This is a genomic window from Oceanibacterium hippocampi, from assembly GCF_900172325.1.
In the GTDB taxonomy this organism is placed as follows: Bacteria; Pseudomonadota; Alphaproteobacteria; order Sneathiellales; family Sneathiellaceae; genus Oceanibacterium; species Oceanibacterium hippocampi.
Window position 1 is genome coordinate 56270 of the sequence record NZ_FWFR01000001.1, and the last position, 57671, is coordinate 113940.

41 protein-coding genes (2 of these 41 running past the window's edge) are annotated in these 57671 nt (G+C 67.2%); 20 read left to right on the plus strand and 21 right to left on the minus strand.

The features are described from left to right. Together OCH7691_RS00270 and OCH7691_RS00275 are read left to right on the plus strand one after the other, a co-directional pair. Positions 1–836: the 3' portion of an ABC transporter ATP-binding protein gene (locus OCH7691_RS00270; protein ID WP_085881434.1), read on the plus strand. It extends 862 nt beyond the left edge of the window; 836 of the gene's 1698 nt are visible here — the last part of the coding sequence; the start codon falls outside the window, past its left edge; its stop codon occupies positions 834–836. A gap of 446 nt (positions 837–1282) precedes the next feature. After that, positions 1283–1906, plus strand: a complete 624-nt coding sequence (locus OCH7691_RS00275) for a LysE family translocator (protein ID WP_085881435.1) — start codon at positions 1283–1285, stop codon at positions 1904–1906. A gap of 29 nt (positions 1907–1935) precedes the next feature. On the opposite strand, the gene OCH7691_RS00280 is transcribed toward OCH7691_RS00275, so the two are convergent. The 6 genes from OCH7691_RS00280 to OCH7691_RS00305 form a co-directional block, all read right to left on the minus strand. Next, on the minus strand, positions 1936–2967 hold the full coding sequence (locus OCH7691_RS00280; protein WP_085881436.1) for a histone deacetylase family protein: 1032 nt from the start codon (positions 2965–2967) through the stop codon (positions 1936–1938). 41 nt (positions 2968–3008) lie between these two features. Next, complete coding sequence (locus OCH7691_RS00285) at positions 3009–4298, minus strand: amidohydrolase family protein (RefSeq protein ID WP_085881437.1); 1290 nt, start codon at positions 4296–4298, stop codon at positions 3009–3011. 1 nt (position 4299) lies between these two features. Next, positions 4300–5241, minus strand: a complete 942-nt coding sequence (locus tag OCH7691_RS00290; RefSeq protein WP_085883412.1) for an ABC transporter permease — start codon at positions 5239–5241, stop codon at positions 4300–4302. Positions 5242–5252: 11 nt separating this feature from the next. Beyond that, the gene (locus tag OCH7691_RS00295) at positions 5253–6302 is read right to left on the minus strand and encodes an ABC transporter permease (RefSeq protein ID WP_085883413.1); all 1050 of its coding nucleotides are present in this window, start codon (positions 6300–6302) and stop codon (positions 5253–5255) included. Then, entirely contained in the window at positions 6292–7854 is a 1563-nt protein-coding gene (locus OCH7691_RS00300; protein WP_085883414.1) for an ABC transporter ATP-binding protein, read from the minus strand. The genes OCH7691_RS00295 and OCH7691_RS00300 overlap by 11 nt, the downstream gene beginning before the upstream one ends. A 70-nt stretch (positions 7855–7924) precedes the next feature. Then, positions 7925–8935: a BMP family protein gene (locus OCH7691_RS00305; protein WP_085881438.1), complete on the minus strand. Its 1011-nt coding sequence runs from the start codon at positions 8933–8935 to the stop codon at positions 7925–7927. 325 nt (positions 8936–9260) lie between these two features. Here OCH7691_RS00305 and OCH7691_RS00310 point away from each other — a divergent pair, with 325 nt between their 5' ends. Further along, on the plus strand, positions 9261–11483 hold the full coding sequence (locus OCH7691_RS00310; protein ID WP_176244872.1) for an SLC26A/SulP transporter family protein: 2223 nt from the start codon (positions 9261–9263) through the stop codon (positions 11481–11483). Between the two features lie 13 nt (positions 11484–11496). On the opposite strand, the gene OCH7691_RS00315 is transcribed toward OCH7691_RS00310, so the two are convergent. Next, positions 11497–18588, minus strand: coding sequence for an RHS repeat-associated core domain-containing protein (locus OCH7691_RS00315; protein ID WP_176244873.1), 7092 nt, complete (start codon positions 18586–18588; stop codon positions 11497–11499). Positions 18589–18901: 313 nt separating this feature from the next. Here OCH7691_RS00315 and OCH7691_RS00320 point away from each other — a divergent pair, with 313 nt between their 5' ends. Genes OCH7691_RS00320 through OCH7691_RS00330 form a run of 3 tightly spaced genes read left to right on the plus strand, consistent with a single transcriptional unit; the run spans position 18902 to position 23694 of the window. Next, positions 18902–20083 (plus strand): D-alanine--D-alanine ligase family protein, encoded by a 1182-nt coding sequence (locus OCH7691_RS00320; RefSeq protein ID WP_085881441.1) that lies wholly within the window; start codon positions 18902–18904, stop codon positions 20081–20083. A gap of 10 nt (positions 20084–20093) precedes the next feature. Further along, positions 20094–22499, plus strand: a complete 2406-nt coding sequence (locus OCH7691_RS00325) for an MFS transporter (protein WP_085881442.1) — start codon at positions 20094–20096, stop codon at positions 22497–22499. Positions 22500–22503: 4 nt separating this feature from the next. Next, positions 22504–23694: an ABC transporter substrate-binding protein gene (locus OCH7691_RS00330; protein WP_085881443.1), complete on the plus strand. Its 1191-nt coding sequence runs from the start codon at positions 22504–22506 to the stop codon at positions 23692–23694. Between the two features lie 13 nt (positions 23695–23707). On the opposite strand, the gene OCH7691_RS00335 is transcribed toward OCH7691_RS00330, so the two are convergent. After that, complete coding sequence (locus OCH7691_RS00335; RefSeq protein ID WP_085881444.1) at positions 23708–24601, minus strand: LysR family transcriptional regulator; 894 nt, start codon at positions 24599–24601, stop codon at positions 23708–23710. 95 nt (positions 24602–24696) lie between these two features. Here OCH7691_RS00335 and OCH7691_RS00340 point away from each other — a divergent pair, with 95 nt between their 5' ends. Further along, complete coding sequence (locus tag OCH7691_RS00340) at positions 24697–25665, plus strand: NAD-dependent epimerase/dehydratase family protein (protein ID WP_085881445.1); 969 nt, start codon at positions 24697–24699, stop codon at positions 25663–25665. Positions 25666–25672: 7 nt separating this feature from the next. Here the strand turns inward: OCH7691_RS00340 and OCH7691_RS00345 are convergent, their stop codons facing one another. Beyond that, positions 25673–27928 (minus strand): adenylate/guanylate cyclase domain-containing protein, encoded by a 2256-nt coding sequence (locus tag OCH7691_RS00345; RefSeq protein WP_176244874.1) that lies wholly within the window; start codon positions 27926–27928, stop codon positions 25673–25675. A 254-nt stretch (positions 27929–28182) separates the two neighbouring features. Here OCH7691_RS00345 and OCH7691_RS00350 point away from each other — a divergent pair, with 254 nt between their 5' ends. Both OCH7691_RS00350 and OCH7691_RS00355 read left to right on the plus strand, forming a co-directional pair. After that, entirely contained in the window at positions 28183–29790 is a 1608-nt protein-coding gene (locus OCH7691_RS00350) for a peptide chain release factor 3 (RefSeq protein ID WP_217807723.1), read from the plus strand. A gap of 9 nt (positions 29791–29799) precedes the next feature. Next, positions 29800–31065: a M20 family metallo-hydrolase gene (locus OCH7691_RS00355; protein WP_085881447.1), complete on the plus strand. Its 1266-nt coding sequence runs from the start codon at positions 29800–29802 to the stop codon at positions 31063–31065. 9 nt (positions 31066–31074) lie between these two features. On the opposite strand, the gene OCH7691_RS00360 is transcribed toward OCH7691_RS00355, so the two are convergent. From OCH7691_RS00360 to OCH7691_RS00375, 4 genes are read right to left on the minus strand one after another with little or no spacing between them, the layout of a single operon-like run. Next, on the minus strand, positions 31075–31812 hold the full coding sequence (locus tag OCH7691_RS00360; RefSeq protein WP_085881448.1) for an ABC transporter permease: 738 nt from the start codon (positions 31810–31812) through the stop codon (positions 31075–31077). Then, entirely contained in the window at positions 31803–32696 is an 894-nt protein-coding gene (locus tag OCH7691_RS00365; RefSeq protein WP_085881449.1) for an ABC transporter ATP-binding protein, read from the minus strand. Before OCH7691_RS00365 ends, OCH7691_RS00360 begins: the two co-directional genes overlap by 10 nt. Next, positions 32689–33555: a carbon-nitrogen hydrolase family protein gene (locus tag OCH7691_RS00370; RefSeq protein WP_085881450.1), complete on the minus strand. Its 867-nt coding sequence runs from the start codon at positions 33553–33555 to the stop codon at positions 32689–32691. The genes OCH7691_RS00365 and OCH7691_RS00370 overlap by 8 nt, the downstream gene beginning before the upstream one ends. 3 nt (positions 33556–33558) lie before the next feature. Then, complete coding sequence (locus OCH7691_RS00375; RefSeq protein ID WP_176244875.1) at positions 33559–34497, minus strand: LysR family transcriptional regulator; 939 nt, start codon at positions 34495–34497, stop codon at positions 33559–33561. A gap of 246 nt (positions 34498–34743) precedes the next feature. Between OCH7691_RS00375 and OCH7691_RS00380 the strand changes: the two genes are divergently transcribed. The 5 genes from OCH7691_RS00380 (at position 34744) to speB (ending at position 39641) form a co-directional block, all read left to right on the plus strand. Then, complete coding sequence (locus tag OCH7691_RS00380; RefSeq protein ID WP_085881452.1) at positions 34744–35868, plus strand: ABC transporter substrate-binding protein; 1125 nt, start codon at positions 34744–34746, stop codon at positions 35866–35868. A 73-nt stretch (positions 35869–35941) separates the two neighbouring features. After that, positions 35942–36994: an ABC transporter ATP-binding protein gene (locus tag OCH7691_RS00385; RefSeq protein WP_085881453.1), complete on the plus strand. Its 1053-nt coding sequence runs from the start codon at positions 35942–35944 to the stop codon at positions 36992–36994. Further along, entirely contained in the window at positions 36991–37851 is an 861-nt protein-coding gene (locus tag OCH7691_RS00390; RefSeq protein ID WP_085881454.1) for an ABC transporter permease, read from the plus strand. The genes OCH7691_RS00385 and OCH7691_RS00390 overlap by 4 nt, the downstream gene beginning before the upstream one ends. Beyond that, the gene (locus OCH7691_RS00395; protein WP_085881455.1) at positions 37851–38648 is read left to right on the plus strand and encodes an ABC transporter permease; all 798 of its coding nucleotides are present in this window, start codon (positions 37851–37853) and stop codon (positions 38646–38648) included. The genes OCH7691_RS00390 and OCH7691_RS00395 overlap by 1 nt, the downstream gene beginning before the upstream one ends. Before the next feature lie 24 nt (positions 38649–38672). Further along, positions 38673–39641 carry an agmatinase gene (gene speB, locus OCH7691_RS00400; RefSeq protein ID WP_085881456.1) on the plus strand — a complete coding sequence of 323 codons (969 nt, stop codon included), beginning with the start codon at positions 38673–38675 and terminating at the stop codon, positions 39639–39641. Between the two features lie 220 nt (positions 39642–39861). Here speB and pap read toward each other — a convergent pair whose 3' ends face one another. Both pap and OCH7691_RS00410 read right to left on the minus strand, forming a co-directional pair. Further along, the gene (pap, locus tag OCH7691_RS00405) at positions 39862–41334 is read right to left on the minus strand and encodes a polyphosphate:AMP phosphotransferase (RefSeq protein WP_085881457.1); all 1473 of its coding nucleotides are present in this window, start codon (positions 41332–41334) and stop codon (positions 39862–39864) included. Then, positions 41327–42532: an aminotransferase gene (locus tag OCH7691_RS00410; protein WP_085881458.1), complete on the minus strand. Its 1206-nt coding sequence runs from the start codon at positions 42530–42532 to the stop codon at positions 41327–41329. Before OCH7691_RS00410 ends, pap begins: the two co-directional genes overlap by 8 nt. 296 nt (positions 42533–42828) lie before the next feature. Here OCH7691_RS00410 and OCH7691_RS00415 point away from each other — a divergent pair, with 296 nt between their 5' ends. The 4 genes from OCH7691_RS00415 to OCH7691_RS00430 all read left to right on the plus strand — a co-directional run bounded on the left by OCH7691_RS00415 (position 42829) and on the right by OCH7691_RS00430 (position 47049). Further along, on the plus strand, positions 42829–43809 hold the full coding sequence (locus OCH7691_RS00415; protein WP_217807724.1) for a type 2 periplasmic-binding domain-containing protein: 981 nt from the start codon (positions 42829–42831) through the stop codon (positions 43807–43809). Positions 43810–43888: 79 nt separating this feature from the next. After that, positions 43889–44533 carry a TRAP transporter small permease subunit gene (locus OCH7691_RS00420; RefSeq protein ID WP_085881460.1) on the plus strand — a complete coding sequence of 215 codons (645 nt, stop codon included), beginning with the start codon at positions 43889–43891 and terminating at the stop codon, positions 44531–44533. 3 nt (positions 44534–44536) lie between these two features. After that, positions 44537–45844 carry a TRAP transporter large permease gene (locus OCH7691_RS00425; protein WP_085881461.1) on the plus strand — a complete coding sequence of 436 codons (1308 nt, stop codon included), beginning with the start codon at positions 44537–44539 and terminating at the stop codon, positions 45842–45844. A gap of 41 nt (positions 45845–45885) precedes the next feature. Then, complete coding sequence (locus OCH7691_RS00430; RefSeq protein WP_085881462.1) at positions 45886–47049, plus strand: acyl-CoA dehydrogenase family protein; 1164 nt, start codon at positions 45886–45888, stop codon at positions 47047–47049. A 15-nt stretch (positions 47050–47064) separates the two neighbouring features. Here OCH7691_RS00430 and OCH7691_RS00435 read toward each other — a convergent pair whose 3' ends face one another. Then, the gene (locus OCH7691_RS00435) at positions 47065–47268 is read right to left on the minus strand and encodes a DUF1127 domain-containing protein (protein WP_085881463.1); all 204 of its coding nucleotides are present in this window, start codon (positions 47266–47268) and stop codon (positions 47065–47067) included. A gap of 111 nt (positions 47269–47379) precedes the next feature. Between OCH7691_RS00435 and OCH7691_RS00440 the strand changes: the two genes are divergently transcribed. After that, complete coding sequence (locus tag OCH7691_RS00440) at positions 47380–48291, plus strand: transcriptional regulator GcvA (protein ID WP_085881464.1); 912 nt, start codon at positions 47380–47382, stop codon at positions 48289–48291. Positions 48292–48295: 4 nt separating this feature from the next. On the opposite strand, the gene OCH7691_RS00445 is transcribed toward OCH7691_RS00440, so the two are convergent. Both OCH7691_RS00445 and putA read right to left on the minus strand, forming a co-directional pair. Further along, positions 48296–49060 carry an HpcH/HpaI aldolase family protein gene (locus OCH7691_RS00445; RefSeq protein ID WP_085881465.1) on the minus strand — a complete coding sequence of 255 codons (765 nt, stop codon included), beginning with the start codon at positions 49058–49060 and terminating at the stop codon, positions 48296–48298. Between the two features lie 99 nt (positions 49061–49159). Next, a complete protein-coding gene (gene putA / locus OCH7691_RS00450; RefSeq protein WP_085881466.1) occupies positions 49160–52318 on the minus strand; it encodes a bifunctional proline dehydrogenase/L-glutamate gamma-semialdehyde dehydrogenase PutA in 3159 nt (1052 codons plus the stop codon). 60 nt (positions 52319–52378) lie between these two features. On the opposite strand from putA, the gene OCH7691_RS00455 reads away from it, so the two are divergent. Beyond that, on the plus strand, positions 52379–53716 hold the full coding sequence (locus OCH7691_RS00455; protein WP_085881467.1) for a deoxyguanosinetriphosphate triphosphohydrolase: 1338 nt from the start codon (positions 52379–52381) through the stop codon (positions 53714–53716). A 4-nt stretch (positions 53717–53720) separates the two neighbouring features. Here the strand turns inward: OCH7691_RS00455 and hutH are convergent, their stop codons facing one another. The 3 genes in view from hutH to OCH7691_RS00470 are tightly spaced (at most 26 nt apart) and all read right to left on the minus strand, a layout consistent with a single transcriptional unit that may run on beyond the window. After that, positions 53721–55259, minus strand: coding sequence for a histidine ammonia-lyase (gene hutH / locus OCH7691_RS00460; RefSeq protein WP_085881468.1), 1539 nt, complete (start codon positions 55257–55259; stop codon positions 53721–53723). Continuing rightward, the gene (gene hutI / locus OCH7691_RS00465) at positions 55256–56494 is read right to left on the minus strand and encodes an imidazolonepropionase (RefSeq protein ID WP_085881469.1); all 1239 of its coding nucleotides are present in this window, start codon (positions 56492–56494) and stop codon (positions 55256–55258) included. The genes hutH and hutI overlap by 4 nt, the downstream gene beginning before the upstream one ends. Before the next feature lie 26 nt (positions 56495–56520). Further along, positions 56521–57671 carry the 3' portion of an NAD(P)/FAD-dependent oxidoreductase gene (locus tag OCH7691_RS00470; protein WP_085881470.1) on the minus strand. The gene runs 190 nt beyond the window's last position, so only the last 1151 of its 1341 coding nucleotides appear in the window; its start codon lies off the right edge, out of view — the gene reads right to left on this strand; the stop codon is at positions 56521–56523.

The window sequence follows — 57671 nt, forward strand, 5'->3', positions numbered from 1 at the left end:
TGGTTATGGCGCTGATCCTGCAGAAGACGGTGAGCACGATGGGCCGGGTCCAGCAGCAGTTGCAGACCGCCGTCGCGGTCTCCGCCGCCTACTGGTCGGTGCGCCGCCTGATCGAGGAAGCGGCCGACCAGCGCGAGGACCTGTCGGGTGAGGTCGCGCCGACGCTCCGGACCGCCTGCGTCTTCGACAATGTCAGTTTCGCCTATGGCGACGAGCCGGTCCTCGACCGGGTCTCACTGGAACTTCCCGCCCGCAGCCTGACCGTGCTTACCGGCGCATCCGGGTCCGGCAAGACGACGATCATCGACCTGCTGCTCGGCCTGCACCGGCTCGACAGCGGCGAGATCCTGATCGACGGCATCCCGCAATCGCGGATCGACCTGCGCGCCTGGCGCGGGATGATCGGCTATGTGCCGCAGGAACTCACCCTCTTCCACGACACCGTGCTCGCCAATGTCACGCTCGGCGATCCGGCGATGACCGAGGCGGAGGCGCGGGCGGCACTGGAAGCCGCCGGCGCCTGGGATTTCGTCGAGCGGCTGCCGAAGGGCCTGCAGACCATCGTCGGCGAACGCGGCAGCCAGCTTTCCGGCGGCCAGCGACAGCGCATCGCGCTCGCCCGGGCGCTGATCGGCAAGCCGACGCTGCTCATTCTCGACGAGGTGACGAGCGCGCTCGACCCGGAAACCGAGGCGGCGCTGGCGACGAAGATCCACAGTCTCGCTGCCGAGCACACCATCGTTGCGATCAGCCACAACCGGGCACTGGTCGAACAGGCCGACCGGATCTACGACCTCAGCCGCGCCGGCGCCCGCCTGGTCGACGCGGCGGAGTGATTGCGCTCTACTCGGCGCTCCAGACCGGGCTCACGGTCTCGTCGAATATCCGGTTCGACAACGAATTCGGATAACGTCCCCTGCCATAGCGGATTGCCGCATCCACGCGCCGGAACAGCGGGCCGCGCCTCGAAGGCACGGAGAGTGGGCAATGGTGGCGGTCGCCCGGACATCGATCTCATGGTTGCGTATGGCTCAATCATGGAATGCGAACAATTCGATTGTCAGGACGCTCGCTCTGCGGCACGAGATAGACCGACAGCAATTACCGGTCTTCGCAACATCAGATGACGACCAGCACCATGATGCCCCCTGCGCAGCGATTGGCACCGATCACGGCATGCCGCTCGCCTTTCGGCGTTGTCGCCATCCCGACGGCTGTCCTCGGGAAGCCGGACCGCCGGCTGTCAGACCCGGCATCACGCGACCTCGGAAAGGAATAGCGGATGAGCATCGAGAGCTGGCTGATCTACCTCCTGGCCGCCGTTGGCCTCTCCCTGACCCCGGGCCCGAATGGCCTGCTTGCTCTCACGCATGGCGCCAGCTTCGGTCTGCGACCCACGGTGCATACCGTTCTCGGCGGGGCTCTCGGCTTCCTTCTTCTTATCGCCGCGTCGTTGGCCGGAATGGGGGCATTGCTCGCCGCGTCGGAAGAGGCCTTCACCGTCGCCAAGTGGATCGGCGCGGGCTACCTGATCTATCTCGGCGCGCGTCTCTGGCGGGCACCTGCCATTTCGGTCTCCGACGCCCCCGGTGGCGCAAGGCCGCATGGCCGCAGTTCCGCGCGGCGGTTCAACCAGGGCTTCATCGTGGCGGTCTCGAATCCCAAGGGGCTGATCTTCTTTGCCGCCTTTCTCCCGCAATTCATGGTGCCGGGCACATCGTTCCTGACCCAGATGATCGTGTTCGGCGGGACGTTCGTCCTGATCGAGGTCATCTACGAGCTGCTGCTGGCGGGCCTTGCCCAGCGAATTGCTCCGTGGCTCGCGCGCTACGGCCGGTGGTTCAACCGCGTGACGGGCGGGGCCTTCATCGGTATCGGTGCGGCCCTCACGATGGCGACCCGCTAACCGACAACGACCGGCGAAAGACACTGCCGTCAGGCGGCGTCGAGGTAGCCCTTCAGCACGTTCACGACATTGACGCCGAGGGCATCGACGGCATAGCCGCCCTCCATGACGATCAGGGTCGGCAGGCCGATGCCGGCGATCGCGGCGCCGATATGCAGGAAATCCTCGTGCTCCAGCCGGAAGCGCGAGATCGGGTCGTCCTTGAAGCTGTCGACGCCGAGCGAAATCACCAGCGCCTCGGCGCCGAACGTCCCGATCCGGCCGACCGCCTGTTCCAGTGCCTGCTCGTATCCGCCCCAGGCCGTGCCCCAGGGCAGCGGATAATTCGCCGTCGCACCCTCGCCCGCACCGCTCCCGGTTTCGTCCGCATGGCCGAGGAAGAAGGGATATTCCTGGCGCGGGTCGGCGTGGATCGAAGCGAAGAAGACATCGCTCCGGTCGTCGAAGATGGTCTGCGTGCCGTTGCCGTGATGATAGTCGACATCGAGGACCGCGACCCGCTCCGCGCCGCCGTCGCGGAAGGCCTGGGCGGCAATCGCCGCGTTGTTCAGGAAGCAGTAGCCGCCGAAATAGTCGCCGGCGGCGTGATGGCCGGGCGGGCGACAGAGGGCGAAGGCCATGCGCTCCCCGCCGCCGACCGCGGCAGCCCCGCCGAGCGCCACCTGGGCCGAGGCATAGACCGCCTGCCAGGTCCCGGCGGTGAGCGGCGTCCCTGCGTCGAAGGAGAAATAGGAGAGCTTGCCGTCGATGCTGTCCGGTTCGACCGACCGCATGCCGCGCACCGCCCAGTTGAGCGGCAACGCGTCATAGTCGCCATGCTCGGCGACCCATTTCGGCCAGGCGGTCTGGAGGAAGCCGAGATAGTTGGCGGCATGGATCCGGGCGATCGGCGCCAGGCCGTGATCGCCGGGGGCGACGATCTCGCCAAGCCCGGCCGCCCTGACATGGCGGAGAACGATGTCGGCCCGGACCGGTGCCTCGTGGCAGGGTTCGAGCCTGCCGTCGATCAGCTCGGCCTTGCCGTCCTGCAGGCGATGATCGTCGCTGTAGTATGTCAGCATCGCGGTATCGTCCCGTCTGTTCGCCCGGCCGTCTTGCGCCCTCAGCGGGTCGCGGCGGCGCGCGCAAGTTCGAGTGTAGCGGGCCGCCCCGGCAGATCCATCCGGGTCGTCCGGGGCGCCGTCTCGGCGATCACCCGGCCGCGACGGACGACGAAGAGCCGTGTCGGCTTGAGCCGGATCGCCTCGATCGGATCGGCGGCCTGCAGCACCACGAGGTCGGCACGGGCGCCTTCCTCGAGTCCGTAGCAGTCCAGGTGCAGGATCGCGGCCGGCCGCGAGGTGACCGCGTCGAAGGCGTCGCGCATCGCCGCAAGCGAGGTCATCTGGCCGACATGCACGGCCATGTGCGCCACCTCGAGCATGTCGGCGGAACCCAGCGAATACCACGGGTCCATCACGCAATCATGGCCGAATGCGACATTCACGCCGGCGGCCAGCAGCTCCGGCACCCGGGTCATGCCGCGCCGTTTCGGATAGCTGTCGTGGCGTCCCTGGATGGTGATGTTGATCAGCGGGTTGGCGATCGCCGCGACGCCCGCCTCGGCGATCAGCGGCAGCAGCTTCGAGACATAGTAATTGTCCATCGAATGCATCGAGGTTAGGTGCGAGCCGGCGACCCGGCCACCGAGCCCGAGGCGCACGGTCTCCGCAGCGAGAGTCTCGATATGCCGCGACATCGGATCGTCGGTCTCGTCGCAATGCATGTCGACCAGCAGGCCGCGCTCGGCGGCGATCTGCATGAGCGCCCGGACCGATTCCGCGCCGTCGGCCATGGTGCGTTCGAAATGCGGGATGCCGCCGACCACGTCGACGCCCTTGTCGAGGGCACGCAGCAGGTTCTCCCGCGCCTTCGGGTAGCGCAGGAAGCCGTCCTGCGGAAAGGCGACCAGTTGCAGGTCGAGATAGTCGCGGACCCTGTCGCGCACCTCGATCAGGGCATCGACGGCGAGCAGCCGGTCGTCGCAGATGTCGACATGGCTGCGAACAGCGCCGATCCCCTGGGCGACCGCCATGTCGCAATAGGCGAGCGCGCGGTCGACCAGCGCCTCGTGCGTCAGATGCGGCTTCAATTCGCCCCACAGGGCGATGCCCTCCAGCAGCGTGCCGCTCTCGTTCATGCGCGGCAGGCCGAGCGACAGCGTCGCGTCCATGTGGAAATGGGCGTCGACGAAAGGCGGTGTGACGAGCTGACCGGTGGCGTCGATCTCGCGGCCCGCCTCGACGTCGAGCGCCGGTCCGATGGCGGCGATCCGGCCGTCGCTGACGGCGATATCCTGGCCCTGCCGGCCGTCCGGCAGATTGGCCCCGCGAATGACAAGGTCGACCGGCATTCTAGCGCTCCCCTTTCCGGAACGGGATCAGCAGCGCCTTCGGATAGGCGGCCCGGCGCGACATGATGATCAGGGCGACGATGCTGAGCAGATAGGGCGCCATCAGGAAGAACTGATAGGGAATGATCACGCCCGAGGCCTGCTGCACACGGATCTGCAGGGCGTCGAAGGCGGCGAACAGGAGCGCGCCGAAGAGCGCCTTGCCCGGACGCCACGAGGCGAAGATGACCAGCGCCACGCAGATCCAGCCGCGCCCGTTGATCATGCCGAAATAGAAGGCGTCGAACACCGATATCGTGAAGAACGCGCCACCGACCGCCATCAGCGCGCTGCCGACCATCACCGCGCCGGTGCGGACGGCGAACACGTCGATGCCCTGCGCCTCGACCGCCATCGGATTCTCGCCGACCATCCGCACCGTCAGGCCGAGCGGCGTCCGGTAGAGCAGCCAGGCGACCGCCGGCACCACGAGATAGGCCACGTAGGTCAGCGGCGACTGGTTGAAGAGCGGCCCGCCGAACAGGGGAATGTCGGCAAGGTAGGGGATCGCGTAAGGCTGGAACGGGACGATCTTGGGCGGCGTCGTCACGTCGGGAAGGAAGACCCGGAAGGCGAAATAGCTGAGCGAGGAGGCGAACAGCGTGATTCCGATGCCGGAAACATGCTGGGAGAGCCCGAGATAGACGCTGAAGATCGCGTGCAGCAGGCCGAACAGCGCGCCGACCGCCGCCGCGACCAGAACCGATGTCCACAGGTCGCCACCCTGGTAGACCCAGAGCCAGGCGATCATGGCGCCGAAGGTCATGATGCCCTCGATGCCGAGATTGAGCACGCCGGCGCGTTCGCAGATCAGTTCGCCGAGGGTGCCGAAGATCAGCGGCGTCGCCATGCGGATCATCGCCGCCCAGAAGCCCGCCGCGAGGAAGAGTTCGAAGAATTCCATCGCCGTCCCCTTCAACCCCGACGCAGCCGGTAGCGGGTGAACAGCATGCTCGCCAGCACGCAGAGCAATGCCGTCGCGGTGATCACGTCCGCCAGGTAGTTGGAAATCGACATCGCCCGGCTCATCGCGTCGGCGCCGTTGTAGATCGCGGCGATGAAGATCGCCGAGGCGATCACGCCGAGCGGATGCAGCCCCGCCAGCATGGCGACCGCGATCCCGGTGTAGCCGAAGCCGGGCGAGATATCGAGGGTCAGGTAACCCTTGAGCCCCGCAACCTCGGTGACCCCGGCAAGCCCCGCCAGGCCGCCGGAGATCAGCGCCGTCCTGAGGATCACCCGGTTCATCGGCAGGCCGGCGAAGCGCGACGCCTCCGGGTTCAGGCCGACGGCGCGGATCTCGAAGCCCCAGCGGGTGAAGCGCATCAGCGCCCAGACCAGGACGGCGACGGCGACGGCGATCACGAAGCCGGCATGCAGCCGGGTTTTGGCGACCAGCAGCGGCAGCGTGCCCTCGTCGACGACCGGCGCGGCCTGCGGCCAGCCCATGGCGAGCGGGTCCTTCCACATGCCGAAGAGCAGCCAGTTGGCGAACAGGAGCACGACGAAATTGAGCAGCAGCGTCGTCACCACCTCGTCGACCTGCAGGCGAACTTTCAGGATCGTCGGGATCAGCAGGAGGATGCCGCCGGCGATGGCGCCGATCACGAACAACGTCGGGATCATCAGGTAGGGCGGCAGCGTGAAGGCGCCGGTCCCGAGCCAGGTAACCGCCATCGCGCCGGCGTAGAGCTGGCCCTCGCCGCCGATGTTCCAGAGCTTGGCGCGGAAGGCGACGGCGACGGCAAGACCGGTCAGGATCAGCGGCGTCGCCCGGGTCAGCGTCTCCGAAAGAGCGAAGACGGAGCCGAGCGCGCCGCGAACCAGGCTGGCATAGGCCGCCCCCACCGGCGCGCCCGCCCAGACGATCAGCCCGCTGGACAGGAACAGCGTGACCACCACCGCGGCGACCGGCGCCATGACGCCGAGCCAGGCCGGCGTCGTTTCCCGGGGTTCAAGCCGCATGGCCCGCGCCTCCCTGTGCGGCGGCACCGCTCATCATCAGGCCGAGCTCGGTGAGACCGAGCCCCTCGACCGGCCGCGACGCGCTCAGCGTGCCCTGGTACATCACCGCGACCCGGTCGGAGATCGCCAGCAGTTCGTCCAGGTCCTCGGTGATCAGGATGACGCCGGCGCCGCGCGCCCGGGCGGCGAACAGCTGCTCGTGCACGTAGGCGGCCGCCCCGACGTCGAGGCCCCGCGTAGGCTGGTTGGCCAGAATGACCGCCGGTTCCCGCGACAGCACGCGGGCGAGAATCAGTTTCTGCATGTTGCCGCCGGACAGCGAACGCGCGAGCGCCGCCTCGTCGGCACCGCGAATGTCATAGCCCCGGATCAGCGCCTTCGCATGCTCTGCGATCGCCCGGAAGCGGAAGATCCCGAACCGCTGGAACCGTGCCGAGCGATAATCCTCGAGGATCAGGTTCTCCTCGGGCGTCATGTCGCCGACGACGCCGAAGCGGTGGCGGTCCTCGGGCACTCGCCCGACCCCGCTCGCGACCATCGCCGCCGGCTCGGCGCGAGTCACCGGGCGCCCGAGCAGTTCGAGGCTGCCGCTCGCCGCGACCGCGAGCCCGCTCATGAGCGCGGCGAGCGACCCCTGTCCGTTGCCCGAAACGCCGGCGATGCCGAGGATCTCGTGCTCGCGGAGTTCCAGGTCGACGGAACGGAGCGCGGGCTGCGCCTCGGCCGCGGCCACGGATACGCCGGCAAGGCGGAGCACCGTCTTGCCCGCCGCCATTGCCTGGCGCTTCGGCTGGGCGACCTCGCGGCCGACCATCGCGGCGGCAAGGGCCTCGCGGCTGGTCTCGGACTTGCGAAAATTGGCGACCACCTTGCCGCGCCGGAGCACGGTGACCCGGTCGGCGATTTCCATCACCTCGTTCAGCTTGTGCGAAATGAAGATCACCGAGAGCCCGTCGGCGACCATCTGGTGCAGGGTCTCGAACAGGGTGGCACTTTCCTGGGGGGTCAGCACCGCGGTCGGCTCGTCGAGGATCAGCACCCGGGCGTTGCGGTAGAGCGCCTTGAGAATCTCGACCCGCTGGCGCTCACCGACCGAGAGTTCCTGTATGCGGGCATCGGCGCGGACCGCGAGGCCGAAACGGTCGGCGAGTTGGGCCAGCCGCGCGCGAGCCGCCTTGTGGTTCTGGCGGAGCGCGAAGAGCGGCTCTGCGCCGAGCACGATGTTCTCCAGCACCGTCATGTTATCGCCGAGCGTGAAATGCTGGTGGACCATGCCGATACCGACATCGATAGCGGCCCGCGGCGAACCCGGCGGGAGGGTCTGGCCGAAGGCCTCGATCGAACCCGCATCGGCCACGTAATGGCCGAACAGGATGCTCATCAGGGTGGTCTTGCCGGCACCGTTCTCGCCGAGCAGGGCGAGCACTTCACCGCGCCGCAATTCGAGCGAGATCGCATCGTTCGCGAGCAGCGCCCCGAACCGCTTGGTGATGCCGTCGAGGCGGAGCACGAAGGGTGCCTCCGCCGTCGCGGCGGGCTTCACGGGTGTCATCGGCTGGTGGCCCGGCATGGCGGGGCGGCCACCGCCCGGATCGATGGTGATCCGGACGGCGGCACCCGTACTAGAAGGTCGATTTCGGTTCCTCGTCGTTGATCTCGACGGTGAACTTGCCGGCCATGATATCGTCCGCGACCGCGTTGACCTTTGCCTTGACGTCGGCCGGGATCTTGTCGTCGAAACCGTAATAGGGGGCGAGCGTCGCGCCGCCCTTCGCCATCATCGTCCATTCCCGGTAATCGGCGGCCTCGAACGTGCCGGCCTTGACCTGTTCGATGGCATGGCCGAGCGCGCTCTCCATGTGCCAGAGCGCCGAGGTGACGACCACCCCGCCGCCGTTCTCTTCCTTGTTCATGTCGTTGACGTTGCCGAAGGCAATGATGCCTTTCTCGCGGGCGGCATCGACGACGCCGGCGCGCTCGGCATAGAGCACGTCGACGCCCGATTCGATCTGGGCGAAGGCGAACTCCTTGGCCTTGGGCGGGTCGTACCAGGAGCCGATGAAGGACACCTTGAACTGGGCATCCGGCCTGACCGAACGGGCGCCGGCCATGAAGGCATTGAACAGCCGGTTGACCTCGCCGATCGGATAGCCGCCGACCATGCCGATCTTGCCGGTCTTGCTCATGTTCCCGGCGATGATGCCCATCAGGTAGCAGGGCTCGTGAATGTAGTTGTCGAAGACCGAGAAATTCTTGCCGTACGGCTTGCCCGGGTCGCCCATGACGAAGGCGACATTCGGATAGTCGTCGGCCACCTTGCGGGCCTCGCGGCTGATTCCGAAGGCTTCGCCGACGATCAGCTGCACGCCGCTTTCCGCATATTCACGGAGCACCCGGACATAGTCGGTGTTCGGAACCTTCTCCGAGAACTTGTACTCGATCGTCCCGGCCTTTTCGGCGGCGACGAGGGCGCGATGGAGCGTTGCATCCCACTTCTGCTGGATCGGCTGGGTGTAGATACCCGCGACCTTGATCTTGTCGGCCGCGGTCGCCAGGCCGGTCGTCAGTATGGCCAATGGTATCGCGGCAAGGGTGGCAAGCACCGTGCGGCGACGGATATCTGCGAATTGCATGTTCGAAAGCCTCCTTGCTTTTCTACGCGGCGCCGGTTGTATCCGGTCGTCGGCCGTGCTTCGCATGATGCGGAAGCGCCGGCCGTGCGCTTCAGTCGTGAACCCGGATGGTCCGCATTTCGGGCGCCAAAGGCAAGAGCAGAGCAAGAGGCGGGCCAACCCGCGGAGCCCGCTGGATCGGGAGGACGGAACGCCACGGTGGCAATCCCTGCCCGAATTTCGCGCACGCCTGTTCACAAAGCGGGCATCGACGGGACGACCGTGGGTGCCCGGTCCGAACGGCTGTGCTAGCCTTCTGCCGCTTTTTCACAAGACTGGCCGAGGCATGACGATCGACACCACCGCCATGAACAGCACCCGGCGCATCGAGGGCATCTTCCGCGACATTTCGGCCGGCGCCGTCGTCGCCCTCGTCAGCGCCGCCTACAGCCTTTCCTACGCGGCACTGATCTTTTCAGGCCCGCTCTCGGGCGGAATAGCCGCGGGCATCACCGTTTCGCTGATCGGCGCGGCGGTCGGCGCGATCGCGGTGGCGGTGCTCGGCTCCATTCCGGTCGCGATCTCAGGGCCCGACACCGCGTCGATGGCGATCTTCTCCGGCGTCTCCGCGGCGATCGCGAGCAATGCGATGATCGCCGGCGACGCAGATACAGCGATCTTCCAGGTCCTTGCGACCATGACGGTGACGGCCCTGCTCACCGGCGGCGCCCTGCTGGTCTTCGGTGCATTGCATCTCGGCGCCTGGATCCGGTTCATCCCCTACCCTGTGGTCGGCGGCTTTCTCGCCGCCTCGGGATGGCTGCTCTGCGTCGGCGCCATCAACATGATGAGCGGCGACCGGATCGATTTCATGGCATTCGACCAGCTTATCGGCGCGGATTACTGGCCGCGCCTCGGCGCCGGGCTTGTCTTCGCCGCGGTCATGTTCATCGCGACGGTCCGCGTCAAGAGCGCCCTCATGGTTCCGGGTCTGCTCGTCCTCGGCAGCCTCGTCGTTCACCTGGTGCTGCTTGCGACCGGCACCGGGATCGACGAGGCGCAAGCCGGACAATGGCTGCTGCTGCCGCTCGAGAAGCCCGACCTCTGGCTGCCCACCGCCATGTTCGAACCGGGCGCGGTCGACTACGCGCTCATACTCGCGGAATCCGCCGGCATCGCCACGGTCGTTGTCGTCACGACGATGGCGATCCTGCTCAACGCAACGGGACTGGAGGTCTCGTTCGCCACCGACGCCAATCTCGACCGCGAACTGAGGGCAAACGGCGTCGCCAATATCGTTGCCACGGTCGCCGGCGGCCTGCCGAGCAGTCTCGGGGTCAATCGCAGCCTGCTGAACGCCCAGGCCGGGGCGACCGGGCGGACGGCCGGCGTGGCGAGCGGCATCTTCTGTCTCGGCTTCCTGTTCTTCGGCGGCGATCTCGTCGGATACGTCCCGCGACCGGTGCTCGGCGGAACGCTGCTGTTCCTCGGCGTCTCGGTGCTGGTCAGCTGGCTCTGGAAGACCCGGAAGCGGCTCGCCATGCCGGACTACCTGCTGATCCTCGCCATCCTGGTGGTCATCGTGAACGAGGGCTTCCTCGCCGGCGTCGTCCTCGGCGTCGTCGCGGCCTGCCTGATCTTCGCGATCAGCTACAGCCGCGTTCGGGTCATCAAGAACGATCTGACCCGGGCTGAATATGCGAGCCATGTCGACCGGCCGCAGAGCGAGGGGCATGCGCTCTGCGATCACGGCTCGCAGATCCGAATCCTCGCGCTTCAGGGCTACCTGTTCTTCGGGACCTCGAACCGCGTGTTCGAAGCGGTCAGAAACGCGATCGAACATCCGGGCAAGGAGCCGATCCTGGTCGAGATCCTCGATTTCCGCCTCGTTTCCGGCCTCGATTCGTCGGCCGTCTATTCGTTCGTCAAGTTACGTCAACTGGCCGAGCGCCATGGCATGTTCATCCTCCTGACCGGCCTCTCCACAAGGATCCGGGAGGCCCTCAGGCTCGAGGGCCTGCTGCAATCCGACGACGACAGGCTGCTTGAATTTCCCGACCTCGATCATGGTCTCGAGTGGGCGGAGAATGTGGTGCTCGCCGAGGACCGCACACTGATGGCGGAAGCGGCCTGTCCGTTCTCCGAATGGCTCGGCCGGACGCTCGGACAGGAGAGACTGGCAGAATCGCTGATGCGCTATTTCGAGCGACTCGAACTGGCTCCGGGTGCCAGGCTTTGCGAGGAAGGCGCTGAGGCCGATACCATCTACTTCGTCGAATCCGGACGGATCAGCATTCTGCTGGAACGCCCGGACGGTCCGCCGATCCGCCTCCGCTCGATGATCGGCCATACCATTGTCGGCGAAGTCGGTTTCTATCAGCGCGCCGTGCGCACTGCCTCGGTTGCCGCGGACGAGGCGGCGGTCGTGCACAGCCTGTCGCGATCCGCCTTCGAACGCATGGAGGCGGATGAGCCGGCGCTTGCCGCCGCCTGTCACGCCATGATCGCACGCGTCATCGCCGACCGGCTCGCTTTCTCGAACGCCGAGATCCTCGCCCTGCAACGCTGAGCGGTCGATCGGCCTACGGAGAATCCGAGAGTTTCGGGTCATCGCCACCGAGGCCCATCTCGCCCGGCAGGGTCACGGTCAGGTCACTGGACTCGTCAAGCAGCTGATAGGGCCCCAGGTTCGGATTGGACGTGCCGTAGTCCGGCTGGATCTCGATACCGAGCGATCGGCTGGAAACACGCTGGGACGAACCCAGGTCAAGCGGCTCGTCGTCCGAACTGAAGTGGAGGAACGGCGTCTGATCGGTCGGCTGGACCGACGGAAGAAAGGCGCAGCGCGGCATGCAGGGCGTGAAGAAGGTGACCCGCCCGATGAAGAAGCCGGCGACGAAGCCCCGGACCATGCGCACGGTCCAGTCGATGCCGTCGAAACTGCCATAGCCGGTCAGGGCGCCGCCGGCGAAGGCGGTGGGATAGGCGGCAAGATTGAAGACGAGCCCGAACATCGCCGACCCGAGGCCGCTGACGAAGGCGTTCCGCGCACGGGAATCGCCCGCCCATCCGCCGGCCAGCCTGGCCGTGGCAAAGGCCGCGAGCGTGCCGACGAAGCCGCCGATCGCCCCGCCGAGGGCGTTGTGCAGATAGACGATATTGTTGAAGTCGATGGCCTCGAGACCGGCGTAATACGGGATGCCGCCGGAAATCAGTGTCGCGAGGTCGAGGAAGAACGCCCCCATGACGGTGTTCAGGGTCGAGGTGACGAAGGCATTCGTCCAGAAGCTCGGCTGACGCGGCTTGATCACCTTGTCCTGGACCAGGAACGACAGCCCGAAGAAGAGCCCGTAGTAGGCTGTGATGCCGACGACGTTGGCGAAGAAGCCGAGCGCACCGCCGCTCCAGCCGATGGCGAGCGTCTGCAGCGAACCGGCAACCGCACCGACGACTGTCGCGACCAGGCCGGTCGCCAGTGGTGACAGCGTCCATTCCGGCAGGGCCGCGCGCCCGTCCGGATCGATGAACTGGACCGGGTCCGAGAGCGCATAAAGATACGGATCGGCACTCTGCCAGGCCGGGTCGGGACTGACGAAGCGCCGGATATCCGGATCGTAGTCGCGGGCCTGGAACTGCACGAATCCGGTATCGCCATCGATCTCCTCGCCCGCCCATTTCGGGCGGAAGACATCCTTGCCGCCGGTGCCGGCATCGCTTTCGAGGCGACCGTAGGCATCGAACGACATCGTCGCGACGAGCGCGCCGTCCTGGTTCGTGACCGCCCGGACATTGCCGAGGTAATCCTTGTGAAAATGCAGGATGCTGCCGACCACGGGAAGGCCACTCCCGCCGGAGAAGGCCGCGTGGACGGGCGCCGGGACGGTCGCGCCGACCAGAGCGACGATCGCCATCGGCGCCGCATGACGGAGGTGGCGATAGGCGCCGCCGCCGGGCAGGGCGGCATCGGAACGGAGCACTCCGATCCACCAGAACAGCACCGCCAGCGCGAAGACGCCAAAGGCAATCGGGCCGAACCCGGGCGTTGTCGCGAGGGCGGCCATGGCGGCCGTGGCATGGAGGCGGAGCGCGGCCATGCTCAACGGGTCGTAGAGGGCGGCGCGGGCTTCCAGTGCCGCCGGACCCTGGTGCGGCGGGCGCACGCCTGGCGGCACGGCGCCGGACTGACGGCTGCCCGAGCCGCTTTCGGTCATCGCGATCAGGCGGCCGTGATCACCGATCACGTAACGGGTGTGCTGCTGCCTGCCATCGGGCAGGATCGTGACCTCGTAGAGCGGCCCGACATGGATCGTTCGCGTTCCATCCGGAGCCGTCCTGGTCAGGCGGTGTCCGTTGTGGTCGTAGCTGTAGGTCGCCGTCCTTCCGCCGCTCTCCGTAGAAAGCATGCGGTTCTCGACGTCGAAGACGTAGTGTCGGGTGGCATCGCCCAGGCTCCGCGTGGCGATGTTTCCGTTCGCGTCATACTCCAGCGTCAGGCCATCGCTCCGGCCGGTAAGCAGATAGGGGCGCGCCGTGTCGTAGCTGTAGGTGAGTGTCGTATCGCCACGGGTTTCGGAAACGATCGCGCCGGCACCGTTGAAGGCGAAGCTGCCCTGTTCGCCGCCATTGCTGCCCGAGATCCCGCTCAGACGGCCGAGGCCGTCATAGGAGAGCGCATAGGTGCGGGCGCCCGAAACACCGGCGATCACCTCCCTGATGCTCGCCGGCAGGTCGAGTTCGTCTCGGAAGGCGATGCTTTCCGTATAGATCGGGCCCGATGCGCCGGTGACCGCGACACCGCCGCTCCGGCCGAGCATGTCGCGCGGTCGCTTCTCGGTGACGCCGTTGGCGAAACTTACGGTTTCCGCCTGTTCGAACAGGCCGTAGTCGGAATAGCTCACCACCGGCCGGGTCTGGCCATCCCAGGTCATCGCCTGGCGGGCGCCATTTCCGTAATAGCTCAGTGCGAGCTTCTTCCCGTCCGGGTAGGTGATCGCCGTGACGAGTCCGCCGGCATTGCGCTGGAATATCGTGTCGAACAGATCGCTGCCGGCGTCGCCGGCAAGAGTCAGTCGCTGCAGCGAGACCAGGCCCGAGGCGTCGTAGGCAAAAGTGAGCTTGTTGCCGTCCGGCAGGGCCACGCCCGTGACCCGGCCGATCGGGGCGTTGTAGCGGAAGCCGTTCGCCCCGTCGTAACTGTAGACATAGCCGCCGCCGCGATCGCTCGATTTCCGGGTTACGCGGCCGAGCGGGTCGTACTCGAAACTCAGCGTCTCGCCGTTCCGCACCGACGCGCGGCGCAGACCGCGCCCGTCATAGACTTCGACCGTGAGGCCTGTCGTCGCGTCGTCCCGGCGCACGACATTGTCACGCCCGTCATAGACGAAGCTCGTCTTGCCGCCCTGTGGATCGCTTCGCGAGATCAGCCTGCCGAGCGCGTCGTACGTCATCCGCGTCGGCTCGCTCGCCGGCAGGCTTCGTTCGACGACCTTGCGCCGGAATCCGTCATAGACGGCTTCGGCGACCTTCAGCCATTCGACAGTGCCGGCCTCGTTCACGCGGCGGCGGCGAAGATCGACATATTCGCTGCCGTCCTCATAGGCGAATTGCCGAGTGATGCGCTCGATCCGCCCATTCGGATACACCCGCGTTTCGAGCCGCCCCGCGTCGTCGTAATTGAGATCGATCCAGTGCGGTGCCTTGGCCGGCTTGCCCGACAGGGTCGCCGCGAAGGGCAGCGACATGCCGCTCTTCCGCTGGAGACCGTCATAGGCGGTCTGCTCGACGCGCCAGATGCCGTCGCTGGCGGTCGTCGGCTGCATCCGCCATTCGGCAATGACCCGGCCGAGCGGATCGATGTAGCGCCGCGTCTCGGTGACCCGGCCATCAAGGCGCTGGGTCTCCGACCAATAGAAGCGCCCATCCTTCTCCTGCTTCAGGTGCTTCGATTTGAGCAGGACCAGCGGCGCGCCGGGCGGCGTTGCCATCGTCGCCGTGGTCCAGCTTGCCGGGTCGGCGAGGTTCGGCCCCCAGACGTCGGCCGGATCGCCGAACGGGTCGAGGACGATCCGCGTGATCTCGCCGTTGAAGCCCTGCTCGGCGACCATCCGGCCGTGCGCCGGGTCGACCTGGTCCTTCCGCATGTAGCGTCGTCCGTCGCCGAGATCGAAGAGGCGGGCGACCGGAAAGGCGCTGTAGTCGCTGTCATAGGTCGTGGTCGTGACGAGGCCGCGCGGATCCTTCACGCGCACGACGTTGCCCCAGCTGTCGAGATTGAGCGCGGTCCGAAGGTAAACCGCGGATGGCCCCTCGCCGCTCTGCCATTCGAGCACGTTGATGACGTCGAACACCGGCGGCTTCGGCTGCTGCCCGGAGAAGGAATAGGTGATCCGGGTCTCGCGGAGCGGCGTGCCGGCGGGCTTCGGGACCAGGCCGGGATAAACCGCTTCGGCGGTCCGGTAGTCGAGGATTCCCTGCAGGGGGGTGTCGCTGCCCTGGTTGAAGCGATCGGCGTTGAGGTAGCTGGTGAACCGGGTCGTTTCGTCGCCTTCCGGACCGCCGATCCGGTCGCGTGCGACCGAGGCCGTCATGCCGTTCGCCTGGTAGGTATAGGTCGCGAGATGACGGCTGAGCGTGCGCCCCTGCTCGCCGAAGTTCGTCGTCGTCTCACTGGCGAGGACGGCACCTTCGCGCACCGCCGGGTTCTGCGTCGACGGCAGCCGGGCATAGCTCAGCGTCGTCAGGTCGCGGAGATAGAAGAAGCGCGGCGCGACGGTACCGCCGCCCGGCACCGCGACACAGCCGGCGACCTCCGGACAACCGGTCGCGTTGACCGGCAACGGCGCGGCCAGCGTCCCCTCCTTGACCGTCTGGCCGATATAGGGGTAGCGCTGGGAGAAGGCGCGGTACCAGCCGGCCCGGGTTTCACTTTCCCATTGCACGATCTCCGAGAATCCGAGCCAGCCGTAGTTCCGGTCGAGCTTCGCGCCGCGATAGCGGCGCAGCGTGCGATAGTCCCGCCAGCGACCGCCGGCATCGCGATAGCGGACCGACCAGGCGCCGACGACGCGAAGCGGCATGGCCGCGCGGACGATGTCCGGCGCCGCATCCTCCGGATCGAATTCGTGGATCTCCTCGCCGCCCGACAGCGGCTGGTAATCGACCGCGATCTCCTTGCCGAGCCCGTCGCGGAACGCCACAACAGCCGGCTGGACAAGGGTCGAACGATAGATCGCCCGGCGCTCCTCGACATCGTCACAGGTATCCCCGAGCGGGATCGATTCATCCTCGATGGCCACGTCGCAGACGCCGTTCACGTAGTCGTTCAGACCGTCGCCGTCGACATCGAGGTAGTCGCCGACCTTGTAGGTCCCGAGCGCCCAGGCGTTCCGGCCGAGCAGCGGTGACAGGGTCTCGGCGGTGTCGAGCAGCGAACCGGGCAGGCGGACGTCCGTCTCCTCCGCGAACATTGCCTCGCCCGGCAGACCGGTGCCGTAGCGCACCGCGCAGTTCCGGTCGATGTCGCAATCCTCCTCGACCCAGTCGAGGCGGCCGTCGCCGTTGATATCGACCAGCGCGGGCGAATCGGCCTCGGTCTCGCCGAACACGCCTTCCGGCAGCTGCCCGGCCTGGCTGCCGTCGACGAAGCCGCGACCGGTGCCATAGAGCACCCGGCAATCGGCGCTCTCGTCCGGGCAATGGCCGCGCGCCCAGTCGAGGTTGCCATCGCCGTTCAGATCGGCGAGCAGTGCGATGTCGCCATGCTCGTCGAACAGCGGTCCGGGCAGCGTGAAGAGAGGCGTGCTCGCGAATCCGGCACCGGTGCCCGCATAGACCCCGCAACCCGCTTGCGGACAATCCGCGACCTCGGCAACGTCCGGCAGGCCGTCCCGGTTCAGGTCCGCGATGATCGCGCTCGGCACGCCGTCGCGCGGCGCCATGCCCTGCAACCCCCAACGAAAGGCGATCGGGGTGTCGTCAAAGCTCCCGTCATCCCGCTGCAGGTACAGGCCGCAGGCGACACCGTCGCCATCGCATTCGACATTGAGATAATCGGCCCGGCCGTCGCCGCTCAGATCGATCAGCCGGGCCGAGATGACCGGCGTGATCACGTTGGCGAATACCGGGAGATCGCGCCGCGTCTCGATCACGTTGCGGACCAGCCGCCCGGGCAGAACGCCACTCCGGGTCGGCGACAGGCCCCTGCCGCGCCCCATATTGCGATACCAGGCGCAGGGTGCCTGCTGACCGGTGCCGCAATCCGCCTCGGCATAATCGACAAGGCCGTCGCCATCGACATCGACGGTCACGCCGAGCAGTTTCCGGGTCCAGGGATTGGCGCCGAGGACGGCCTTGTACTGGGCCCGGAACAGGTCTCCGGAAGTCACGAAACGTTCGCCGTCGCCGTAGCTGATCCGGCATGCCTCGCCGTCGCACTCGCGGGGCAGGTAGTCGAGCAGGCCGTCGCCGTCGATGTCGATCAGGTCGCCTTCCTCGCGCGCCCGGGGTCGGCGGAAGAAATCGACCAGCCGGTCGCCGCTGCCACCCGCGACTTTCTGCCAGAGCCAGGTGATGGTGCCGCCGAGCAGCGCCCGGTACTTGCCTGCATCGTCGAAATAGGCGTAACGGCGGAGATCGCCGGGCAACTGGTAGTCGGTCGCGCTGGAAAAGCCGGCATCGCCGAGCGCCCATCTGAATTGCGTCGGCGCGAGACAGGCCCAATCCCGGGCCTCTATCTCGTAAGCGCATTCGGTGATCCGGTTCAGGTAATGCGCGGCCCGGCCGGCCGGGTCGGCCTGATAGGCAAGCGAATAGCGGCGGATCGGCCGGTCGGCGAGCGCCGTGCCGATCGATTCGAGCAGGATCCCGTCGATATCGATCACGCCGCCGCCGCGATAGATCCGGCGGTTCTGCCCGGCCACATCGATCCGGTAGGTGAAGGTGACGATGCGGCGGGCCTTGTCGCCAGCCGTGCCGGCACGATCGTAGGCAACGCGAACCGGATAGCGGGTGCCGGTCTTCTCGCCGCCATAGGTGACGGTGGCGAAATTGCCGAAACGGTCCTCGACCCGCACGAGGAACCACTCGGCGACGACCGAGGCGAGCCCAGGGTCGGCGATCGCCGGGATGACGAAGGCCTGGCCCTTGCCGGCTCCGTCCACCAGTTTGCCGGTCGGCGGCCGGGCGGGATCGAAAACCGCGCCGTACCACTTCTTCGTCCCGTCCTTCAGGCGCACGTGGAAGGCGCAGGGGCCGCCACCGCAATCCCCGGCAGAACGGATATGGGTCCAGCTCTCGACCTCGGTCCGGTAGTCGCCCGGCGCTCCGTACGGCCGTTCGTCGGAAGTCGCCATGAGCTGCTGGCCGCCAAGGCAGAAGCGGTCGCCGGCGTCGTTGCCGACCCCGCCCTTGCGGCCGTTGATCGCCAGGCTGGCGGCGCAGCGGGTAATCGAATCCAGGCCGCCGATCGTCCAGCCGTGGCCGACGACTCCGTTCCCGCCCGCGCTCGAATATTCCAGCGAGAGCGAAGGCGCGATGGCGCCGGTCGCGGGTGGCACCCGGATCGGGATCGAATAGCGGGCCGCGCCCTGGAAATCGTCGACGCTGAACTGGGCCGCGATGGCACCCGGCTGGCTGGTCTCGGCGCGTGGGCCGGCGCCCGCCAGAGCGAACGTCATGATGCCGATCAGCATTGCGGTCAGCCGTGCGGCCGCGCGACACGAAATGCGGGAGGATCGTTCTGTCTGCGACATGGGCATTGCCTGGCTGCTTCGACGCTGTTCCGGCGAACGCTTTCACATCGCGAATTAATATTCAAAAATATATACCAGTGCGTGTATTTGCCCCGCCACACCGGCTCGCCCCTCGCCGGCGCATCAAGCAAATCTTAACGGCGCTGGCCTAGCGTCCTCGTGTGGCAACGCGCCGGGCGTCGTCCCAGCGGCGCCCCGGAAATCCGCCGACCAAGACGAACCCGAGAGACGGGCACAGATGTTCCAGTACGAAATCGCGAATGGCCCGGACTCCCGCCAGCGCCCCGCGTTCGGCGAGCGCGAGCTTTCTCGGCTGTTCCGGTCGCTGCGAATCGCCGTCATCCACGGCGGCGACAAGGAAGATCCCGGCAGCGTGATCTACCGGAGCCACAACCCGCGGACCTGGAAGAGTTACGAGGAAGTCGCCGGCGACATTGCTGCCGCGCTTCGCCGGATCGGCTTCCGCCAGGTCGAGTTGCTGCCCGAGGACATGCGGCTCGGCGACCGCCTGAGGCAGGCCAGGACCCATCTGGCCTGGCTGAACAGTGGCGGCGTTCAGGGCTACAATCCCCTCTGCCATGCGCCGGCGCTGCTGGAAATGCTCGGCATGCCCTATGTCGGGCACAGCCCGCTCAACGCCTCGGCCTTCGACAACAAGCATGTTTTCAAGCGCGAACTGGTTGCCGCCGGCCTGCCGACCTCGCGCTTCATGGCCTGGCGCGGCGGCGGTGGAGCCTTCCGGCCGCACGAAACCGGCCGCTTTCATCGCGCGTTCGGCGACTATGCCGGACCGTTCATCGCCAAGCCGGACTCCGGGCGCGCCTCGCTGGACGTCCATGTCGTCGACGATGTCGAAAGCCTGGTCGACGCGGTCAACGCGATTTACGCCAAGACCCGCAACCTGGTCCTGATCGAGAAATACCTCCCCGGCCGCGAATTCTGCATCGGTGTCGCCGGCCCGGTCGTTTCGCGCGGCGGCGTCCTGGAGCATCTCGGCGCCCCGTTCGCCTTCTCCGCCGTCGAACGACATTTCGACGCCGGCGAACGGATCTTCACGTCGATGGACGTGAAGCCGATCACCGGCCGGCGCTTCCACGCGGTCGATCCGGAATTCGAGCCCGAGCTGGTCGAGGAACTGGGCGCGCTGGCCCGCAAGATCTACATGGAATTCAATTGCGAGACGCTGATCCGGATCGATCTCCGCAGCGATGACAAAGGGCGCCTCCATATCCTCGAGGCCAACCCGAAACCGGACCTCAAACAACCGGGTCCGGACCGCACCTGCCTGCTCAGCTCGGGCCTTGCGCGGGAACGGATGAGCTACGACGACCTGATCTTCTCGCAGATCGCCAACACCCTTCACCTGCTGCTCGCCGACCGCAAGGACACGGTGCCGCATATCGCGGCGCTGGTCGACTGAGCGCGTCGCGATGCAACGGTTCCTGAACAGCGTCCCCATCGCCGCCATCGGCGCACTCTCGCTGCTCCTGCTGACCTATGTCGGATACGGCGAGGCGCTGCGCACCTATTCGGCCTTCCAGCATGAGAGGCTGGCCGCCGAAGGCGAGATCCTGCAGAACGCCATCGAAACCTTCCTGAAGGCGGGCCTGCCCCTCGAACAGTTCATCGGCTTCGACACGATCGCCGAACCGGTCATGCTCTCCGACGACGGGCTTGTCGGGATCACCGTCGTCGACAACGACAGCAGGGTCCGTTTCAGCAAGCAGCGCACCGGCTTCACGTTTCCGCCCGCCGGGGTGCCTTCAGCCGGCGACGGCGGCCCGTCGATGCGCTTCGGCGTCGTCCGCGACGATCTGTACGATCATGTGACGCTTCCGCTCGCGAGCCGCTTCGAACGGCTCGGACAACTTGTCCTGACGGTTCGGAGCGACAGCCTGGTTGCCGCCGTCGATGCCCGCTTCCGCGATCTTGTCCGGATCGTCGGGCTGCTCACCCTCGCCATTGCCGTCATCGCCCTGGCGATCGAGGTCGCCGCGCGACGGCGGCCGATCTTCTGGCACAGGATCGTATACGGGGCAGTCTTCCTCGTCATGGCCAGCCTGGTCACATGGTCGATCGCATCGCTCTATTCCGAGGCAGTTCAGGGCAAGGCGGCGGCACTCGGCAATTCGCTCGGCCAGCGCCTCGGCCAGGTTTTCGCGCTCGACCTCGACCTCTCCGATATCGACGGCCTCGACACGACCTTCGCCGATTATCGGCGGCTCAATCCCGAGATCGGCGAAATCGCCCTGATCCGCGACGGTCGGATCGCGATCGGTACCGATCCGCAACGGCTCGGCGCCGCATGGCTGTCGAACCCGGATAATTTCGAGTACCTGGCGGCGGTCGGCGACGGCAACGCGATCCGTCTCGCGGTGGCGGTGCCGTACGACGTGATCCTCGGCAAGGTCGCACGAAGCGTGAAGAACTTCGCCGTGCTCTTCGTCGCCTGCGCCTTCCTGGCGCTCTTGCTCATGCAGGGCGCCGCCGTAACCCGGCAACTGCGTGTCGCGACGCGGCCGGGCGAGCAGGCCCCCGGGTTGACGGAGCCCGAGATCGGGGACCTGAAGCTCGCGCTGGTGACGCCGATCTTCTTCCTCGCGGTCTTCGTCGAGGCGCTGAACGCCGCCTTCCTGCCCGGGCTGATGGCCGAGATCGCAGAGGGCGCCGGCATGCCGGGACAGGTCAAGGACCTGCTTTTCATGACCTATTTTCTCGGTTTCGCCGCGATCCTGGTTCCTGCGGGGCGTCTGGCCGAACTGCGGGGGCCGCGACCATTGATGCTGGGCGGACTGGCGCTCGCCGCGTGCGGGCTCCTCATCATGGCATTTGCCCACGAGCTTCCTCTGGTCGCCGCCGCACGGGCCTTCTCGGGTATCGGTCAGGGCGCCCTGTTCATCGGCGTGCAAAGCTACATCCTGCGCATGGCGCAGGAATCGAAGCGGACCCAGGGGGCCGCGATCATCGTCTTCGCGTTCAACGGCGCGATCATTTCCGGCTCGGCCATCGGCGGCCTGCTGGTCGCCTACATGGGGCCGGAAGGGGTCTTCCTGGTCGCCGCGGCGATCACCGGTCTTACCTTCCTGAACTGCTTCCTGCAGATCGCCGATCTCGGCCCGTCATCGCCCGACGCGGCCGCCGCCGGCGGCATCGGCCGGACCCTGGCCCGCATGGGCGGCGACCTGAAAGCGCTGATAGCCGACCGGGATTTCCTTCGAACGATGCTGCTGATCGGCATTCCGACCAAGGCCGTGCTGACTGGCGTGGCGATTTTCGCGCTGCCGCTGGTGCTCTCGGGCGCCGGTTTCGCGAAGGAGGATATCGGCCAGCTCATCATGCTCTACGGCGCCGGCGTGCTGATTGCCAGCCGCCAGGTTTCCCGGCTCGTCGACAGGGTCGGCCAGACCACCCCGGTGCTGTTCTGGGGCGCGCTGCTGAGCGCCCTCGCGCTCGTCGCGATCGGGGCAAGCGGCTCGCCCCGCCTCGCCGCGCTGGTGCCGCTGCCCCATGTCGAGCTGGCAACTCTGGCCATCGGCGTCCTCACGCTCGGCCTGGCGCATGGCTTCATCAATGCCCCCGTCGTCACCCATGTCTCGCGCCTTCCGGTTTCGATTGGCATCGGCTCCGGTTCGGCGACCGCGACCTATCGCTTCCTCGAGCGGCTCGGCCATGTCGCCGGCCCGCTCCTTCTCGGCCAGTTCCTGCTCTGGACCGACCACGACCCGCTGACCATCGCTTACGTCGGCGCCGCCATCGCGGCAATGGCGCTGCTTTTCGTGATCCCGCTGGGCGGTTCCCGGCCCCGGTCCCTGTCCTCGGCAAGCGGCGGGGTCTGATACGATGACGACAGCCCGCCGCCACATCCTGCTCGCCTGGCTGTTCCTCGCCGCCGGGGCCTCCGCCTCGCCCGCCTGTGCCGGGGCGCTGACCGACTGGTTCGCCGTCGACGACGCGGTCGCCCACGACTGGCGCCACCTGACGACCGACGACGGAAAATCGGTGACATTGTTCCGGGCCGATGCGGGGGACGCGCCCTCGAAACGCATCTTCGTGCTCTACACGAAGCGCTCCTCTGCCTATGACACCGCGATCAGCCGTGTTCTGCGTGTCCTGGCCCAGAAGGATGTCGATGCCAGCGTCACAGCCGCCATCTTCGACGGCGACGCGGCCGGGGGCGAACGACTGATCGCCGAGGCCGTCGCTCAGCGTTACGACCTGATCTACAGCATGGGCTCCGCGGCGACCGCCTTCATGCATGACCGCTTCATGGGCGGGCCGATCCCGGTGGTGACGATCTGCTCGAAGGATCCGGTCCTGCTCGGCCAGCTCGACGATTACGACAGCGGCAGCGGCAGGAACTTTGCCTACACCTCGCTGAACGTCCCGGTCGAGGTCCAACTCGCCTATCTGAACCGGCTCAGGCCCGATCTCAAGAACCTGGTGCTGCTCTATGCCGAGCAGAATGTGAGCGCGGTCGAAACCCAGGTCCGACCGATGGCGACCCTGGCCGCCGCCGCCGGGATCACGGTTCGCGAACTCGGCGTCGCCGAGCGCGGCAACGCCGGAGCGGAACTGGCCCTGCGGATCCCCGCCATGCTGACGAGCCTGCGAGAGAACGACCCCGAACTCGATGACAGCATCTTCTGGGTGACCGGGTCCACGTCGGTCTTTCGCGAAATCGCGACGATCAACGCCCATGCCGGGCCGGTGCCGGTGCTGTCGGTCGTGCCCGAGGTCGTTGCCGAGGGCGACGAGAGCGCCGTCATCTCGATCGGCGTCAGCTTTGAAAGCAACGCCCACCTGGCGGCGCTCTACGGGATCGCCGTGCTCGACGGCGCCGAGCCCGGCGCCATGCCGGTCGGCCTCGTCTCGCCGCCGGACATCGCGATCAATTTCCGCCGCGCCCGCCACATCGGACTTCGGGTGCCGTTCTCCTTCCTCGAGGGGGCGAGCACGATCTATGCCCCCGACGGCCGGGTCGTGCGCGAGAACGGCAAGAACCTCGCCAGGAAGTTGCCTTCCGACGGCTGACGCGCCGCTGCCGCTATTCCGCCCGCAGGTAACCGCGCAATGCCTCCGCCAGGTGGTCATAGAGGCGGCGCACCGGGCGGTTCAGCCGCAGGTTGCCATGCATGACCAGCCACATTTCCATCGTCGGCCGGAAATCGTCCGGCAGGACAGGCAGCAACGCGGGATCGCGTGCGGCAAGCGGGACCTGCATGCCGCCGATTCCGGCCCCGGCCCGTAGCAGGGCGTGCTGCGCAAGCTCGCTGTCTGTACGGAAGGCCAGCCGCTCGCGCTGCATGTCCGGCGCATGGTCACGGAACAGCCGGCCGAGCAGCGCGTCATCGTCCGGCCCGATCAGCGTGTGTCCGGCAAGATCGGCGACAGTCTTCGGCAGGCCGTGACGGCGGGCATAGTCGCGATGGGCGAAGAGTCCGAGACTGACCGTACCGAGCTTCTGCGCGACATAGCTCGCCTGCGTCGGCCGGATCATGCGCACGGCAATGTCGGCCTCGCGCCGTCCCAGATCCTCGTTCCGGTTCGAGAGCGCGAGTTCAACCGCGATCCCCGGGTTGTCAGCGCCGAAACCGGCGAGTACCGCGGGCAGGATTTCGGCGCCGATCACGTTGCTGGCCGTGACCCGGACCGTCCCGCCCTCTTCCGCCCCGGCGCCCGAGATCGCCCGGCCGATCGCTGCCCGTGCCGCCGCCATCGATGCCGCATGCGGGGCGAGCAGTTGTGCCGCTTCGGTCGGCGCCAGGCCATGGCGCGAGCGTACGAACAGGGTCGTCCCGTGCGCCGTTTCCAGGGCGTCGATCCGGCGTCCGACCGTCGGCTGCGTACTGCCGAGCAGGCGTGCCGCACCCGACAGCGAGCGGGCGCGGAAGACCGCGTGGAAGGCGCGATAAAGGTCCCAGTCGTCGGTTCGGCTCATTATTCATTCTTGTATATCTACTGGTCATTCTTAGCCAATTGATATTCATTCATGATGGCTCGATCCTGTCGGGGAACCGGCTACGGAGGGAACCCATGCCAGACACGATCCTCATCATCGGCGCGACGGGCGGCCTCGGCGGTGCCGCGACGGCGGTCTTTCACCGGCACGGATGGCGGGTCCGCGCGCTGCATCGCGACCCCGTGGCGGCACAGCGGAAGCGGCCCGATCTCGAACATGTCGACTGGCGGGCTGGCGACGCGATGACCGCCGCCGATGTCCGGCGCTCGGCGGCGGGCGCGGCGGTCGTCCTGCATGCGGCGAACCCGCCGGGCTACCGCAACTGGCGGAAGCTCGCCCTGCCGATGCTGGCGCACGCGGCGGACGCCGCCGAGGCGGAAGGGGCCCGACTGATCCTCCCCGGCAATGTCTACAATTTCGGGCCGGACGCCTGGCCCGTCCTGGCCGAGGACGCGCCGCAGCATCCGGCAACCCGGAAAGGCCGCATCCGGGTCGAGATGGAGGCCGATCTCGAAGCGAGGTCGGCCCGGGGCTTGCGGGTCCTGATCGTGCGGGCCGGCGACTTTTTCGGCGCGGACGCGCCGGCCTCCTGGTTCCAGACCGTGATGGTCAAGCCCGGCAAACCACTGCGCAGCGTGACCTATCCGGGCCTGCCGGAGGTCGGTCACGCCTGGGCTTACCTTCCCGATCTGGCAGAGACCATGGTCCGGCTCGCCGAGCGTGAGGACGCACTGCCCCGTTTCGCCCGCTTTCATTTCGGCGGACATTATCTGGAGCGCGGGATCGGCCTCGCGGAAACGATCCGCGAAACAGCCGGAAGGCCCGAGGCGCCCATCCGTCGCTTCCCCTGGCCGCTGGTGACGTTACTGTCTCCGGTCGTGCCGCTGTTCCGCGAGATCGGTGAGATGCGCTATCTCTGGCAAGAGGCAATCCGGCTCGACAACCGGTCGCTGCTGTCGTTTCTCGGCAGCGAACCGCATACCCCGCTGGCCGATGCAGTACGGACGTCGCTCGCCGGACTGGGCTGCCTGGAGGCTCGCTAGCGGCGTCTCAGATTGCGCTGCGGATCGACCCGGCGCCACCGGCGATCTTGGCGGGCAGGCCGGCGACAACCGTCTCGCTCTGCGCCGCCGCCCCCGTTTCCTTGTCGGTCAGCGTCTCGCAGGCGATCCGTTCGCGACAGCGCCGGATCATCTCGGTCGACGGGCGGTCGGACCCGCCGCGAAGCTCGATCACCGTCTGGAAATGCTCGATCGCCGGCTTGTAGCGCCGATTGCGCATCTGTTCGAGGCCCTGCTCGTAGACGGTGATCCAGCCGAAGTCGGCGGTCGGACTGACCGTGTCCTGCATGGCCAGAAGCTCGTAGACGGCCTGAACCTCTTCGCGGCCCTTGACCGCGACATGGTCGAGCTTGCGGGCGATGATGTCGTATTTCGCGATTTCATAGGTCGCCGGCCCGATCATGATCTCGGTGCCGTAGTCCTTGTTCAGCCCTTCCAGCCGGGCCGCGAGATTCACCGGGTCGCCGACCACGGTATAATCGAGTTTTTCCTGCGAGCCGATGTTGCCGACGATCACCCGGCCGGAATTGATGCCGATCCGGGCGCGGAATTCCGGGCGCCCCTCGCGCGCCCATTCGATACGCATCACCTCGAGCAGGCGCTGGCAGTTGAGCGCCGCGCGGCAGGCCGCCACGGCATGTTCGTCGTCCGGCCGCGGGGCACCCCAGAAGGCCATGATCGCATCGCCGATATACTTGTCGATGGTACCGCGATTGACCGCGATCTCGCGCGACATGGCGGTCAGGTAGTCGGCGAGATGCGGCAGGATCCGATGCCCCATCCGCTCGGTCAGTTCGGTGAAGCCGGCGAGATCGCTGAACATGATGGTGAGCGTCTTCCGCTCGCCGCCCGGCTCGGCCAGGATGCCGCGTGCGGTCAACTGGCGGACCAGCTCCGTCGGCAGGTATTTCCGGAACGAACCGAGCCCCCGGCTCATCTGGTATATCGCGGCGGAAAGCCGGTCGATCTCGCTGACGATCGAACGTTCCTCGCTGACCGCGTCGAGTTCGAAGCGCTCGACCCGGCTCGCCTGTCCGATCATCCGGTTGAGCGGACGCACGAACAGCAACTGCGAGACCAGGATCGCCGCCAGCGCGACGATCGCGATCGCCGCGGCCAGCGCGTAAATCAGCTTCCTCGTGTTCTCATTCACCCGGGTCAGGAAATCGCTTTCGGGGACCACGGTACCGATCAGCCAGTCGCCGTGACCGACCGGGGCGAAGGTCACGAAATAGTCGTCGCCGCTGGCCGGGTCGCGATAGGTGGTCTGGCGGGTCTCCCGGAGACTGGCGAGCGGGACATGACCGCTTTGCAGGGCGGCGCTGGCGATCCGCAACAGCGGTTGCCAGGAACTGCCGAGCGTGCGCAGCGCCGCCCGCTCGCCGTCGCCCGCCTGGCTCAGCACCTCGTCGGTATCGGGAAAGGCGATGAGCTCGCCCTCGCCGTTCATGATGAAGGCGGTGCCGTGCTCGCCGACGGAAATCGTCTTCAGGTAGAGCGACAGGCGCTCGAGCTCGATCGCGATCGACACGACGCCGGCGAATTCACCGTCGATATCGAGCGCGAGGGCCGTGTTGATTCCCGGCTTGCCGCTCGACGCGAAGACGTAGACGTCCGTCCAGATCGGACCCGACGTCGCGGTCGCGAGCTTGTACCACTCGCGATCCGGCGAGTAATAGTCGTTCGTGGCGTCCTTGGTCTGGGTGAAATAGAGCTCGTGGCCGTCGCGGACATAGAAGTCGGTCTGGCGAAACGCCTGTTCCCGTGCCGGATCCCAGCGGCTGGTCGCGACCCGGAAATTGACGTTGTCGCGGCGCTGGGCACCGAAGAATCCACCGTCGGGATAGCCGAAGCTGACCCAGGAGAAATGCGAGGACGCCTCGAGGAAGGACAGGAACAGCTCGCGGCGCCGGCGCGGATCCTCGATATCGACGGTCCCTTTCGCCAGCAGGTCGTGCAGCGTCGTCTGGGCGGATTCCGCCTCGGCGAACAGGCCCTGCACCTCCGACTTGATGCCGCCAATGATCTCGCCGTTGAGCTGGCGCGCGATGTCGGCGACATTCTGCCGGGCGGTATATTGCCAGGGGATGTGAACGGCCGCCGCGGCCAGCGCGACGGTCACCAGGACCACGAGGATCAGACTGCTTTGCAGGCCGATACGGAACCGCCGTTCGGGGCGGCCCGTATTGCCGGCCACCTCCGGCCCATCGTCGGCCTGCGCCTTGTTGTAAATGTCGGTCTGCATGTCTTCCCCGCTCCGGCCGCCAGCCGGATTCGCAATTCCACGCACAGTCGAACAGACTTTGCTGAACAGCCCGTTAACGCGCCGTCGGGCGGCCGCGCCCTTTCCTGATGCGCCGCCGCGTGCTATCACCGCCGGCGCCGGGCCGACGCCGCGCGCTGCCGCCTTCGGGGCGGCGCCCCGGACATCGCCCGCCATGATCCGGCGGGAACAGCTGGCCCCGGGCCGCGATCAGTCGAATTGCTGGAGTTTGAGCCGTGTCACAGGCCGCCGCACTGCCCGTCAGGGGCGAAACCGCCGTTGCGAAACGGCGTACCTTCGCGATCATCTCGCACCCGGACGCGGGCAAGACGACGCTGACCGAGAAGCTGCTGCTGAACGGCGGCGCCATCCATCTTGCCGGCGACGTCAAGGCACGCGGCGAGCGCCGCCGGGCGCGCTCTGACTGGATGGAGATCGAGCGCAAGCGCGGCATCTCGGTCACCACCTCGGTGATGACCTTCGAGGCCGGCGAGCATGTCTTCAACCTGCTCGACACGCCGGGCCACGAGGATTTCAGCGAGGACACCTATCGCACGCTGACGGCGGTCGACAGCGCCGTCATGGTGATCGACGCGGCCAAGGGTATCGAGCCGCAGACCCGCAAGCTGTTCGAGGTCTGCCGGCTGCGCGACGTGCCGATCGTCACCTTCATCAACAAGATGGACCGCGAAGCCCGCGAGTCGCTGGAAATGCTCGACGAGATCGCCGAGACGCTGGCGCTCGACGTGACCCCGCTGCTCTGGCCGATCGGCATGGGGCGGAACTTCCGCGGCTGCTACGACTTGGTGAACGACCGCCTGATGGTTTTCGCCGAGGCCGATCGCAAGCGCTTCGGCGCCGTCATCGCGTGCGAGGGACCGGACGATGACAGGATCGGCCAGGTGCTCGATACCGAGGAGCATGCCAAGCTGGTCGAGGATATCGAGTTCGTCCGCGGCGTCTGCCCGCCCTTCGATCTCGAGGCGTATCGCGGCGGACACCTGACGCCGGTGCTCTTCGGCAGCGCGCTGCGCGATTTCGCCGTCACCGAACTGCTCGCGACCGTCGGCGCCTATGCCCCGCCGCCCCGGACCCAGCCGGCCGAGCCACGGGCCGTGACGCCCGAAGAGCCGGCCGTGACCGGATTCGTCTTCAAGGTCCAGGCCAACATGGATCCGAAGCATCGCGACCGGATCGCCTTCTTCCGCATCTGCTCGGGACGGTTCGAGCGCGGCATGAAGCTGACCCACGTGCGCAGCGGCAAGACGATGGCGGTGCATAACCCGATCTTCTTCTTCGCCCAGGACCGCGGTCTCGCCGAGGACGCCTATGCCGGCGACATCGTCGGCATTCCCAACCACGGTACGCTGCGCGTCGGCGATGCGCTGACCGAAGGCGAGGCGTTGCGCTTCACCGGCATCCCGAACTTCGCCCCGGAAATCCTCCGTCGCGTGCGCCTGCTCGATCCGATGCGGGCCAAGCATCTGCGCCGGGCGCTGGAGGATCTGGCGGAAGAAGGCGTCACCCAGATGTTCAAGCCGCTGATCGGCGCCGGCTGGATCGTCGGCGTCGTCGGCGCGCTGCAGCTCGACGTGCTGGCGGCGCGGATCGCCGCCGAATACGAGGTCGAGGCGAGTTTCGAGGCGGCCCCCTACGAGACCGCGCGCTGGGTCACCGCGGCCGACGCCGGCGAAATGAAGCGCTTCATCGACAGCAACCAGGGCTCGATGGCCGAGGATCGTGACGACAATCCGGTCTTCATGGCACGGAACTCGTGGTCGCTCACCCGGGCAATGCAGGACTGGCCGAAGATCACTTTCAGCGCCACCTGCGAGCGTTCGTAGGCGGCGCCGATGCGGAACGATCATCAGGCGGCGCGTGCCGCAGCGGCCGTCGATGAAAACAGGCTCTGGGCCACGCTCATGCAGTTGGCCGAGATCGGCGCGACGGCAAAGGGCGGGGTCCGCCGGCTCGCCTACTCGGCCGAGGATATCGCCGCCCGCAAGCTGCTGATCGCGGAAGCCCGCGACCGCGGCTACGTGGTGCTGGGCGACGCGATCGGCAATCTCTTCATCCGCCGGCCGGGCCGCCGCGACGATCTCGCCCCGGTGATGACCGGCAGCCATCTCGACAGCCAGCCGACCGGCGGCAGGTTCGACGGCGCCTATGGCGTCATCGCCGGTCTCGAGGCGCTCCGCGCGCTCGACGACGCGGGACTGGAAACGCTCCGCCCGATCGATGTCGTCGCCTGGGCAAACGAGGAAGGCAGCCGCTTCCAGCCGGGCACCCTCGGCTCCGGCGCCTTCGCCGGAATCGTCGACTGGCGTGCCTTCGCCAAGGCGACCGACAGCGACGGCACGACCCTGGCGGACGCGCTTGCCGCCTGCCTCGCCGCCTTCCCCGATTTGCGACGGGCCGGGTTCGGCTATCCGATCCATGCCTATCTGGAAGCCCATATCGAGCAGGGCCCGATCCTCGAGGCCGAGGCGATGGAGGTCGGTATCGTCGAGGCGGTCCAGGGACTGCGCGGCTTCAGCATCGATATCGAGGGCATGGAAGCGCATGCCGGTACGACGCCCGAGCGCGACCGCAGGGACGCGATGACCGCCGCGATCGGCCTTATGGGCCAGCTCCGGGCGATCGCCGCCGATCCGGAGGATCGGCTCCGCTTCACCATCGGCCGCTTCGATCTCTATCCGAACTCGCCGAACACGACACCGAGCCGGGTTCATTTCTCCATCGACATGCGCCATCCGGAAGAAACCCGGCTCGACCGGCTGTCGGCCGAAATCGAGGCAATCGTCGCCGGTTACGCTGGCCCCTGCCGGGTCGCACTGGCCGTCGACCACCGGCTGCCCTGCCTGACCTTCACGCCACGCATCGTCGATCTGATCCGCGAGAGCGCGGCCGAGTCCGGCTGCCGTCACCGGGACATCTATTCCGGCGCCTCGCACGACGCGGTGAATATCGCGAAGCTGTGTCCGGCCGGGATGATCTTCGTGCCCTGCCGCGACGGGATCAGCCACAACGAGGCCGAATCGGCGACGCCCGAACATGCCGCCGCCGGCACCCGGGTGCTGGCCGCGAGCCTCGTCAAGCTGGCGAACGAGGCGGCCTGAGCGATCGGCCTAGCCGTAACGGGTCCACTGGTCGCGCGCCGCGGCCCAGCCGGCCACCAGCCCGAACAGCAAGGTATAGCCAATGAGGCCCAGTATCGCGGTCTTGTCGGGCGAGCGGCCGAGTACGACCGCCCAGGCGAGTTCCGCCAGCTCCCGTGTCGGCGTATAGGGCGAGATCGCCGCGACCGGATCCGGCAGGGCCTGCGGCGGCAGCCACAACCCGCCCACGAAGGCGAGCGGAAGGAACAGCATGTTGGCGACCGCGACAGAGGCCCGGGCACTGGTCAGGTAGCCGATGGCGATTCCCAGCAGCGTGAACGGAACCGCGCCGGCGAACAGCACGAGCGCAAGCTGGCCGAGCGTCGCGGCGGAGAACGAGGTTCCGGTGACGGCGCGCGAGACGGCGATGACCAGGGCAGCGGCGCCGAGCGCGAACAGGATCGCGGTCAGCAGCCGGGCCGCGATGCGCGGTCGCGGCGAGGTCGGCAGGGTCTTCAGATACCCTTCCCAGGGCGTTTCGCGATCCTGCGCGACACCGACACCGAACTGGTAGAAGCTGACACCGACCACCGCGTAGACGGTGAAGGAAACCGTGCCGAGTTGTCCGGCGAGCGTGCCGCCACCGGCCATTTCCGCCCCGAAGAAGCTGAACAGCATGGCCGGGAAGAGGATTGTCGGGACCCAATAGCCGGGATTGCGCAGCAGCTCCTTCAGTCCGGCGCGGAAATAGCTGGCGGTCAGGCGCATCGGGAAGCCCCCTCGCCGTCATCGCCGATCGTGCGCAAGGCGCTCTCCAGCGACATCGGTTCGACCTCCAGGTCGCGGAAGGCAACGCCGGACTGCACCAGTGCCCGGACCAGCCGATCCGCGTCGGACGCGACGATCCGGTGGCAGTCTCCGTTGGTTTCAGCCGCGAGGACGGCCGGCAAGGTCGGGCATTCCGCGGCCCGGAAGGTGACCTGCCGAGCCCTGACCCGGTTGCGGATCTCGGCCACGCTGCCGGTCATGGCAATCCGTCCCGTCCGCAACAGGACAATACGGCTGGCCAGCGCCTCCGCTTCTTCCAGGTAATGGGTGGTCAGCAGCAGGGTATTGCCGGCCTTCGCGAATTCCGCCAGGAAGGCCCAGAATTCGCGACGGATGTCGGCATCCAGGCCGGTCGTCGGCTCGTCGAGGAAAACCAGCCCGGCGCCGCCCGCGAAGGCGAGCGCCAGGGCGATCCGGCGGCGCTGGCCACCGCTCAGGCCGCCGCTCTGGCGATCGACGAAATCGCCGAGGCCGAAACGCACGATCAGTTCGTCTGTCGGCCTCGGCGACGGATAATGCGCGCGGACAAGTTCGATCACCTCGCGCCCGCTCAGCCGCGGCGGGAAGGCCGCGTCCTGCGGTGTCACCCCGACGCCGAGCCGCCGCGAGGGATCGCGCGGGTCGCCGCCAAGCAGTTCCGCCTTGCCGCTGTCGGGGCGGCGCAGGCCGAGCATGATCTCCATCGCCGTCGTCTTGCCGGCCCCGTTCGGCCCCAGTAGGGCGAGGATCTCGCCTTTCCGAACCTGCAGGCTGACGCCGTCGAGCGCCTGTGTCGCGCCGAACCTCTTGGTAACCGCGTTCAGGCCGGCGACGATCTCAGCCATTCGCCGCGTCACGCCGCGCCGTCACCTGTTCGAGCAGCCCATCGTAGAGATCGGGTCGCCGTTCCGCGAGATAGGGATAATGCAGATCACGGGCCCGGTAAGCGGCCATGTCGACCGGCGCAACCAGCAGGATTTCGCCGTCCGCCGGGGCCGAGGCGAGCGCCGCCCCGTCCGGCGCGGCGATCAGCGAGAGCCCGGCATGGAGATAGCCGTTCTCGATGCCGCAATGATTGGCATAGGCGATGGCGACACGGTTTTCCAACGCCCGGGCCGGGACCAGCCGCGTCGCCACTTCCTGCGTCCCGCGATCGAGCGCGGTCGGCACGAGCAGCAGGTCGGCGCCCCGAAGCGCCAGGATCCGCGCCGGTTCCGGGAACTCGATGTCGTAACAGATCAGGATCCCGACACCGAGACCCTCGAGGCGGCAGGTGACGAACCGGTCGCCGGGGCGGAACAGACGCTTCTCCTCGGCCCCGTAGAGATGGACCTTGCGATAATTGGCGACAGGCCGGCCGGCCCGGTCGATCGCCTGGGCGCTGTTGTGGACATCGCGGCCGACCCTTTCCGGATAGCCATAGACGATCGCGATCCCGGCCTCGCGGGCGATCTCGCCGACCGTCGCCGCCATCGGGCCGTCCGCCGGCTCGGCAAGTTCCCACATCCTGTCGCCGATGTTGTAGCCGCTCAGGAACAGTTCCGGTGTCACCAGGATCGCGGCGCCGGCGGCCGCGGCCTCGCCGGCGACCCGGCGCAGGCGCCGCAGGTTGGCGGCGACGTCGCCGCTATCGCTGGCCGCCTGCAGCAGCGCCACTGTCACCGGCTTCGAGGCCGGGCTTCCGGTCGGGACATGGTTCGCCATCGCCTACTCCGCCGCTCGCATCCGGTCCTTGCCCGGCTGCGCCAATTCGTTCATCGCCGCTTCGACATCCGTCAGGAAGGTGCTCAGCACCAGTGACGGCCGGGGGTTCCGCCGGGTGATCAGCGCGAAGGTGGAATGATAGCGAAGCTGCTCGGGCAGAAGCGAGCGCATTTCGCCGGCGTCGACCCAGGCCGCCGCGTAGTGGCAGGGCAGATAACCGAGGTAACGGCCCGAGAGGATCAGCAGGGCCTGCGCCTCCATGTGATAGACGGTTGCCGCATGGCGGACGGCGCCGACGCGGGCAATATCCTCCCGCCGCCAGTAGCCGCGGGCGACAACGCGATGCGCCTGAAGGTCGTCCGGCGAGACCTTCTCTTGCGGGAAGAGCGGGTGCAGATGGCCGCAATAGAACTCCAGCGTCTCGTCATGGAGGGGGCGGCTCTCCAGCCCGTCGACCGGGTCCGGAAAGAAGCCGAAGGCAAGGTCCAGCCGTCCGTCCAGGACCGCGCGCTGCAGTTCCTGCGGGCGATCGACCACCAGTTCCAGATGGACCTCGTTCCGGCGCCCGTGAAAGCGACGGATCGCATGATGGATGACCGTCGCCGGGTCGCTGATCACGCAATCGATCATGCCGACCTTGAGATTGCCGAGCAGCCGACCCCGCAGCGCCCCGGTAACCGCCGTGAAGTCATCGATCGCGGCGAACAGGCGCTGGCTTTCGCGATAGACCTCGGCCCCCTTTTCGGTCAGTTCGAAGCCGCCCCGCCCGCGTCGGCAGAGCCGCATGCCGAGACGCCGCTCGAGCGCCGACATGTAGCCGCTGATCGACGGTGCGCTCAGGTTCAGCCGGATCTGCGCTGCCGCGTAGCCGCCGCAATCGACGACCGTGGCAAAAACCCGGAGCATCTTCAGATCGACATCGGCCAGGCCTTGACTGGACATCCCGTTTGCGCCTTCCATCACTTCGACAATTTCAGAACTCAGCTTTTGCCATTTGGAATTTATCAGAAGCAACAGTCGCATTAGTCACGAAACAGGATGATGACGGGAATCCCGAAGGATCGGTCGCGACAGGGCGGCCTTCATAACGGGCAAGTCAGTACAGGGTTGAGCAGAGCGCCCGGCAGCCTGCGAACAGGACGGCCGGACGTGGGGTGTCACGAAGCTGACGCAACAGGAGGCTGTGCAATGAAGACAATCGACAAGACCCACCAGGGCGCGTCCGGGCGCGCTCACGGCGTAACCCGCCGCCATGTGCTGGCCGGCGCCGCCGCGCTTGGCGCGAGCGCCGTCGCGGCGCCCTTTATCCGCCCGGCCCGGGCCGCGGAGCCGCTCAAGGTCGGTACCTACGGCGGCTATTTCGAGGAGAGTTTCGTCAAGCACGTCTATCCGGAATTCACCAAGGCGACCGGCATCGAGGTCCAGTCCATCGCCGAGCCGACCGGCTCCACCTGGCTGGTCCAGCTCGAGAACGCCGCCCGCGCCGGGATTGCGCCGGCCGACGTGTCGATGATGGCCGGTGTGCCGCGCCTGCGCGGCGCCTCGGCGAAACTCTGGGCGCCGCTCGACACGGCGAAGATCCCGAATCTCGCGAACGTCAGCTCGGGTTTCATCGAGAAATATGACGACGGCAGCACCTATGGTGTCGGGGCGGTGTCCTGGTACATCACGCTCTGCTCGAACACCAAGACGTTCCCGGACGCCCCGGCTTCCTGGGCCGACATGTGGGCGGCGGACAAGAAGGACACGCTCGGCCTGCTCGCACTGCCGCAGAACTCCTTCCTGCTGGAGATCACCGCGACGACCTACTTCGGCGGCCCCGATATCCTCAAGACCCAGGAGGGGATCGAGAAGGTGCTGGCGAAGCTTGCCGAGGTGAAGCCGAATGTCCGGCTCTGGTACAAGGACGAGGGCACGTTCCAGCAGGCGCTGCAGGACGGCGAGATCCCGATGGGCCAGTATTATCACGACGTGACCGGGCTCGCGGCGGCCGACGGCTTCCCCGTGCGCTCGACCTTCCCGAAGGAGGGCGGCGTCGTCGATTCCGGCTTCTGGGTGGTATCCAAGGCCTCCAAGATGCTGGATCAGGCCCAGACCTTCATCGACTACACCTCGAGCCCGGCGGTGCAGGCGACGCTCGCCCGCAAGGTCGGGACCGCGCCGGTCGTCGCACGCAAGCATCTCGACCTCAGCGACGACGAGTTCGCTGCCGTCGCGAGCGATATTCCGCCGATCGTCCCGCAATACGACATCTACCTGAAATGGGGCGACTGGATCTCGGAGAAATGGACGGCGATGATCACCGCCGGCTGACCGGCAGGCGGCGGAGCGCCCGCGTTCCGCCGCCCCCCGGGCATCGCCGCGACTGACACGACCACGGGGACCCATGCACGAACTGGCACTTGAGGGCGTCACGAAGCGCTTCGGCACCGTCACCGCCGTCGCCGATGTCTCGCTCGCCATCCCGGGCGGCAGTTTCGTCTGTTTCCTGGGCCCGTCCGGGTGCGGCAAGACCACGCTTCTCCGACTGATCGCCGGGCTCGAGACACCGAGCAGGGGCCGGGTCCGTCTCGATGGCCAGGATCTGACCGGGCTTCCCCCGCATCGCCGGAATATCGGCATGGTCTTCCAGTCGCTGGCGCTGTTCCCCCACCTCGCGGTGGGCGACAATGTCGGCTACGGCCTCCGGATCCGCAATGTCGGCAAGGCCGAGCGGGCGCGTCGGGTCGAGGAACTGCTCGCCCTCGTCCAGCTCGACGGCTACGGCGACCGGGCCATCAGCCAGTTGTCGGGCGGCCAGCGCCAGCGCGTCGCGATCGCCCGGGCGCTCGCCATGGAACCCAGCCTGTTCCTGCTCGACGAACCACTCTCGGCGCTCGACGCGAAGCTACGCGAGGCCATGCAGGTCGAGCTCCGCCAGTTGCAGCAGCGCCTCGGCATCACCACGATCGTCGTCACCCACGACCAGCGCGAAGCAATGACGATGTCGGACCTGATCGTCGTCATGAGCGAGGCCCGGGTGCAGCAGATCGGGCCGCCGCTGGAGATCTATCGCAATCCGGCGAACCGCTTCGTCGCCGACTTCATCGGGGCCAGCAACCTGCTGACGGCCGAGCGGGCCGGCCCCGGCGCGGCGCGGATCGGCGACCTCCGGCTCGCCGTATCCGGCGGCACGGAAACCTCGAACGAAGGCGCCGTGACCCTGCTGATCCGCCCGGAGGAAGTACAGATCCTGGGCGCGGGAGCGGCCGGCCCCAACCGGATCGACGGTACCGTGCGCTTCCTGCGCGACGTCGGCGCCTCGGTCGAGATCCACCTCGACAGCGCGGCCGGACCGCTCATCGCCGTGGCCGCGCCGAAGGATTGTCCGCCGCTCGCGGTTGGCACGACGACGGCGCTGGAACTTCCGGCGGCGGCGCTCGTCGCCCTCGACCGATGAGGCCCGCCGGCGACACCGCGGGGACGCGCGCCGGCCATCTGGCCGGCATTTACCCGGCACTCATGATCGGGATCTTCTTCCTGATCCCCTTCGCCCTCATGCTCGCGGTCAGCGTCGCCCACCGTGTCCCGGACGGTTTCTACGAGTTCGCCTTCGAGGCGGACAACTACCGGCGCATTTTCGAGCCGGTCTATCTGCGCACGACGCTCTTCTCGGTCGGGATCGCCGCCCTGGTCGCGGCGATCTGCATCGCCATCGGCTTTCCCTTCACCTATCACCTGACGCGCCTGCCGCGCCGCGCGCAGGTGCTCTGGCTGATCTTCATCCTTGCCGTGCTGTCGCTTTCCGAGGTGCTGATCGCCTTCTGCTGGCAGGTCCTGCTGTCGCGTACCGCCGGGATCGGCAATGTCGCCGTCTGGCTCGGGCTGGTCGAGCGGGCATCGAGCTTCTACCCGTCCTTCGGCGCGGTCGTGCTGGCGCTGGTCTATCTGGTCCTGCCCTATTCGGTGCTGGTGCTTTATCCGCCGCTCAGCCGGCTGGAGCCGGAGATCCCGGAAGCGGCGCGCATGCTGGGCGCCTCGCCACTCCGCACCTTCTTCGGCACCGTCGTGCCCGTGATGCGCCCGGCGATCACCGCCGCGGCGATCATGATCTTCGTCTTCACCATCGGCGCCTACCTGATCCCGCAGGTCCTGGGCAAACCGGAACACTGGACCCTGTCGGTGCTGATCACCGACCAGGCGGTCTTCAACGCCAACATGCCGTTCGCCGCCGCGCTTGCCAGCTTCCTGATGGCGATCACGGTCGTCCTGGTGATGGCGGTGCTGTGGCTCGAACGCCGGCAGGAGGCAGCCTGATGCGCCTGCTCCGTACCGCCTTCATGACCCTGGTCGCTGTCTTCCTGGCGCTTCCGCTGATCGTCATCGCCGGGATCTCGCTGAACGAGAAACGCTTCCTTTCCTTCCCGCCGGAGGGCCTGTCGCTGCGCTGGTACGGCGAATTGTTCGCCGACGCCGGCTGGCTCGCGGCGGTCGAGCGCAGCCTGATCGTTGCCACCCTCGCCGGCCTGCTCGCGCTCACGATCGCCGTGCCGATCGCCTACCTGCTCTGGCGCCACGGGCTCGCCTACGCGAAGGCCCTCTACGGCCTCGGCATCGCCCCCTTCATGCTGCCGCCGGTCATCCTCGCGCTCGGCTACCTGATCTTCTGGACCTCGGCCGGCAACCACGGCCAGCTCGAGAACGTGGTGATCGCGCACGCGATCTTCCTGACGGCGCTGCCGCTGATCACCACCTCGCTCGGCTTCGAGGCGATCAACCGCGAGGTCGTCGAGGCGGCGCGCACGATGGGGGCCGGCGAGATCACCGTTGTCCGCACCGTGATCCTGCCGCTGATCCGGCCCTACATGCTGTCCGGCTTCGCCTTCGCCTACGTGCTCAGCCTGAACGAATACATCATCGCCTTCATGACCGTCGGCTTCACCTACGAGACCCTACCGGTCAAGATCTTCAACGCGCTCCGCTACGGCTATTCGCCGGTCATGGCGGTCGTCGCCGTGCTCTTCATGGCCATGTCCGTCACGATTTTCGGCCTGATCGCCCGCTTCGGCGACCTGCCGCGCCTGCTTGGCGCCTGGGCCGCCAAGGAAGACTGAACCCGCAAGCCCCGAGGTTGCACCATGACCTATCGCTATCCCGAGTTCGCCGACCCGAAGGTCCGACCGCGCTATACCGGCATCCCGACCTTCATGCGCACGCCCTACGCGGAGGACTGGACCGGCCTCGACATCGGGCTGATCGGCGTGCCGTTCGACGGCGGCGTCACCAACCGGCCGGGGGCCCGCCACGGCCCGCGCGAGATCCGCAACCAGTCGAGCCTGATCCGCCGCATCAACCATGCGACGAAGATCGATCCCTACGCGCTCTGCCGGATCGCCGATCTGGGCGACGCCTGGGTCGAGCAGCCGTTCGAGCTGAAAGGCGCGCATGACGAGATCGCGGCCTTCTACAAGGCCGTGCAGGCGGCCGGGATCGTCCCTGTCTCGGCCGGCGGCGATCACTCGGTGACCCTGCCGATCTTCCGCGCGATCGCCGCGGATCGCCCGGTCGGGATGGTTCATTTCGACGCCCATTGCGATACCGGCGACGATTACCTGGGCTCGAAATTCCATCATGGAGCGCCGTTCCGCCGGGCCGTGGAGGAGGGCCTTCTCGATCCGAAGCGGACCATCCAGATCGGTATCCGGGGCAGCGTCAACGACCTCGGAATCTGGAGCTTCAGCCACGAGAGCGGCATGCGCGTCATCTATATCGAGGAATTCCACGAGATCGGCGTGAAGGGCGCCATCGCCGAGGCCCGCCGTGTTGTCGGCGACGGCCCGGTTTATGTGAGTTTCGACGTCGACGGCCTCGACCCGGTCTATGCGCCGGGCACCGGGACCCCGGAAGTCGGCGGCTTCTCGACGCTGGAGGCACAGCTCATGATCCGCGCGCTGGGCGATCTGGACATCATCGGCGGCGACGTGGTCGAGGTCGCCCCGCCGTTCGACCCGTCGGGCAATACCGCGCTGGTCGGCGCGACGATCATGTACGAGATCCTCTGCATCGCCGCCGCCGCCCATGCCCGGCGCAACGGCAGTGGCGGCTGATCGTCGATCACGTCCGATCAAGAGGCGGTGAGGCCCGTAGACAGGCGGCAATTGCGGCGTATCGTGTTTGCGAGCAAGGCAACTCGGAGTGCCCGCGACCGGTACCGGTGTCAGGCGTCCCCCTGTCCAACGCCCCCTGTTGGCTGACACCGTGCGGTCCGGGCCTCCCCTTTTTTTGCCCGGCACCGCGATCCGGAGCATGGCCCCCGGAAATCCGCCCTCAGAGCACCGATTCCAGCCGTTTGCACAATGTCTTCAGGACCTTGACACGGGCATGGCGCTTGTCCTCGGCCTCGATCAGCGTCCACGGCGCGGCCCGGGTGCTGGTCCGCTCGATCATGTCGTTGGCGGCGACCGCGTAGGCATCCCACTGACGCCGGTTACGCCAGTCGTCGTCGGTGATCTTGTACTGCTTGAACGGGGTCTGCTCGCGCGCCTTGAAGCGCTTCAGCTGCTCGTCCTTGCTGATGTGCAGCCAGAATTTCAGCACCAGGTAATTGTCGTCCGCGAGCTGGGTCTCGAAGTCGTTGATCTCGGTATAGGCGCGTTGCCAGTCGGCTTCATCGCAGAATCCCTCGACGCGCTCGACCAGCACCCGGCCATACCAGGACCGGTCGAAAACCGATAGCTGGCCATGGCGCGGCAGGCGGCGCCAGAAACGCCACAGATAGGGGTGCGCCAGTTCCTCCTCGCTCGGCGCGGAGATCGGGAACATCCGCACCATGCGCGGGTCGAGGGCGCGGACGATGCGGCGGATGGCGCCGCCCTTGCCGGCGGCGTCCCAGCCTTCGAAGACGGTGACCACCGCGCGCCCGTCGAAGGCCCCCTTCTCCGCCAGCTTGAACAGCCTGTGCTGATAACGGGCAAGCTGTCGTTCGTAACTCGACTTGTCCAGCGACTTCCCGAGATCGAGGCTGTCGAGGATCGTCCGCCCGTCGATCGACGGCGCGGTCATGCTGACCGCCTCCGGCCGGGCCGGTTCCTTGCCGGCCATTCGTTCGCCAATCGCGTCGGCGATGGTGCGGCCGAGCATCACGTCGCGATAATGCCCGTCGGCGCTCGGCACGACGATCCAGGGGGCATGCGCGGCATTGGTCCGGCGGATGACGGTCTCGCTGGTCTCGTTGACGGCGGCGTGGTTGGCGACGCCGGACCATTCCGCCAGCACGTGCAGACCGGGACTGGGTTTTCGCGCGATCGCCGCCAGCCGCTTCTTCTGCTGCTCGAGCGAGAGGTGGAACCAGAGCTTCAGGATCAGCACGCCTTCGCTGGCAAGCATCGCCTCGAAGCGGTTGATGGCGCCGAGTTCGCGATCGAAGCTCGCGGCGTCCCGTTCGCCCAGCACGCGGGCCCGCATCGGGTCGAAATACCAGCTTCCGAAGACGACGGCGATCTCGCCCTTCGGCGGGACGGCGTGCCAGTAGCGCCACATCCGGGGATGCATGCGCTGCTCCTCGGTCGGCTCGCCGAAGGCGTGGGCCTTCATGTGCTTCGGATCCATCCATTCGAACAGGGAATGGATCGCCTCGCCCTTGCCGGCGCCATCGACGCCGGAAACAACGACGATCACCGAGAAATCGCGCTTCTCCGCCAGTTCGAGCTGACGGGAGAGGAGATCGAAGCGCAGTGTCTCGACCGCTTCCCGGTAAGCCTCCTTGTTCAGCGAATGTTTCTGCTCGGCGACCTCAAACATGGCCTGATCCGGCCATACTCGGGGCCGCGTTCGCAAAGGCCAGGCGTTCCGGGAGGGCCGCGAGCGCGGCTTCGCCCAGATTGGCGAAGGCGAGGCGCAGATAATCCTCCTGCCCGGGACCGAACATTGATCCCGGCAGGCAGTGAACGCGGGCCTCGCGCACCAGGTCGCGGGCAACCTCGGCCGCGGGGCGGCCGGGCCACGGGTGGCGGACATAGGCGAAGTAGGCCCCGGCGCCGGCGAGCTCGAAGCCGCCCGGCCGGTCGGCGAAGATCGCGCGCACCCGGTCGAGCCGCGCCGCCATCGTCCGCCGGTTCGCCTCGCGCCAGGCGTCCAGGTTGCGGAGCCCGTACAACGCGGCGATCTGACCCGTATGCGGCGCGCAGATAGCCAGCGTATCCATGATCTTTGCGGCCCGGGCGATGAACGTCGGGTCGGCGATGATCGAGCCGACCCTGTGACCGGTGAGGCAATAGACCTTCGAGAAACTGTAGAGCTGGATGACGGTCTCGCCCCATTCCGGATCGCCGAACAGGTGGTGCGCGGGCACACCGCCTTCCTCGCGAAAGTCCTTGTAGGTTTCGTCGAGCACCAGCGCGATCCCGCGCGCCCGCGCGATGTCGCGGAACGCGGCGATCACCTCGGGCGGATAGACCGTGCCGGTCGGGTTGTTCGGGGTCACCAGGACGATTGCCCGGGTCCGCGGGCCGATCAGCAGGGCCGCCTCGGCGGGGTCGGGCACACCGCCCCGATCGGGCCGGAACGGCAGATACCGGGCGACAATCCCCTGCATGTCGAGCCACATCTGGTGATTGAAGTAATAGGGCAGCGGCAGGATGACCTCGTCGCCGGGCCCGGCAAGAGCCGAGATCGCGAGACAGAAGGCCTGGTTGCAGCCGGCGGAAATCAGTACGTTCGCCGCCTGCAGGACACCGCCGTATTCGTCCTGCATGTGCCCGGCGAGCGCCGCCCTGAGATCCGGGACTCCGGTGATGGCGGTGTAGCGCGACGAACCGGGCCGGCGGATCCGCGCGGCAAGATCGTCAAGCAGGTCGTCGGGCGGCGGATAGGCCGGCACCGCCTGCGCCATCGGCAGAATCGGGCGGGCCGGATCGGGAACCAGGCCGTCGAGCCAGCCGTCGGCCTCGGCGATCGGTGGTTCGATGGCCCCCGCCACCATTGGATTCATCGCGAACATGCCGTCGCCTCTTTCCGCAAGACTGATCCCGGTCCTTCGATATTAGCGTGTCCGCGATACCGCGCCGCAACATTCGCGAGCCAGACAAAAGGTTTCACGAGCAACCTTGAGTTCGCTTGTGGCTCCCCCGGAGCTTGGCTATGCTTCCTTTCAAAGCGGCACGATTGAACGACCTCTATGAATGGTCGCAATTCGAGAACCGATTATCAAACGTCAAAACGGGAGGATTATTGATGGTACTTCGTGGGATATTGGCCGGCGCTGCCCTTGCGGTCGTCGGATCGTTCGGAGTGAGCGTGACCGCCGTACCGGCGAACGCCGCCGAGATCATTGACGGACCGAAGGTCAACTGGAATTTCGCGGTCTGGGGCAAGCGCCGGGCATTCACCGAAGGCATGGAATATGCCGCAGAGCAGGTCAAGGAACGGACCGGCGGCAAATTCACCATCACGATGGGCTACGGCTCATTCTCGAAGCCGAAGGAAACCCTGGACGGCGTCAAGCTTGGCGCGACGCAGGGCGCGATGTTCTGCAACTTCTACCATCCGGGCAAGAATCCGGCCTTCATGGTGTTCACGCTGCCGTTCCTCCCGCTCGGCGATCCCGACGTGCGGATCCGCGTGACGCGCAAGCTCTACGAACATCCGGCCCTGGTCGCCGACATGGATCGCTGGAACGCGATGACCTATGTCTCGACCATCCTGCCGCAGTACGAATTCTTCGGCCGCGGCAAGGAGCCGCACAAGCCGGAAGACTTCGCCGGCATGCGGGTGCGCGCCGGCGGCGGCATCGGCAGCGCGATGGAGAAGCTCGGCGCGACGCTCTCGACCGTCCCCGCCACCGAGGTTTACACGACGCTGGAGCGTGGCACGGTCGACGCGGCCTCGTTCCCCTATACCTACGCCCATGTCGCCTACAAGCTGCATGAGATCGCCGACTGGTTCACCGGCAATCTGAGCCCCGGCACCTCGGAATGCCCGGCGGTATTCAACAAGGACGCCTATGCCGCGCTGCCCCAGCAGTACAAGGATCTGCTGATGGGCATGCGCGACGAGATCTACGCCGTGCAGAAAAAGGCCTATGCCGACATCGACGCCAAGAACCTGCCGATGCTGCGCGAGAAGCTTACGGAAATCACCTATACCGAGGAGCAGCGCGCCGACTTCCAGGAGAAGGCCGGCAAGGTGGTCTGGGACGAGTGGGTCAAGGACAATCCGAAGCTGCCGGGCCAGGAACTGATCGACCTGATCCTCAGCGAAGCCAAGGCTTCCATGTAACAACAGTGGATCGGGTGCCGGGCGGGGTCGGCGACGATCACCCGCCCGGCACCCGGACGCCGTAGCCCGGATCGGTGGCATGACGCATTCCCCATCGTCGTCGTCGCACGACGGCGCTCAGTTGTTGTTTTTCGACGCCCTTCTTTTCCGCGTCGAGAAGTCCTTCACCTTCATTGCCGCGTTCGGCATCTTCTTCCTGATGCTGCTGGGCGTCACGCAGGTCGTCGGCCGCAAACTGTTCGACATACCGGTCTACGGCTACATCGACCTCGTCGAGCAATCGACGGCGCTCTTCGCCTTCCTCGGCGTCGCCTATTGCCAGCGCTTCGGCACCCATGTGCGGATGGAACTCGTCGTCAGCCATCTGTCCGGCCGCACGCTCTGGGTGGTCGAGGCGATCGCGATCGTCTTCTCGATCGTCATCGTCAGCATCTTCATCCCCCACAGCTTCGATCATTTCCTCCGGGCCTGGGAATACGGCGATACGACGATCGATGCTGAATTCCCGGTCTGGCCGTCCAAGCTGCTCGTGCCGATCGCCTTTTCCGTTCTCTGGCTTCGGCTGGTGCTGCAGCTTGCCGGTTTCATCCGGCTGTCGATACGGCCCGACGCGACGCCGGTCGCCGTGACAACCGTGCACGACATCGAGACGAAGGCGCGAATCGAGATCGAGGACGCCTACGTCTCCGACAAGAACGGCGCATCGCCGTCCCAGCGGGGCTAGGTCATGGAATTGGATCCGCTCACCGTCGGCCTGATCGGGATGGGCGGGCTGCTCGTCCTGGTCCTTCTCGGCGTTCGTGTCGTCTTCGCCGCCTCCGCGGTCGGCCTGATCGGGCTGGTCGTGCTCCTCGGCTGGGGGCCGGGCGCCGGCCTCGCCGGCACCATTCCCCATTCGAAATCGGTCTCCTACACGCTCAGCGTGCTGCCGATGTTCATCCTGATCGGCTACCTGGCCTTCCACGCCGGGATCACGGCCGCCGCCTTCGACGCGGCGCGGAAATGGTTCGGTTGGGTGCCCGGCGGTCTCGCCGTCGCGACCGTCCTGGCGACTGCCGGCTTCGCCGCCGTCTCGGGCGCCAGCACATCGACCGCCGCCGTCTTTGCCCGCATCGCGATCCCCGAGATGCTGCGCTACAATTACGACCGGCGGCTGGCTGCGGGCGTGGTCGCCGCCGGCGGCACGCTGGCCTCGCTCATTCCGCCAAGCGCGATCCTGATCATCTACGCGATCATCGTCGAGGAATCGGTCGGCAAGCTGCTGCTCGCCGGCTTCATCCCCGGCATGATCTCGGCCCTCATCTATGTCGCACTGATCATCGGCCGGGCCAAGCTCAACCCGAAGCTCGGGCCACCCGTCGGTGGCTTCACCTGGGGTGACCGGATGCGCTCGCTGCCCGGCATCTCGCCGATCATCGCGGTCGTTCTGGTGATCTTCGGTGGCATCTATTTCGGCTGGTCCACGCCGACCGAGGCCGGCGCCGTCGGCGCCTTCGTCGTCTTCTGCATGGCCATGGCCCGCGGCATGGGCTGGGCGAAACTGAAGGACGCGCTGCTCGAGACGGCGACGCTCACGGTGATGATCTTCTCCATCATCTGGGGCGTTCTGGTCTTCGTCCGCTTCCTCGGCTTCGCGCAGTTGCCCGAGGCCTTCGCCGCATGGATCGTCGCCCTGCCGCTGCCACCGTTCGCGATCATCATCATGATCCTGCTCGGCTATACCATCCTCGGCATGTTCATGGACGCGATCGGCATGCTGCTGCTGACCCTCCCGGTCGTCTATCCGGCGGTCATGGCGCTGGGCTACGATTCGGTCTGGTTCGGCATCATCGTCGTCAAGATGGCGGAAATTTGCCTGGTCACCCCGCCGATCGGCCTCAACTGCTATGTCGTCAACGGGGTCAGACCGGACATACCGCTGCAGGACGTGTTCCGGGGCATCTGGCCCTTCTTCCTGGCCGACGTGGCGACCGTCGGCCTGTTCATCGCCTATCCGGAGCTGATCACCTGGCTGCCGAACCTGATGACCAACTGACGAACCCTGCCTGAATCGAAGCGTGGAGTAGTGTGGCCGTGATGGAGGACCTCACCGAGGAGCAGAACGCGATCGTCGATGCCGTGGCGCAGCTCTGCGGCCGTTTCGACGATGCCTACTGGCTGAAACGCGACAGCGAGGGCGGCTTCCCGGAAGACTTTCACAAGGCAATGGCCGATGCCGGCTGGCTCGGCATCGCCATGCCCGAGGAATACGGCGGCGCCGGCCTCGGGGTCACCGAGGCCGCCCTGATGATGCACGAGGTGGCGCGCTCGTCAGGCGCCATGTCGGCGGCCTCGGCGATCCACATCAACATCTTCGGGCCGCATCCGATCGTCGTTTTCGGCGACGAGGAACAGCGCCAGCGCTGGCTGCCCGACCTGATCCGCGGCGCGGTCAAGACCTGCTTCGGCGTGACAGAGCCCGACGCCGGCCTCAACACCACGGCGATCACCACGCGGGCCGAGCGGGACGGCAATGGCTATATCATCCACGGTCGCAAGATGTGGACGTCGACGGCGCAGGAAGCCGACAAGATCATGCTGCTCGCCCGGACCACGCCACGCGAGCAATGCGCCCGCCCGACCGATGGCCTGAGCCTGTTCTATACCGACCTCGATCGCGCGCAGGTCGAGGTCCGGGAAATCGGCAAGATGGGGCGGAAGGCGGTCGATTCGAACGCGCTCTTCATCGACGGCCTGCGGGTTCCGCTCGAAGACCGGATCGGCGAGGAGGGCAAGGGCTTCCAGTATATCCTGCACAGCCTCAATCCGGAGCGCATCCTGATCGGCGCGGAGGCCATCGGCATCGGCCGCAACGCGCTTGCCCGGGCCGCGCAATATGCTCGCGAGCGAGTCGTCTTCGGGCGCCCGATCGGGCAGAACCAGTCGATCCAGCACCCGCTCGCCGAATGCTGGATGGAACTGGAGGCCGCCTGGCTGATGGTGCGCCACGGCGCCGCGCTCTACGACCGCGGCAAGCCCTGCGGGGCTGAGGCCAATACCGCGAAATATCTCGGCGCGGAAGCGGGCTTCAAGACCTGCACCCAGGCCGTCATGACCCATGGCGGCATGGGCTATGCCAAGGAATTCCACGTCGAGCGGCTGATGCGCGAGGTCATGATCTGCCGGCTCGCGCCGGTCAGCCCGCAGCTGATCCTGTGTCACATCGCCGAGAAGCAGCTTGGCCTGCCGAAGTCGTACTGAGCGGTTGTCGCCCTCTCACTCGCGCCAGAACGGCTTGTTGATCTCGTAAACCGCATCCGAGATCGACCGGCCGACATCGTGCAGGTCGCGTTCGCTCCAGCGCGCCAGTTCGGCGCGTGCCCGCGACCGCTTGCGCCAAAGGGCGATTTCCCGGCCGGCGGCACGGAACATGTCCATGAAGCCGGCGCGTCTCGGCTCGTGAAGGGTAGTGGTGCTCATGATCTCTCTCCAGAGACTGATCTCTTGAGGCGAGATTTATGAGTTCACCTGAACCTATACCAACGATATATTCTCAGGCACACATGACATCATGTCATGAGGCCATGCCCGATGCTGAACCGCCTGCCTTCGCTGAACGGGCTTCGTACTTTCGAATGCGTCGCCCGCCACATGAGTTTCACCGCCGCCGCGCGCGAGCTCAACGTGACCCAGACGGCGGTCAGTCACCAGATTCGCCGGCTCGAGGCGGAACTGGGGCTCCGCCTGTTCGATCGTGGCGGCCGTTCGCTCCAGCTGACGGCCGAAGGCAATCTCTACCTGCCGGCGGTCCGGGCGGCATTCGACGGCCTGCGGCACGCGACCGCGCGGCTCGGGCAGGACATGCGGCCGAACACGCTCACGGTCTCGACGCTCACCTCGCTCGCCGCGAAGTGGCTGGTCCCGAAGCTGGGCGGCTTCCAGGCCATCGCGCCGGACATCGACGTCCGGGTCACGACCTCGCTGGCGCTGGTCGATTTCGGACGTGACGAAGTCGACGTGGCGATCCGTTACGGCCACGGCGACTGGCCGGGACTGCGTGCCGATCTGCTGATGAACGACGAGGTCCTGCCGGTCTGCAGCCCGGCACTTCTCGCCGGACCGATCCCGCTCGACCGTCCGGCGGATCTGGAGCGTCATACGCTGATCCATACCTCGACCGCACCGGACGACTGGCAGCTCTGGCTGACCGCGGTCGGCCTCGACTTCCCGCCGAGTCACCGCATCACCACCGATCTCGCGCTGTCGGCGATCCAGGCGGCAATCGACGGCGTCGGGGTCGCCATCGCCCGGCGGCGCTTCGTCGAGGATGACCTGGTCGCCGGCCGCCTGGTCGAGCCCTTCGACGTCAACCTGCCGGTCGAGGCCGGCTATTACGTGGTGGCGCCGGCGGAAACAGCGGATCGGGAGAAGATCCGCCGTTTCCGGGACTGGCTGATGACGGTCGCCGCGGCGACGCCGATTGCCGCGGTGGCGGGCGCCTGAAGGCTCAGCCCTTCAGTTCCTTCACGACATTGTCGACGGCGTTCCGGAGCGCCGAGAGCTCGGACGAGACCGACACGAAGACGAAGCCGAGATCGAGATAGCGGCGTGCCTCGGCAAGGCTGTACGCCATGATGCCGGCCGGTATGCCGATCTTCTTCGCCCGCGCCGCGACATCGGCGATCACCGACTGCACCGCCTCGTCATTGTGGCGGTTGATATAGCCGAGATTGGCCGACAGGTCGGACGGGCCGATGAAGACCCCATCGACGCCATCGACAGCGGCGATCGCCTCCAGGTTCTTGACCGCCTCGGCGCTTTCGAGCTGCACGAGGACGCAGTTCCGCGCCTCCATGTTGGCGAGGAAATCCGGGTCGCGGCCATAGGCGTTGGCGCCGTTGGCAAGTAGGACGCCGCGATTGCCCTTCGGCGGGAAGCGGGTCGCGGCGACGGCCGCCTTCGCCTCCTCGGCATTCTGCACGTAGGGCACCAGCAAGGTCGAGTAACCGACATCCATCAACCGCTTGATCAGGATCGGGTCGTTCCAGGCGACGCGGGTGACCGCCGTCGACGGGCCGCCATGCAGGATCTGGTAGTGCAGCAGCGCCTCCATCGGATCGTTCTGCGCATGTTCGGTATCGACGAGCAGCCAGTCGAGGCCAGCGTCGCGCACCACGGCGGTGGCGACGGGGCTCACCAGGCTGAGCCACATCCCGATTTGCGGCCGCCCGGCCTTGATCGCGTCCTTGAACGGATTGAGTGCGTTCGCCATCCCTTTAACTCCCTCGACGATGTCGTCCTGTTTCGCCGGCACCGATCGCGCCGGCCCCCGATTCCCCGTAGCAGGATTGCCGAAGCCGCGCCAGCGACGTCACAAGTCCTGTTCTTCCAGCGACAGAAGGCCCGCATTGCCTCCGGTCGCGGTGATATTGACCGACAGCGTGCGCTCGGTCGCGAAACGGTGCAGATAATGCGGCCCGCCGGCCTTCGGACCGGTCCCGCTCAACCCCTCGCCGCCAAACGGCTGAACGCCGACGACAGCGCCGACCATGTTGCGGTTGACATAGGCATTGCCGACCCGGAGTCGCCGGCAGATATGTTCGGCGCGCTCGTCGATCCGGGTATGAACGCCAAGTGTCAGGCCATAGCCGGTGCCGTTGATCGCGTCGAGAACCGCGTCGAGACGCTCGATCTCGAAGCGCACCACATGCAGGACCGGGCCGAAGACCTCGCGCTCCAGCACGCCGATCCCCTCGATCTCGAAGGCGCGCGGCGCGAAAAAGGTGCCGTGTCCGCAATCGGCGCCGAGCCGAACCCGGCCGATCTCGCGCGCGGACTCCGCTATGCGCCTGGCATGGGCCTCAAGGATACCGAGCGCCTCCCTGTCGATCACCGGGCCGATATCGGTTTCCAGCAGGCCGGGATCGCCGACCTTCAGCTCGGCCATCGCCCCCTCCAGCATGCGGATCAGGCGGTCGGCGACATCGTCCTGCACGAACAGCACCCGCAAGGCCGAGCAGCGCTGGCCGGCGCTGCCGAAGGCCGAGGAGACGACATCCGGGATGACCTGTTCGGCGAGCGCCGAGGAATCGACCAGCATCGCGTTCTGGCCGCCGGTCTCGGCGATCAGCGGCAGGATCGCGCCCGGCCGGTCGGCGAGCCGCCGGTTGATCAGCTTCGCCGTCTCGGTCGAGCCGGTGAAGGCGACCCCGGCCAGCGCCGGATGGGCAAGCAGGGCATTGCCAATCTCCGGTCCCGGGCCAGGCAGGAGCTGCAACACCTCGGCCGGCACGCCCGCCTCGTGCGCCAGCGCGACGGCGCGGGCGGCGATCAACGGCGTTTGCTCGGCCGGCTTGGCGAGCACCGCGTTGCCGGCGGCAAGCGCCGCGGCCACCTGGCCGGTAAAGATCGCGAGCGGGAAATTCCACGGACTGATGCAGAGGAAGACACCGCGCCCGGCGAGCGCGATCTCGTTCCGCTCTCCCGTCGGGCCTGGCAGGGCGACCGGGGCGACGAAATCCCGGCGCGCACCGGCCGCGTAGTATCGGCAGAAATCGGCCGCCTCGCGCACTTCCGAGATGGCGTCGGGCAGGGTCTTGCCCGCTTCCCGGACGAGAAGCGCCATGAGTTCGGCCCGCCGGCCCTCGAGCAGGTCGGCAAGGCGCTCGAGAATCGCCGCCCGTTTCGCCCCCCCGACGGCATTCCAGTCCGGGGCCGCCCCGGCCGCCGCGTCGGCCGCGCGGCCGGCGATCGCCGCATCGGCCTCGACGACCTCGCCGACGACGCGCCGGTTGTCGGACGGGTCGCGTATCTCGGCTGCCTTGCCGCCGCGCTTGCCAGCCGCGAGCGACGGCGCCGCCTTCCAGCCGCGCTTGGCAAAGCGCTCCATTTCAGGCGCCAGCGCCGCCGTGACGCTGGGGTCGGAAAAGTCGATCCCGGTCGAGTTCTTCCGCTCCGCCCCGTAGAGATCGACCGGCAGCGGGATCCCCGGGTGGGGCTTCCGGGTAAGCTTCGCGACCCGCGCCGTCGGATCGGCGATGATCTCCTCGATCGGCGCCTTGTCGTCGACGATCCGGTTGACGAAGGAGGTATTAGCGCCGTTCTCCAGCAATCGGCGGACTAGGTAGGCGAGCAGATCCTCGTGCCGCCCGACCGGCGCATAGACCCGGCACGGGATGCCGAGCGTGCCTTCCGGCACGATCTCCTCGTAGAGCGGCACGCCCATGCCGTGCAGGCGCTGGAATTCGAAGCCACCCTTGTCATCGCCGGCGAAAGCGAGGATGGCGGCGACGCTGTGCGCATTGTGGGTCGCGAACTGGCAGTGGAAGCGGTCCCGGCGGGCGAGCAGCGCCCGCGCGCAGACGAGGTAGGAAAGGTCTGTCGAGGCCTTGCGGGTGAATACCGGATAGCCCGGGAAACCCGCTTCCTGGCTCCGCTTGATCTCGCTGTCCCAGTAGGCGCCCTTGACCAGCCGCACCATGATCCGCCGGCCGCCGGTGCGGGCAAGCTCGGCAAGCCAGTCGACGGCGTGAGGGGCCCGTTTCTGGTAGGCCTGGAGAGCGAGGCCGAGGCCGTCCCAGCCGTCGAGCGCCGGATCGAGATAGACGTGCTTCAGGATCTCGAGCTGCAGCTCAAGCCGGTCCGCCTCCTCCGCGTCGATGGTCAACCCGATGTTATGGTCCTTCGCGGCGAGGGCGAGACTGCGAACCTGGGGCACGATACGGGCAACGCAATCGGCGCGCTGCGCCTCCTCGTAGCGTGGATCGAGGGCGGACAGCTTGACCGAGATCCCGGCGCGCTCCATCACCGTCGCCCCCCTTGCGGCGGAACCGATCGCCTCGATCGCGTCCTCGTAGGCCTTGAAGTAGCGGGCCGCATCCTCCCGGGTCCGCGCCGCCTCGCCCAGCATATCGTATGAATAGCGGTAGCCGCGCGCCTCCCATTCCTCGGCGCGCTCGATTGCCTCGCCGATATCGCGGCCCATGACGAACTGCTTGCCCATGATCCGCATCGCCTGGCGCATCGCCTCGCGGATGAACGGCTCGCCGCCGCGCCGCATCAGGCCCCGGAAGGAGCGACGGAGGCCGGACGGCTCGACGTCGCCGCTGCCGAGCAGGCGGCCCGAGAACATCAGCCCCCAGGTCGACGCGTTGACGAAGGCCGAACTGGACTGTCCGAGATGGCTTTCCCAGTTTGCCGGCCCGATCTTGTCGCGGATCAGGTCATCCATCGTGCCGGCGTCGGGAATTCGCAACAGCGCCTCGGCGAGACACATGAGGACGATCCCCTCGCGGCTCGAAAGCTCGTACTCGTGCAGGAAGGCATCCAGCCCGCCGGTGCCGCGGCGGCCGCGGCGGACCGCCTTGACCAGCTTGCGGGCGCGATCCTCGATCGCCGCACCCGTCCGGGCGTCCAGCGACCATTCGGCAAGCAGCGCCTCGACCGCCGCCGTCTCGTCCATCCTGTAGGCGCGCCGGAGCGGCGCGAAGTCCGGCGGCCCTTTTTCTTGCGGCGGAGCGGCGAAGATCATGGTTCCTCCAGGTCAAGCGGCTTGTCAGAGACTAGCGGCCTCCCTAACGTGGCGGCAATCATGATGGACTGGAAAAAACTTCTTTCGGCACAGCGTTTCGGCCAGGACGAGCCCGAGCCGGTGCTCTCCCATCGCAGCCCGTTCCACAAGGATTTCGACCGGGTCGTCTTCTCCTCGGCGTTCCGGCGCATGCAGGACAAGACCCAGGTCCATTCGTTGCCGCCCACAGACTATGTGCGGACCCGCCTTACCCATTCCATGGAAGCGGCGTCGGTCGGCCGCTCGCTCGGGGCCGGGGTCGGCCAGACGATCATCCAGCGGCACCAGCTGGATGGCGACTACGCCCCGGCCGAGTTCGGCCATATCGTCTCGGCGGCCTGCCTGACGCACGATATCGGCAATCCGCCGTTCGGCCATTTCGGCGAGGAGGTGATCGGCGACTGGTTCGTGAACGGTCCGCTGGCCGACGAGCTGGCGCGCAATCTCAGCGACGTCGAACGGGCCGACTTCGCCCATTTCGAGGGCAATGCCCAGGGCTTCCGGATCGTCAGCAAGCTGCAGAACTGGCGTGGCAAGGGCGGCCTCAGGCTCACCAACGCGACGCTCGCCACCTTCGCGAAATATCCCCGCGGCTCGGTCGCCGCCCCCGGGAACGCCGGCGACGCCGGGGCCAAGAAATTCGGCTTCTTCGCCTCCGAGCGTGAGGAGTTCGCCGCCGTCGCCGAGGCGGTCGGCCTGATCGCGCACGGCCGCGACTACTGGTCCCGTCATCCGCTCTGCTACCTGGTCGAGGCGGCGGACGACATCTGCTACCGCATCGTCGATCTGGAGGACGGCCTGAAGCTTGGTCGGATATCCTTCGAGGAGAGCGAGACCCTGCTCCTTGCGCTGCTCGGCCGGGTGCCGAGCCGCTACCGGGAGATCGACGGTGCCTCGGACCGGATCGGCTATCTCCGCGCCAAGTCGATCGGGGCGCTGATCCGGCAGGTCGTCGAGGTCTTCAACGACAACGAGGCGGCAATCGTCGAGGGCCGTTTCAAGGGCGAACTGCTCGGCCATATCCAGAGCGCCGCGGCACTCGACGAAATCTTCCGAGTCACCGGCGAGAAGCTGTTCACCCATCCCGAACGGCTCCAGGTCGAGGTCAGCGGCTCGGAGATCCTGACCACCATCCTCGACGCCTTCACCCGCGCCTTCCTGGAAAAGGAACGGGAAGCCGCCGGCGGGACCCGGATGTCGCCGAGAGCGCGGGTGCTGACCGAGCTCTTTCCCGACGAGCAGATGCCGCTCGACAACCGCTATCTCTGGCTGCGCGGCATCGTCGATTACGTGTCGGGCATGACCGATTCCTTCGCCGTCCAGCAATTCCGCCATCTGCGCGGCCTGATCGGCAGCTAGGCCTTCACGGCGCGAGCGCGAAGCCGCCCGGTACCAGGTCGGCGAAGGCATCCGCCTCGATCATCGCGGCGACGGTGGCGATATCGGGGGCGAAGCTGCGGTCCTCCAGGTAGCGGGGCACCCGTTCGCGGATCCGGGCGATCGCCGCCTCGAGCGGAGCCGAGCTTTCCAGCGGGCGGTGAAACTCGACACCCTGCGCCGCCGCCAGCAATTCGATCGCGATCACGGCGACCGCGTTGTCCAGCATGTCACCGAGCCGGCGGGCGGCGAAGGTCGCCATCGAGACATGGTCTTCCTGGTTGGCCGATGTCGGCAGGGAATCGACGCTGGCCGGGTGGGCGAGCGCCTTGTTCTCCGAGACCAGCGCCGCGGCGCTGACCTGGGCCAGCATGAAGCCCGACTTCAGGCCCGCGTCATCGACCAGGAAGGGCGGCAGGCCGCTCAGGTGCGGGTCGATCAGAAGCGCCGTGCGCCGCTCCGACAACGATCCGGTTTCGGCGATGGCAAGCGCCAGACCGTCGGCAGAGAAGGCGACCGGCTCGGCATGAAAGTTCCCGCCGGACAGGATGTCGCCGCTGTTGGAAAAGACGATCGGGTTGTCGGAGACCGCGTTGGCCTCGCGCACCAGGGTCGCCGCGGCAGCGTTGATCTGGTCGAGGCAGGCGCCCATGACCTGCGGCTGGCAACGGATCGAATAGGGGTCCTGGACCCGGTCGCAAAGCAGGTGACTGTCGCGGATCCGGCTGTGTCGGACCAGCGCCCGGTAAAGCCCGGCGACGCGGATCTGCCCCGGCTGTCCGCGCAGCGCGTGCAGGCGCTCGTCGAACGGCGTGTCGCTGCCCTTGATGGCGTCGATCGAAAGCGCCCCGGCAACCAGCGCGGCGACGAACAGTGCCTCGCTCCGGACCAGCGCGTCGAGCGCCAGCGCGGTCGAGACCTGGGTGCCGTTGAGCAGCGCCAGCCCCTCCTTCGGTTCCAGCGCCAGCGGCGAGAGCCCTGCCTCGCGAAGCGCCTCCGCTCCCGGCCGCGCCTCGCCTTCGGGGCCGAGGACCGCGCCCTCGCCGATCATGACCAGCGACAGATGGGCGAGCGGGGCGAGATCGCCCGACGCGCCGACCGACCCCTTGGCCGGGATATGGGGCAGCACGTCGCAGTCGATCATGGCGAGGAGGAATTCGACGACCGCCGGTCGGACACCGGAGAAGCCGCGTGCCAGCGCGTTCGCCTTCAGCGCCAGCACGAGCCGGACGACCCGACGCGGCAGCGGCGCCCCGACCCCGGCGGCATGGGACCGGACGAGGCCGAGTTGCAGTTCGCGAAGTTTCGCCTTCGGGATCGAGGTGCTGGCGAGCAGGCCGAAACCGGTATTGACGCCATAGACCGTGCGGTCGCCAGCGATCACGTCCGCGACCGTGCGCGCGCTGTCCTCGACCGGCTTCCGCCAGCCGTCCGCGAAGGCGAACCCGGCGCCATCGCGCAGGATTGCGCGGCAGTCCTCGAGCGTCATCTCGCCGGGTATTACGCGACGCGCTATGGTCGTCATGCCGTCTCCCTCTCCAGAACGATCCGGCCCGCCTTGACGACCCGCCGGCAGGGATTGGCAGCGATCCGGTATGCCAGTTCGGCCGGATGCTCGATCGCCCAGAAGGCCATGTCGGCGACCCGGCCCGGCTCCAGCACGCCGTGGCTGTCGCCGAGGCCGAGGGCCCGGGCCGCCTCCCGCGTGACGCCGGCCAGCGCCTCCTCCGGCGTCAGGCCGAACAGGGTCGACGCCATGTTCAGCATCAGCAGCAGCGAGCCTACCGGCGCCGAACCCGGATTGCAGTCGCTGGCGATGGCAATGCGGACACCATGCCAGCGCAGATCCTCGACCGGCGGCAGGCGGGTTTCCCGGAGGAAATAGTAGGCGCCCGGCAGAAGTACCGCGACGGTCCCGGCGGCGGCCATGGCGCGCGCGCCGTCCTCGTCCAGATATTCCAGGTGGTCGGCCGAGAGCGCGCCGAAGCCGGCGGCCATGGCGGCGCCGTGCTGGTTGGAAAGCTGCTCGGCATGCAGCTTGACCGGCAGTCCGAGCGCTTGCGCCGTCTCGAAGACGCGCGCGATCTGCCCGGTCGAGAAGGCGATCCGCTCGCAGAAGCCGTCGACCGCGTCGGCCAGTCCCTCGCCGGCGATGGCCGGCAGGACAGTGCTGCAGACATGGTCGATATAGCCGTCGGCATCGCCGGCGAATTCCGCCGGCAGGGCATGCGCGCCGAGATAGCTGGTGCTGACGTCGACGGGCAAGTGTTCGGCCAGTTGGCGCGCCACGCGAAGCTGGCGCCGCTCGGTCTCGAGGTCGAGGCCGTAGCCGGACTTGATCTCCACATGGGTCACGCCTTCCGCGAGGAACGGCCGGAGTCGCCGTTCCGCGGCGCGGAACAGGTCCATCTCGCCGGCCGCACGGGTCGCGCGGACGGTCGAGACGATGCCGCCGCCGGCAGCGGCGATTTCCTCGTAGCTCGCGCCATTGAGCCGCATCTCGAACTCGACCGCCCGATTGCCGCCATGAACGATATGGGTGTGGCAGTCGATCAGCCCGGGCGTGATCCAGCAGCCATCCGCATCGAAGACGTCGCGGGCGAGCGCCTCGGGGCGATCGGGCAGTGCTTCCGAAGGACCGGCAAAGGCGATCCGGCCGTCGGCGACGGCGACGGCACCGTCCTCGACCGCGCCGTAGGCCGGATCGGGCCGCATGGTCGCGAGCCGGGCATTGACCCAGATCCTGTCCCAGAGGGCCATCGCGCCCGACCTTCCCGACCCGCCCCTCAGACCCAGGGGCTGTGGCTGTTCGATGCGCCGAAGGTACGGCCTTCGGCGAAGCGTGTGAAGGCGAAGGGCTTGAGCGCCGCCGGCGTCTCGCCGCGGACCAGTTCGCGCGCGAGCAGCTTGCCGACGCCGGCCATCTTGAAGCCATGGTTGGAATCGGCGGTCATGTAGACATTCGGGGCGATCCAGTCGAATACCGGTACGTTGTCGGGCGTGAAGGCGCCGACGCCGCCGTTCCGCCGCTCCCGGAAATTCTTCCGACAGCCTTCGAAGCGGCCCATGAGCTGGCCCATCGCCGCACACATGTAATCGGCGAACCAGTCGTCGGCCTGGTATTCGTCGTTGGCATGGCCGTAGGGATCGATCATCGCCTCGGGCCCGATCCTGATCGGGATCGTGCCGCCCTGCACGCCCGGCCGGTCCATCCGCTCGGCCCCGTTTTTCCAGTAGACATAGAGATGGTCCTGGATCTCCTTGCCGGTCGCCGGATCGACCACCGGCGTATTCATCATCTCGACATGCAGGACCGGGGGGTCGCCGTCGATCGCGGTGCGATAGGGCTCGTCAACGTAGACCTCGCCCTCGAGCAGCCGCCAGTAGGTCCACATGTCCTTCTCGACCGCGCGACCGTCCGCATAGCCGCAGGAGATCGTCGCCGGCTTGCCGAGCAGCGACCAGTGCTTGCCGACCCAGGCGCCGACCGAGAGGATCACCATGTCGACCTTCATGCGGCCGCGATCGGTCAGGATCGAACGCACGGTTCCGTTCTCGCTCTCGTAATCGAGCACTTCGACGCCCGAGAGTATGCGCACCCCGGCCGCTTCGCATTTCTCGACCAGGCCGCGCACGAACTGCCGCGTCCCGGCATAGCCCGACTTCTTCTCGTGCAGCACGACGTCGATCCCGTCGGTCACGAAATCCGGCCAGATCGCCTTCAGGAAGGCCTTGCCCTCGGCCCCGACATAGAGATCGGACGGATAGCCGACATCGTTCTGGTGGCGATGGATTCGACCGTAATCGTCGATCTGATTGCCCTCGCCGCAGGAGATGTAGCCGACCTGCTGGAAGGCGTAATTGACCGGGTCCTCCATCCAGACATCGAGCGAGTGGCGCAGGATGTCGTGCAGCGGCTCAGTCATGTAGAAATTGC

What these genes read in the sequence shown, in the direction of transcription:
- OCH7691_RS00410 (WP_085881458.1), bottom strand. Translation starts at nt 42,532, where the DNA reads ATGTTCGCGATGAATCCAATGGTGGCGGGGGCCATCGAACCACCGATC.
- pap (WP_085881457.1), bottom strand. Translation starts at nt 41,334, where the DNA reads ATGTTTGAGGTCGCCGAGCAGAAACATTCGCTGAACAAGGAGGCTTAC.
- OCH7691_RS00360 (WP_085881448.1), bottom strand. Translation starts at nt 31,812, where the DNA reads ATGCGCCTGACCGCCAGCTATTTCCGCGCCGGACTGAAGGAGCTGCTG.
- OCH7691_RS00365 (WP_085881449.1), bottom strand. Translation starts at nt 32,696, where the DNA reads ATGGCTGAGATCGTCGCCGGCCTGAACGCGGTTACCAAGAGGTTCGGC.
- OCH7691_RS00305 (WP_085881438.1), bottom strand. Translation starts at nt 8,935, where the DNA reads ATGCAATTCGCAGATATCCGTCGCCGCACGGTGCTTGCCACCCTTGCC.
- OCH7691_RS00455 (WP_085881467.1), top strand. Translation starts at nt 52,379, where the DNA reads ATGATGGACTGGAAAAAACTTCTTTCGGCACAGCGTTTCGGCCAGGAC.
- OCH7691_RS00335 (WP_085881444.1), bottom strand. Translation starts at nt 24,601, where the DNA reads ATGAGCCGAACCGACGACTGGGACCTTTATCGCGCCTTCCACGCGGTC.
- OCH7691_RS00295 (WP_085883413.1), bottom strand. Translation starts at nt 6,302, where the DNA reads ATGCGGCTTGAACCCCGGGAAACGACGCCGGCCTGGCTCGGCGTCATG.
- OCH7691_RS00380 (WP_085881452.1), top strand. Translation starts at nt 34,744, where the DNA reads ATGAAGACAATCGACAAGACCCACCAGGGCGCGTCCGGGCGCGCTCAC.
- OCH7691_RS00310 (WP_176244872.1), top strand. Translation starts at nt 9,261, where the DNA reads ATGACGATCGACACCACCGCCATGAACAGCACCCGGCGCATCGAGGGC.
- OCH7691_RS00290 (WP_085883412.1), bottom strand. Translation starts at nt 5,241, where the DNA reads ATGGAATTCTTCGAACTCTTCCTCGCGGCGGGCTTCTGGGCGGCGATG.
- OCH7691_RS00355 (WP_085881447.1), top strand. Translation starts at nt 29,800, where the DNA reads ATGCGGAACGATCATCAGGCGGCGCGTGCCGCAGCGGCCGTCGATGAA.
- OCH7691_RS00430 (WP_085881462.1), top strand. Translation starts at nt 45,886, where the DNA reads ATGGAGGACCTCACCGAGGAGCAGAACGCGATCGTCGATGCCGTGGCG.
- hutI (WP_085881469.1), bottom strand. Translation starts at nt 56,494, where the DNA reads ATGGCCCTCTGGGACAGGATCTGGGTCAATGCCCGGCTCGCGACCATG.
- OCH7691_RS00425 (WP_085881461.1), top strand. Translation starts at nt 44,537, where the DNA reads ATGGAATTGGATCCGCTCACCGTCGGCCTGATCGGGATGGGCGGGCTG.
- OCH7691_RS00285 (WP_085881437.1), bottom strand. Translation starts at nt 4,298, where the DNA reads ATGCCGGTCGACCTTGTCATTCGCGGGGCCAATCTGCCGGACGGCCGG.
- OCH7691_RS00315 (WP_176244873.1), bottom strand. Translation starts at nt 18,588, where the DNA reads ATGACGTTCGCTCTGGCGGGCGCCGGCCCACGCGCCGAGACCAGCCAG.
- OCH7691_RS00280 (WP_085881436.1), bottom strand. Translation starts at nt 2,967, where the DNA reads ATGCTGACATACTACAGCGACGATCATCGCCTGCAGGACGGCAAGGCC.
- OCH7691_RS00440 (WP_085881464.1), top strand. Translation starts at nt 47,380, where the DNA reads ATGCTGAACCGCCTGCCTTCGCTGAACGGGCTTCGTACTTTCGAATGC.
- putA (WP_085881466.1), bottom strand. Translation starts at nt 52,318, where the DNA reads ATGATCTTCGCCGCTCCGCCGCAAGAAAAAGGGCCGCCGGACTTCGCG.
- OCH7691_RS00330 (WP_085881443.1), top strand. Translation starts at nt 22,504, where the DNA reads ATGACGACAGCCCGCCGCCACATCCTGCTCGCCTGGCTGTTCCTCGCC.
- OCH7691_RS00325 (WP_085881442.1), top strand. Translation starts at nt 20,094, where the DNA reads ATGCAACGGTTCCTGAACAGCGTCCCCATCGCCGCCATCGGCGCACTC.
- OCH7691_RS00340 (WP_085881445.1), top strand. Translation starts at nt 24,697, where the DNA reads ATGCCAGACACGATCCTCATCATCGGCGCGACGGGCGGCCTCGGCGGT.
- OCH7691_RS00420 (WP_085881460.1), top strand. Translation starts at nt 43,889, where the DNA reads ATGACGCATTCCCCATCGTCGTCGTCGCACGACGGCGCTCAGTTGTTG.
- hutH (WP_085881468.1), bottom strand. Translation starts at nt 55,259, where the DNA reads ATGACGACCATAGCGCGTCGCGTAATACCCGGCGAGATGACGCTCGAG.
- OCH7691_RS00395 (WP_085881455.1), top strand. Translation starts at nt 37,851, where the DNA reads ATGCGCCTGCTCCGTACCGCCTTCATGACCCTGGTCGCTGTCTTCCTG.
- OCH7691_RS00275 (WP_085881435.1), top strand. Translation starts at nt 1,283, where the DNA reads ATGAGCATCGAGAGCTGGCTGATCTACCTCCTGGCCGCCGTTGGCCTC.
- speB (WP_085881456.1), top strand. Translation starts at nt 38,673, where the DNA reads ATGACCTATCGCTATCCCGAGTTCGCCGACCCGAAGGTCCGACCGCGC.
- OCH7691_RS00445 (WP_085881465.1), bottom strand. Translation starts at nt 49,060, where the DNA reads ATGGCGAACGCACTCAATCCGTTCAAGGACGCGATCAAGGCCGGGCGG.
- OCH7691_RS00320 (WP_085881441.1), top strand. Translation starts at nt 18,902, where the DNA reads ATGTTCCAGTACGAAATCGCGAATGGCCCGGACTCCCGCCAGCGCCCC.
- OCH7691_RS00375 (WP_176244875.1), bottom strand. Translation starts at nt 34,497, where the DNA reads ATGTCCAGTCAAGGCCTGGCCGATGTCGATCTGAAGATGCTCCGGGTT.
- OCH7691_RS00435 (WP_085881463.1), bottom strand. Translation starts at nt 47,268, where the DNA reads ATGAGCACCACTACCCTTCACGAGCCGAGACGCGCCGGCTTCATGGAC.
- OCH7691_RS00300 (WP_085883414.1), bottom strand. Translation starts at nt 7,854, where the DNA reads ATGACACCCGTGAAGCCCGCCGCGACGGCGGAGGCACCCTTCGTGCTC.
- OCH7691_RS00370 (WP_085881450.1), bottom strand. Translation starts at nt 33,555, where the DNA reads ATGGCGAACCATGTCCCGACCGGAAGCCCGGCCTCGAAGCCGGTGACA.
- OCH7691_RS00390 (WP_085881454.1), top strand. Translation starts at nt 36,991, where the DNA reads ATGAGGCCCGCCGGCGACACCGCGGGGACGCGCGCCGGCCATCTGGCC.
- OCH7691_RS00385 (WP_085881453.1), top strand. Translation starts at nt 35,942, where the DNA reads ATGCACGAACTGGCACTTGAGGGCGTCACGAAGCGCTTCGGCACCGTC.
- OCH7691_RS00345 (WP_176244874.1), bottom strand. Translation starts at nt 27,928, where the DNA reads ATGCAGACCGACATTTACAACAAGGCGCAGGCCGACGATGGGCCGGAG.